At 41.9% G+C, this 55,267-nt stretch carries 66 protein-coding genes and 1 other RNA gene (2 of these 67 only partly in view); 16 read left to right on the forward strand and 51 right to left on the reverse strand.

The window, feature by feature from the left end:
- From lepB to rpoE, 6 genes are all read right to left on the reverse strand, one after another.
- Window positions 1-731, reverse strand: the 5' portion of a protein-coding gene (gene lepB / locus ACHB7C_RS11445) for a signal peptidase I (protein WP_210814093.1). 235 nt of this gene lie to the left of the window's left edge; the window shows 731 of its 966 coding nt (coding positions 1-731); it begins with the start codon at window positions 729-731; its stop codon lies off the left edge, out of view.
- 17 nt (window positions 732-748) lie between these two features.
- Entirely contained in the window at window positions 749-2,545 is a 1,797-nt protein-coding gene (gene lepA, locus ACHB7C_RS11450; protein ID WP_042845371.1) for a translation elongation factor 4, read from the reverse strand.
- Between the two features lie 394 nt (window positions 2,546-2,939).
- A complete protein-coding gene (rseC, locus tag ACHB7C_RS11455; RefSeq protein WP_042844716.1) occupies window positions 2,940-3,404 on the reverse strand; it encodes a SoxR-reducing system protein RseC in 465 nt (154 codons plus the stop codon).
- 3 nt (window positions 3,405-3,407) lie between these two features.
- Complete coding sequence (gene rseB / locus ACHB7C_RS11460) at window positions 3,408-4,358, reverse strand: sigma-E factor regulatory protein RseB (RefSeq protein ID WP_042844718.1); 951 nt, start codon at window positions 4,356-4,358, stop codon at window positions 3,408-3,410.
- The gene (gene rseA, locus ACHB7C_RS11465) at window positions 4,358-4,987 is read right to left on the reverse strand and encodes an anti-sigma-E factor RseA (protein ID WP_042844719.1); all 630 of its coding nucleotides are present in this window, start codon (window positions 4,985-4,987) and stop codon (window positions 4,358-4,360) included. Before rseA ends, rseB begins: the two co-directional genes overlap by 1 nt.
- A 59-nt stretch (window positions 4,988-5,046) precedes the next feature.
- Complete coding sequence (rpoE, locus tag ACHB7C_RS11470; protein WP_042844720.1) at window positions 5,047-5,625, reverse strand: RNA polymerase sigma factor RpoE; 579 nt, start codon at window positions 5,623-5,625, stop codon at window positions 5,047-5,049.
- 395 nt (window positions 5,626-6,020) lie between these two features.
- Here rpoE and nadB point away from each other — a divergent pair, with 395 nt between their 5' ends.
- A complete protein-coding gene (gene nadB / locus ACHB7C_RS11475; protein ID WP_166685316.1) occupies window positions 6,021-7,616 on the forward strand; it encodes an L-aspartate oxidase in 1,596 nt (531 codons plus the stop codon).
- A 59-nt stretch (window positions 7,617-7,675) separates the two neighbouring features.
- Here nadB and ACHB7C_RS11480 read toward each other — a convergent pair whose 3' ends face one another.
- A complete protein-coding gene (locus ACHB7C_RS11480) occupies window positions 7,676-8,410 on the reverse strand; it encodes a tRNA1(Val) (adenine(37)-N6)-methyltransferase (RefSeq protein ID WP_129466145.1) in 735 nt (244 codons plus the stop codon).
- Between the two features lie 157 nt (window positions 8,411-8,567).
- Between ACHB7C_RS11480 and ACHB7C_RS11485 the strand changes: the two genes are divergently transcribed.
- The 4 genes from ACHB7C_RS11485 to srmB all read left to right on the forward strand — a co-directional run bounded on the left by ACHB7C_RS11485 (window position 8,568) and on the right by srmB (window position 13,212).
- Window positions 8,568-9,299, forward strand: a complete 732-nt coding sequence (locus ACHB7C_RS11485) for an IclR family transcriptional regulator (RefSeq protein WP_042844731.1) — start codon at window positions 8,568-8,570, stop codon at window positions 9,297-9,299.
- A gap of 2 nt (window positions 9,300-9,301) precedes the next feature.
- Window positions 9,302-10,219, forward strand: a complete 918-nt coding sequence (gene hutG, locus ACHB7C_RS11490) for a formimidoylglutamase (RefSeq protein ID WP_071548222.1) — start codon at window positions 9,302-9,304, stop codon at window positions 10,217-10,219.
- Window positions 10,220-10,491: 272 nt separating this feature from the next.
- On the forward strand, window positions 10,492-11,697 hold the full coding sequence (gene gltS, locus ACHB7C_RS11495; protein WP_129466146.1) for a sodium/glutamate symporter: 1,206 nt from the start codon (window positions 10,492-10,494) through the stop codon (window positions 11,695-11,697).
- Between the two features lie 183 nt (window positions 11,698-11,880).
- Window positions 11,881-13,212, forward strand: a complete 1,332-nt coding sequence (srmB, locus tag ACHB7C_RS11500) for an ATP-dependent RNA helicase SrmB (protein WP_042844736.1) — start codon at window positions 11,881-11,883, stop codon at window positions 13,210-13,212.
- Window positions 13,213-13,241: 29 nt separating this feature from the next.
- Here srmB and ACHB7C_RS11505 read toward each other — a convergent pair whose 3' ends face one another.
- Together ACHB7C_RS11505 and grcA are read right to left on the reverse strand one after the other, a co-directional pair.
- Window positions 13,242-14,687, reverse strand: a complete 1,446-nt coding sequence (locus ACHB7C_RS11505; protein ID WP_349488816.1) for an ankyrin repeat domain-containing protein — start codon at window positions 14,685-14,687, stop codon at window positions 13,242-13,244.
- Window positions 14,688-14,845: 158 nt separating this feature from the next.
- On the reverse strand, window positions 14,846-15,229 hold the full coding sequence (grcA, locus tag ACHB7C_RS11510) for an autonomous glycyl radical cofactor GrcA (RefSeq protein ID WP_042844740.1): 384 nt from the start codon (window positions 15,227-15,229) through the stop codon (window positions 14,846-14,848).
- Window positions 15,230-15,608: 379 nt separating this feature from the next.
- On the opposite strand from grcA, the gene ung reads away from it, so the two are divergent.
- The gene (gene ung / locus ACHB7C_RS11515; protein ID WP_048607890.1) at window positions 15,609-16,289 is read left to right on the forward strand and encodes a uracil-DNA glycosylase; all 681 of its coding nucleotides are present in this window, start codon (window positions 15,609-15,611) and stop codon (window positions 16,287-16,289) included.
- 119 nt (window positions 16,290-16,408) lie between these two features.
- Here the strand turns inward: ung and grpE are convergent, their stop codons facing one another.
- Entirely contained in the window at window positions 16,409-17,002 is a 594-nt protein-coding gene (gene grpE / locus ACHB7C_RS11520; RefSeq protein ID WP_042844743.1) for a nucleotide exchange factor GrpE, read from the reverse strand.
- Between the two features lie 101 nt (window positions 17,003-17,103).
- On the opposite strand from grpE, the gene nadK reads away from it, so the two are divergent.
- The 3 genes from nadK to bamE all read left to right on the forward strand — a co-directional run bounded on the left by nadK (window position 17,104) and on the right by bamE (window position 20,255).
- Window positions 17,104-18,003, forward strand: a complete 900-nt coding sequence (gene nadK / locus ACHB7C_RS11525; RefSeq protein WP_042845373.1) for an NAD(+) kinase — start codon at window positions 17,104-17,106, stop codon at window positions 18,001-18,003.
- A gap of 85 nt (window positions 18,004-18,088) precedes the next feature.
- Window positions 18,089-19,750, forward strand: coding sequence for a DNA repair protein RecN (recN, locus tag ACHB7C_RS11530; RefSeq protein WP_048607891.1), 1,662 nt, complete (start codon window positions 18,089-18,091; stop codon window positions 19,748-19,750).
- Window positions 19,751-19,862: 112 nt separating this feature from the next.
- Window positions 19,863-20,255, forward strand: coding sequence for an outer membrane protein assembly factor BamE (gene bamE, locus ACHB7C_RS11535; RefSeq protein WP_042844747.1), 393 nt, complete (start codon window positions 19,863-19,865; stop codon window positions 20,253-20,255).
- Window positions 20,256-20,436: 181 nt separating this feature from the next.
- On the opposite strand, the gene ACHB7C_RS11540 is transcribed toward bamE, so the two are convergent.
- Window positions 20,437-20,742, reverse strand: a complete 306-nt coding sequence (locus ACHB7C_RS11540) for an RnfH family protein (RefSeq protein ID WP_208292020.1) — start codon at window positions 20,740-20,742, stop codon at window positions 20,437-20,439.
- Window positions 20,726-21,160, reverse strand: a complete 435-nt coding sequence (locus ACHB7C_RS11545; protein ID WP_197679461.1) for a type II toxin-antitoxin system RatA family toxin — start codon at window positions 21,158-21,160, stop codon at window positions 20,726-20,728. Before ACHB7C_RS11545 ends, ACHB7C_RS11540 begins: the two co-directional genes overlap by 17 nt.
- 153 nt (window positions 21,161-21,313) lie before the next feature.
- Here ACHB7C_RS11545 and smpB point away from each other — a divergent pair, with 153 nt between their 5' ends.
- Together smpB and ssrA are read left to right on the forward strand one after the other, a co-directional pair.
- On the forward strand, window positions 21,314-21,796 hold the full coding sequence (smpB, locus tag ACHB7C_RS11550) for an SsrA-binding protein SmpB (RefSeq protein ID WP_042844751.1): 483 nt from the start codon (window positions 21,314-21,316) through the stop codon (window positions 21,794-21,796).
- Between the two features lie 48 nt (window positions 21,797-21,844).
- Window positions 21,845-22,208, forward strand: a transfer-messenger RNA (tmRNA) gene (gene ssrA / locus ACHB7C_RS11555).
- Between the two features lie 191 nt (window positions 22,209-22,399).
- Here ssrA and ACHB7C_RS11560 read toward each other — a convergent pair.
- The 27 genes from ACHB7C_RS11560 to ACHB7C_RS11690 all read right to left on the reverse strand — a co-directional run bounded on the left by ACHB7C_RS11560 (window position 22,400) and on the right by ACHB7C_RS11690 (window position 45,093).
- Window positions 22,400-23,839, reverse strand: coding sequence for a hypothetical protein (locus ACHB7C_RS11560; RefSeq protein ID WP_272659429.1), 1,440 nt, complete (start codon window positions 23,837-23,839; stop codon window positions 22,400-22,402).
- Window positions 23,840-23,844: 5 nt separating this feature from the next.
- Window positions 23,845-24,504: a DUF2612 domain-containing protein gene (locus ACHB7C_RS11565; RefSeq protein WP_131680582.1), complete on the reverse strand. Its 660-nt coding sequence runs from the start codon at window positions 24,502-24,504 to the stop codon at window positions 23,845-23,847.
- A complete protein-coding gene (locus ACHB7C_RS11570; RefSeq protein ID WP_131680583.1) occupies window positions 24,501-25,688 on the reverse strand; it encodes a baseplate J/gp47 family protein in 1,188 nt (395 codons plus the stop codon). Before ACHB7C_RS11570 ends, ACHB7C_RS11565 begins: the two co-directional genes overlap by 4 nt.
- On the reverse strand, window positions 25,681-26,025 hold the full coding sequence (locus tag ACHB7C_RS11575; RefSeq protein ID WP_131680584.1) for a hypothetical protein: 345 nt from the start codon (window positions 26,023-26,025) through the stop codon (window positions 25,681-25,683). The genes ACHB7C_RS11570 and ACHB7C_RS11575 overlap by 8 nt, the downstream gene beginning before the upstream one ends.
- On the reverse strand, window positions 26,022-26,714 hold the full coding sequence (locus ACHB7C_RS11580) for a Gp138 family membrane-puncturing spike protein (RefSeq protein WP_131680585.1): 693 nt from the start codon (window positions 26,712-26,714) through the stop codon (window positions 26,022-26,024). The genes ACHB7C_RS11575 and ACHB7C_RS11580 overlap by 4 nt, the downstream gene beginning before the upstream one ends.
- Before the next feature lie 3 nt (window positions 26,715-26,717).
- Entirely contained in the window at window positions 26,718-27,533 is an 816-nt protein-coding gene (locus tag ACHB7C_RS11585; RefSeq protein ID WP_349486841.1) for a baseplate hub protein, read from the reverse strand.
- A complete protein-coding gene (locus ACHB7C_RS11590) occupies window positions 27,526-27,819 on the reverse strand; it encodes a phage baseplate plug protein (protein ID WP_105881048.1) in 294 nt (97 codons plus the stop codon). The genes ACHB7C_RS11585 and ACHB7C_RS11590 overlap by 8 nt, the downstream gene beginning before the upstream one ends.
- A gap of 3 nt (window positions 27,820-27,822) precedes the next feature.
- Window positions 27,823-28,350: a phage baseplate protein gene (locus ACHB7C_RS11595; RefSeq protein ID WP_395347365.1), complete on the reverse strand. Its 528-nt coding sequence runs from the start codon at window positions 28,348-28,350 to the stop codon at window positions 27,823-27,825.
- Window positions 28,347-30,857 carry a hypothetical protein gene (locus ACHB7C_RS11600; RefSeq protein WP_349486831.1) on the reverse strand — a complete coding sequence of 837 codons (2,511 nt, stop codon included), beginning with the start codon at window positions 30,855-30,857 and terminating at the stop codon, window positions 28,347-28,349. The genes ACHB7C_RS11595 and ACHB7C_RS11600 overlap by 4 nt, the downstream gene beginning before the upstream one ends.
- Window positions 30,858-30,939: 82 nt before the next feature.
- Complete coding sequence (locus tag ACHB7C_RS11605; protein WP_349486830.1) at window positions 30,940-31,398, reverse strand: hypothetical protein; 459 nt, start codon at window positions 31,396-31,398, stop codon at window positions 30,940-30,942.
- A gap of 49 nt (window positions 31,399-31,447) precedes the next feature.
- On the reverse strand, window positions 31,448-31,900 hold the full coding sequence (locus ACHB7C_RS11610) for a phage tail fiber protein (protein ID WP_349486829.1): 453 nt from the start codon (window positions 31,898-31,900) through the stop codon (window positions 31,448-31,450).
- Window positions 31,901-31,909: 9 nt separating this feature from the next.
- The gene (locus ACHB7C_RS11615; protein WP_349486828.1) at window positions 31,910-33,397 is read right to left on the reverse strand and encodes a DUF3383 domain-containing protein; all 1,488 of its coding nucleotides are present in this window, start codon (window positions 33,395-33,397) and stop codon (window positions 31,910-31,912) included.
- Between the two features lie 10 nt (window positions 33,398-33,407).
- A complete protein-coding gene (locus tag ACHB7C_RS11620; protein ID WP_198860781.1) occupies window positions 33,408-33,923 on the reverse strand; it encodes a phage gateway protein in 516 nt (171 codons plus the stop codon).
- Window positions 33,913-34,281: a phage collar protein gene (locus ACHB7C_RS11625; RefSeq protein ID WP_131680590.1), complete on the reverse strand. Its 369-nt coding sequence runs from the start codon at window positions 34,279-34,281 to the stop codon at window positions 33,913-33,915. Before ACHB7C_RS11625 ends, ACHB7C_RS11620 begins: the two co-directional genes overlap by 11 nt.
- On the reverse strand, window positions 34,281-34,739 hold the full coding sequence (locus ACHB7C_RS11630) for a hypothetical protein (RefSeq protein ID WP_395347369.1): 459 nt from the start codon (window positions 34,737-34,739) through the stop codon (window positions 34,281-34,283). Before ACHB7C_RS11630 ends, ACHB7C_RS11625 begins: the two co-directional genes overlap by 1 nt.
- Window positions 34,739-35,170, reverse strand: a complete 432-nt coding sequence (locus ACHB7C_RS11635; protein WP_395347468.1) for a DUF4054 domain-containing protein — start codon at window positions 35,168-35,170, stop codon at window positions 34,739-34,741. The genes ACHB7C_RS11630 and ACHB7C_RS11635 overlap by 1 nt, the downstream gene beginning before the upstream one ends.
- 2 nt (window positions 35,171-35,172) lie before the next feature.
- The gene (locus ACHB7C_RS11640) at window positions 35,173-35,514 is read right to left on the reverse strand and encodes a hypothetical protein (RefSeq protein ID WP_105881054.1); all 342 of its coding nucleotides are present in this window, start codon (window positions 35,512-35,514) and stop codon (window positions 35,173-35,175) included.
- A 56-nt stretch (window positions 35,515-35,570) separates the two neighbouring features.
- Window positions 35,571-36,638, reverse strand: a complete 1,068-nt coding sequence (locus ACHB7C_RS11645; RefSeq protein ID WP_042844781.1) for a major capsid family protein — start codon at window positions 36,636-36,638, stop codon at window positions 35,571-35,573.
- Window positions 36,638-37,135 carry a hypothetical protein gene (locus ACHB7C_RS11650; RefSeq protein ID WP_395347372.1) on the reverse strand — a complete coding sequence of 166 codons (498 nt, stop codon included), beginning with the start codon at window positions 37,133-37,135 and terminating at the stop codon, window positions 36,638-36,640. The genes ACHB7C_RS11645 and ACHB7C_RS11650 overlap by 1 nt, the downstream gene beginning before the upstream one ends.
- A complete protein-coding gene (locus tag ACHB7C_RS11655; protein WP_166264725.1) occupies window positions 37,135-38,391 on the reverse strand; it encodes a DUF2213 domain-containing protein in 1,257 nt (418 codons plus the stop codon). The genes ACHB7C_RS11650 and ACHB7C_RS11655 overlap by 1 nt, the downstream gene beginning before the upstream one ends.
- Entirely contained in the window at window positions 38,388-39,101 is a 714-nt protein-coding gene (locus ACHB7C_RS11660) for a phage minor head protein (protein ID WP_166265012.1), read from the reverse strand. The genes ACHB7C_RS11655 and ACHB7C_RS11660 overlap by 4 nt, the downstream gene beginning before the upstream one ends.
- A 37-nt stretch (window positions 39,102-39,138) precedes the next feature.
- Window positions 39,139-40,641, reverse strand: a complete 1,503-nt coding sequence (locus tag ACHB7C_RS11665) for a DUF1073 domain-containing protein (protein ID WP_395347374.1) — start codon at window positions 40,639-40,641, stop codon at window positions 39,139-39,141.
- Between the two features lie 4 nt (window positions 40,642-40,645).
- The gene (gene terL / locus ACHB7C_RS11670) at window positions 40,646-42,043 is read right to left on the reverse strand and encodes a phage terminase large subunit (protein WP_349486823.1); all 1,398 of its coding nucleotides are present in this window, start codon (window positions 42,041-42,043) and stop codon (window positions 40,646-40,648) included.
- A gap of 188 nt (window positions 42,044-42,231) precedes the next feature.
- Complete coding sequence (locus ACHB7C_RS11675) at window positions 42,232-43,260, reverse strand: terminase small subunit (protein WP_349486822.1); 1,029 nt, start codon at window positions 43,258-43,260, stop codon at window positions 42,232-42,234.
- 133 nt (window positions 43,261-43,393) lie between these two features.
- The gene (locus tag ACHB7C_RS11680) at window positions 43,394-43,909 is read right to left on the reverse strand and encodes a lipocalin family protein (RefSeq protein ID WP_219246812.1); all 516 of its coding nucleotides are present in this window, start codon (window positions 43,907-43,909) and stop codon (window positions 43,394-43,396) included.
- Between the two features lie 61 nt (window positions 43,910-43,970).
- Entirely contained in the window at window positions 43,971-44,483 is a 513-nt protein-coding gene (locus ACHB7C_RS11685) for a KilA-N domain-containing protein (RefSeq protein WP_219246810.1), read from the reverse strand.
- A 367-nt stretch (window positions 44,484-44,850) separates the two neighbouring features.
- Window positions 44,851-45,093: a hypothetical protein gene (locus ACHB7C_RS11690; RefSeq protein ID WP_349486821.1), complete on the reverse strand. Its 243-nt coding sequence runs from the start codon at window positions 45,091-45,093 to the stop codon at window positions 44,851-44,853.
- A 403-nt stretch (window positions 45,094-45,496) separates the two neighbouring features.
- On the opposite strand from ACHB7C_RS11690, the gene ACHB7C_RS11695 reads away from it, so the two are divergent.
- The gene (locus ACHB7C_RS11695; protein ID WP_349486820.1) at window positions 45,497-45,628 is read left to right on the forward strand and encodes an entericidin A/B family lipoprotein; all 132 of its coding nucleotides are present in this window, start codon (window positions 45,497-45,499) and stop codon (window positions 45,626-45,628) included.
- A 269-nt stretch (window positions 45,629-45,897) separates the two neighbouring features.
- Here the strand turns inward: ACHB7C_RS11695 and ACHB7C_RS11700 are convergent, their stop codons facing one another.
- The 5 genes from ACHB7C_RS11700 to ACHB7C_RS11720 all read right to left on the reverse strand — a co-directional run bounded on the left by ACHB7C_RS11700 (window position 45,898) and on the right by ACHB7C_RS11720 (window position 48,056).
- Window positions 45,898-46,101: a crAss001_48 related protein gene (locus ACHB7C_RS11700; RefSeq protein ID WP_395347378.1), complete on the reverse strand. Its 204-nt coding sequence runs from the start codon at window positions 46,099-46,101 to the stop codon at window positions 45,898-45,900.
- A gap of 590 nt (window positions 46,102-46,691) precedes the next feature.
- Window positions 46,692-47,141, reverse strand: coding sequence for a lysis protein (locus ACHB7C_RS11705; RefSeq protein WP_349486819.1), 450 nt, complete (start codon window positions 47,139-47,141; stop codon window positions 46,692-46,694).
- A gap of 20 nt (window positions 47,142-47,161) precedes the next feature.
- Window positions 47,162-47,335 carry a hypothetical protein gene (locus ACHB7C_RS11710; protein ID WP_349486818.1) on the reverse strand — a complete coding sequence of 58 codons (174 nt, stop codon included), beginning with the start codon at window positions 47,333-47,335 and terminating at the stop codon, window positions 47,162-47,164.
- Complete coding sequence (locus tag ACHB7C_RS11715) at window positions 47,317-47,787, reverse strand: lysozyme (protein WP_395347381.1); 471 nt, start codon at window positions 47,785-47,787, stop codon at window positions 47,317-47,319. The genes ACHB7C_RS11710 and ACHB7C_RS11715 overlap by 19 nt, the downstream gene beginning before the upstream one ends.
- Window positions 47,787-48,056 (reverse strand): HP1 family phage holin, encoded by a 270-nt coding sequence (locus ACHB7C_RS11720; RefSeq protein WP_140187669.1) that lies wholly within the window; start codon window positions 48,054-48,056, stop codon window positions 47,787-47,789. The genes ACHB7C_RS11715 and ACHB7C_RS11720 overlap by 1 nt, the downstream gene beginning before the upstream one ends.
- A gap of 134 nt (window positions 48,057-48,190) precedes the next feature.
- On the opposite strand from ACHB7C_RS11720, the gene ACHB7C_RS11725 reads away from it, so the two are divergent.
- Entirely contained in the window at window positions 48,191-48,610 is a 420-nt protein-coding gene (locus ACHB7C_RS11725; RefSeq protein ID WP_272663660.1) for a hypothetical protein, read from the forward strand.
- A 73-nt stretch (window positions 48,611-48,683) separates the two neighbouring features.
- Here ACHB7C_RS11725 and ACHB7C_RS11730 read toward each other — a convergent pair whose 3' ends face one another.
- From ACHB7C_RS11730 to ACHB7C_RS11740, 3 genes are read right to left on the reverse strand one after another with little or no spacing between them, the layout of a single operon-like run.
- The gene (locus tag ACHB7C_RS11730; protein ID WP_272663661.1) at window positions 48,684-49,217 is read right to left on the reverse strand and encodes an antiterminator Q family protein; all 534 of its coding nucleotides are present in this window, start codon (window positions 49,215-49,217) and stop codon (window positions 48,684-48,686) included.
- The gene (locus tag ACHB7C_RS11735; protein WP_196718783.1) at window positions 49,205-49,519 is read right to left on the reverse strand and encodes a Ref family recombination enhancement nuclease; all 315 of its coding nucleotides are present in this window, start codon (window positions 49,517-49,519) and stop codon (window positions 49,205-49,207) included. Before ACHB7C_RS11735 ends, ACHB7C_RS11730 begins: the two co-directional genes overlap by 13 nt.
- An 11-nt stretch (window positions 49,520-49,530) precedes the next feature.
- Entirely contained in the window at window positions 49,531-50,124 is a 594-nt protein-coding gene (locus tag ACHB7C_RS11740) for a DUF1367 family protein (protein WP_272663662.1), read from the reverse strand.
- 462 nt (window positions 50,125-50,586) lie between these two features.
- Between ACHB7C_RS11740 and ACHB7C_RS11745 the strand changes: the two genes are divergently transcribed.
- From ACHB7C_RS11745 to ACHB7C_RS11755, 3 genes are read left to right on the forward strand one after another with little or no spacing between them, the layout of a single operon-like run.
- Complete coding sequence (locus tag ACHB7C_RS11745; RefSeq protein WP_267722783.1) at window positions 50,587-51,480, forward strand: pentapeptide repeat-containing protein; 894 nt, start codon at window positions 50,587-50,589, stop codon at window positions 51,478-51,480.
- Between the two features lies 1 nt (window position 51,481).
- Complete coding sequence (locus ACHB7C_RS11750) at window positions 51,482-52,117, forward strand: nucleotidyltransferase domain-containing protein (protein WP_068445409.1); 636 nt, start codon at window positions 51,482-51,484, stop codon at window positions 52,115-52,117.
- On the forward strand, window positions 52,110-52,415 hold the full coding sequence (locus ACHB7C_RS11755) for a hypothetical protein (protein WP_068445411.1): 306 nt from the start codon (window positions 52,110-52,112) through the stop codon (window positions 52,413-52,415). The genes ACHB7C_RS11750 and ACHB7C_RS11755 overlap by 8 nt, the downstream gene beginning before the upstream one ends.
- A gap of 76 nt (window positions 52,416-52,491) precedes the next feature.
- Here ACHB7C_RS11755 and ACHB7C_RS11760 read toward each other — a convergent pair whose 3' ends face one another.
- The 4 genes in view from ACHB7C_RS11760 to ACHB7C_RS11775 are tightly spaced (at most 17 nt apart) and all read right to left on the reverse strand, a layout consistent with a single transcriptional unit that may run on beyond the window.
- On the reverse strand, window positions 52,492-53,901 hold the full coding sequence (locus ACHB7C_RS11760) for a DnaB-like helicase C-terminal domain-containing protein (protein WP_272663664.1): 1,410 nt from the start codon (window positions 53,899-53,901) through the stop codon (window positions 52,492-52,494).
- Window positions 53,891-54,835: a hypothetical protein gene (locus tag ACHB7C_RS11765; protein WP_125892417.1), complete on the reverse strand. Its 945-nt coding sequence runs from the start codon at window positions 54,833-54,835 to the stop codon at window positions 53,891-53,893. The genes ACHB7C_RS11760 and ACHB7C_RS11765 overlap by 11 nt, the downstream gene beginning before the upstream one ends.
- Before the next feature lies 1 nt (window position 54,836).
- Entirely contained in the window at window positions 54,837-55,061 is a 225-nt protein-coding gene (locus ACHB7C_RS11770; protein WP_272663665.1) for a hypothetical protein, read from the reverse strand.
- A gap of 17 nt (window positions 55,062-55,078) precedes the next feature.
- A protein-coding gene (locus ACHB7C_RS11775) for a toxin YdaT family protein (protein WP_110592086.1) crosses the window boundary here: on the reverse strand, window positions 55,079-55,267 show its 3' portion. It continues 267 nt past the right edge of the window; only the last 189 of its 456 coding nucleotides appear in the window; the start codon falls outside the window, past its right edge — the gene reads right to left on this strand; it ends in the stop codon at window positions 55,079-55,081.

Here is a 55,267-nt window from a genome sequence, read left to right on the forward strand (position 1 = left end):
GCTTGGCGAATAATTAGGATTTGATGCTCAACGGTGCCTAATTTTTCGCTACGCTCATACTGGCGCAGTGCATTTCTAGGTAATGCTTCGTCCAATGGGATTTCATAATTACCCTTTTGGCTGTCAACAACAGAATCAACATCAAAAAACATCGTCCATTCACTCGGTGCCAATGGACCATAAGTAATAGGGAGTTTTTCCGTGCACTTGTTATCAGCACAATTTGGGTAAATAGTCAGTTCTTTCGCATCTGGGTTATAAACGATTTTATCCCCAGGCATACCAATCACACGTTTTACAAAATCAACATTTGGATCTTTCGGGTATTTAAATACCGCAATATCACCACGTTTAGGTTTACCAGTTTCGATTAATGTCGTCTGCGTAACTGGGTCTTTTAGCCCATAAGCAAATTTCTCAACCAACATAAAGTCGCCAACTAATAAAGTTGGCATCATTGACCCTGAAGGTATTTGGAATGGCTCATAAATAAATGAGCGGACAACCAGCACAATAGCTAACACAGGGAAAATAGATGACCCTGTTTCAAGCCATGAAGGACGGCGAACTGCATTCGCAACATCCGCTTCACTCACTGCACCGTTAGTCGCATCCTGTAATTGCTTTAGCTTCGCTTTACGAGCAGGTGCAAATTTAAACTTGTCTAAACACCATATAATCCCTGTGATTAATGTTGCCAGTGTTAGGATCAAGGCAAAGGTGTTAGCCATTGAGTCTCCTTGTAAACTTAGTTGTCTTTACCAACATGCAATATAGCAAGAAACGCTTCTTGTGGTAATTCAACATTACCTACTTGTTTCATCCGCTTCTTACCATCCTTTTGCTTCTGTAACAGTTTCTTCTTACGGCTAACGTCACCGCCATAACACTTGGCAAGCACGTTTTTACGTAGTTGTTTAACTGTAGAACGAGCAATAATATGGTTACCAATCGCCGCCTGAATCGCAATATCAAATTGTTGGCGAGGTATTAGTTCTTTCATTTTTTCGACAAGTTCACGCCCACGATGTTGTGAATTTCCGCGGTGAGTAATCAAGGCGAGGGCATCAACACGTTCGTTGTTAATAAGAACATCGACCCGCACCATATCCGATGGTTGGAAACGTTTAAATGCGTAATCCAACGATGCATAACCACGAGAGGTTGATTTCAAACGATCGAAGAAGTCCAGAACAACTTCAGACATTGGAATATCATAAGTAAGCGATACTTGATTACCATGATAGACCATATTGGTCTGAACACCACGTTTCTCAACACACAATGTAATCACATTACCTAAATACTCTTTAGGCATCAGCATGTGACATTCTGCAATTGGCTCACGCAGTTCTTCAATATTATTCAATGCAGGTAGCTTCGAAGGGCTATCTACATACACAATTTCACCGTTGGTTTGTTTTACTTCATACACTACCGTTGGTGCAGTAGTAATCAGGTCAAGGTCGTATTCACGCTCTAAACGCTCTTGGATGATTTCCATGTGTAATAAGCCAAGGAAACCACAACGGAAACCAAAACCGAGTGCCGTAGACGTTTCTGGCTCATAGAATAATGATGCATCATTCAGGCTAAGTTTACCAAGGGCGTCACGGAAAGCTTCATAGTCATCAGAGCTTACAGGGAATAAACCTGCATAAACCTGTGGTTTTACTTTTTTAAAGCCAGGCAGCGCTTTTTCAGCAGGATTACGAGCACCTGTTAAAGTATCACCTACTGGTGCCCCAGTGATATCCTTAATCGCACATACTAACCAGCCTACTTCACCACAATTTAATACATCGCGGTCAATTCGCTTCGGTGTAAAAATACCAAGGCGGTCAGCGTTATACACTTGACCTGTACTCATGACTTTGATTTTATCGCCTTTTTTCAAGGAGCCGTTTTTAATACGGATCAATGAAACAACACCTAAATAGTTATCAAACCATGAGTCAATGATTAAGGCTTGCAAAGGCGCATCCGCATCACCTTCTGGTGGGGGGATCTCTTTAACCAGACGCTCAATCACATCTTGAACGCCAATCCCTGTTTTTGCTGAACAGCGAACAGCATCATGTGCATCGAGCCCCACGATATCTTCTATTTCATCCGCAACACGCTCAGGGTCTGCCGCAGGCAAGTCGATTTTGTTCAAAACAGGAACAACTTCTAGGTCCATCTCAATAGCGGTATAACAGTTTGCAAGTGTTTGAGCTTCAACCCCCTGCCCTGCATCAACCACTAACAGGGCACCTTCACATGCTGCTAATGAGCGTGATACTTCATAAGAGAAGTCAACGTGGCCAGGTGTGTCAATGAAATTTAATTGGTATGTTTCACCATCCGCAGCGGTATAATCGAGTGTAACACTCTGTGCTTTAATGGTGATCCCACGCTCACGTTCTAAATCCATTGAGTCTAAAACCTGCGCCGCCATTTCACGATCTGTTAAACCACCACAAATCTGAATAATACGATCTGATAAGGTAGACTTACCATGGTCGATATGAGCAATGATAGAAAAGTTTCTTATGTTATTGATTTTCAAGGTAATATCTTCTTTTAAATTGCCTTACAAAATCAGCTTTGTGCAAATATCGCGACAAAACTAAAATGCTATGATTATCACAAGATTGTTAATTAGCAGCATTTTACATACAAGAACCCACTAACACAAAGATTCAATGTAAAACAACTGTAAACCTGTATAAGGTTAATAAGTTAGTTATCGTAATTTATCGCTAACTCCCCTGTAAAATATACTGTTTTATACCACCGTGCTTATACTATTTTCATTCCTGCTCGAAATAATCTAAAAAGCCAATGAATTGCTAATCATCCATTTATTAATAAGCTTTAAACCGCAAAAGGGAAACTACATGTTTCCCTTTTTAGTGATAGTACCAATTTATATTTCGAATACAACCCATTGAAATTTAGCAATTAACTTGTATCGAAAGCTCTGTCGGAGGTAACCCAATTTGTAAAACTACAGGTTGAAAAGCTTCGTCATCACGCCATTTTGACGCCAACTTACGTGCTATAAAAAAGCCAATTACACCACCAGCCACACCAGACATAGCTATCCAAAACTGTTCTAAGCTAAATGATTGCGCTAGACCTGCAAAAATAAATAACCCTAAAATAGGCGTTAAATAAACTAATAGTGCAGAGCGTATCAGGCTACCTTCTGGAATACCGACCTCAATCTTTTGCCCTACCACCAGTGGCTGTTCAATCGCAATTTCTAATTCATGTTCCGTATTTGGCCCTATTTTACTTAATGCGTAAGAACCACAGGTTTTACGAGCACCGCAACTTCCACAGCCAGATGAAGAACCATAGCGCAATAACGCCCTACCGTTTTGCCAACGGACTACTGTTGCCCACTCTTTTACCATAACTTACTCCCGGAACTGAATACTACCCGCCACGACTTGTGCGGTTGCCAACGGTAATTCACCGATGATAGTGACCACATGTTGTTTTTGCGCCATCGTATAAATTGTCCGACGCCCATTTTGTAAGGGTTGATCTAACAACGGGCCTTTTGCAGATTTTGTCACATTAACAGAAAAGGTAAATAGACCATCACTAAACATCGCCGTTTCGACTATATCGTCTTCAGCTAATTTACGTGAAGAGCGCGATATTTCTTCGAAGCCTGGTGGCAACATACCGATTTGCCACTTAAATGAGGGATTGCCATTTTTGGGCGAAATCAATAAAGGCGGCATATTTACCTTGCTCAAGGTAAGCAACGAATCTTTCACTGTTTTGCTATCGAGTACCGTTGAGATCACACGAAATTGTTCAAGTGTTTGACTATTATTATCGAGAAGATCGATACGTAATGGTAATTTCGTTTCTTCATCGATCAATACTACATAGTTAAAACGTGAATTGTCTTTCGATATTATGCGGATCACTAATGCAGGTCGGTCACCAATATGAGTGCGCCCTGCATCAATAAAATTATAATACGGTTTAATTTGTTGATAATTAGCAAAAATTACCGAAGGTAAGTTATCAACAATATTTTTGCCATTTAAGCTAAATGCATCAAACCCTGGCTCAAAATAGCTAATGCTGTCACCTTTTTGCACAATTTCACGTCGTGACGAATCCATCTGGATCATCTGAGAAACAGGCTTACCATCAATAATAGTATGGCGATAACGTACAGGAGTAATTGATTGAGGGTTAAATGTCACAAATGACATTTCATAAGAGAGAGCTTGGGCAGCATTTCCCATTTCTTTAAAAAGAACATCGGCATCTTGTTCAGATGCCGAAGCTTGATTAGAAACAATCAGGCTGCCCGTCAGGCAGATGACGGATAACCATTTATTCATTATTGCAATTTAACTCCTGCTGAAGACGCAGCTTGTGCAGGTTCTTGATATTGCTGATTCTGATTCAACATTGAGCGTCTTTCAATTTCATACTGCTGCAACATTGCATTAATACGTTGATTTTGCTGCTCAACTTGTTGCAGTTGTTGCTCGTTACCAAACAGTTGATTATCAGATATATTTAAGCTTACTGGCGCACCACTTCCTACTGGAATTGTGTTAAACATAGGCTCATCAACTGGTGAATCAACGGCATCACTTTGATTATATTGTTGAACACCAACAATCACAGCCAATGAAACACAAGCTGCCACACCAATTTGGGTTAATTGGCTCGCCCAAGGACGAATTTTGCCCCAGAATGGGAAACTTCCCCAAGTCGCAGGTTCAGGCTGCGATTCAACAACTACCTGAGGATTAATACGCACAGCTTCATTCTCTAGTGCTGCCGCAACTTTACTAGCAATATCAAAATGCATGACCTCGCTAGTTTCGTTACGTAGAGTATCACGAATAAGATGATAGCTCTCCCAACGTTGCTTTAACGTTGAATCACGTGAAATGGCGTTTACTAGTTCTAAATCTAGAACTTCGCCATCCATCATTGCGGAAAGTTTCTCTCTTTGCATGCCCAATTACCTTCAGTTAATTGCATCACAATTATAGTTAATTGACTGATTTAACAATACTAATACTGTTGAATCAGAGGTTGTACTTTATTATCAATCGCTTCTCTTGCTCTAAAAATACGCGAACGTACAGTGCCAACAGGACAATCCATAATTTCTGCGATTTCTTCATAGCTCAAACCATCTAGTTCGCGAAGCGTAATTGCCATTCTTAAATCTTCTGGCAATGATTCGATGGTTTTAAAAACGACTTTCTTTAATTCATCAGACAACATTAAGTTCTCTGGGTTCGAAATTTCTTTTAAAGCACCAGCGGTTTCAAAGTTTTCTGCATCACTCGCTTCGAGATCTGACGCGGGTGGGCGTCTATCTTGAGCAACTAAATAATTTTTAGCCGTATTAACCGCAATACGATAAAGCCAAGTGTAAAATGCGCTATCACCACGAAATGACCCGATGGCACGATACGCTTTTATAAATGACTCCTGAGCCACGTCAGGGACGTCGGCCTGCGGTACATAGCGAGAGACTAGACTTGCAACTTTATGCTGATATTTTATTACCAGTAAGTTGAAAGCTTGTTGATCGCCTTTTTGCACCTTCTCAACCAATATCTGGTCAGTTAATTGCTCGCTCATTCCAGGAAGTATCTCCCGAATTCAGGCTGATAATATGTTAACTTGATCATGTTCTCCCTTCCTAAAGCAAGCACTACTTTGAGTAGTAGAACTAGTTGAAGTTCAATTAAATCTAAAAAAATAGTCAATAATTTACAAAACGGCCAACGTTGCTGTTTCGATGATCCTAAAAGATCTTCATTAAAACAACTGTATATAACATTTCCGTCTCTCATGAATACAGCATACGAATTTTGTAAATAAATACTATTGCCACCACACGAAACCAATTTGAATATGTAAATAGACTTAGGTCAATACATGTTTACTAAACAGCAATCCATCAATAGCAATAGACAATCCAATAGGCTAACATAAAAAACTCAATACATACTATTATATACACGCAAACACTTATGAACGCATCCACACAGCATTACACTGATATCTTAATCATTGGGAGTGGTGTCGCAGGACTTTCAGCTGCCTTACGGCTCGCCCCCTTTCATCAAGTGACTATTCTCAGCAAAAGCAACCTCAGTGAAGGGGCTTCCTACTACGCACAAGGTGGTATTGCCGCCGTTTTTGATGATACCGACAGTATTGAATCTCATGTTGAAGATACCCTCATCGCTGGTGCGGGTATTTGCCAAAAAGAAGCGGTTGAATTTATTGCCTCAAACGCTAAGCATTGTGTTCAGTGGCTGATCGACCAAGGTGTTTTATTTGACACCGAAATCACCGAAAGCGGCGAAACACAATATCATTTAACCCGTGAAGGGGGTCATAGCCATCGGCGGATCTTACATCATGCGGATGCCACAGGTAAGGAAGTTGAAACAACTTTAGTCGATCTTGCCATTGCCCACCCTAATATACATATTAAAGAACGCTATAACGCCGTTGACCTTATCCTTTCTAATCCAGCCAACTCTTCTCGTATTTTAGGTGCCTACGTCTGGAACCGCCAAAAAGAACAAGTCGAAACAATCCGAGCAAAAACAGTTGTGTTAGCAACGGGAGGTGCTGCTAAAGTTTATCAATACACGACAAACCCTGATATTTCTTCTGGCGATGGCATTGCAATGGCATGGAGAGCCGGTTGCCGTGTTGCTAACCTTGAATTTAACCAGTTCCACCCAACCTGTTTATTCCACCCGCAAGCACGTAATTTTTTACTAACAGAAGCATTGCGCGGAGAAGGGGCTTATTTAAAACGCCCTGATGGTAGTCGTTTTATGCCAGATTATGACGAGCGATACGAACTTGCACCTCGTGATATTGTTGCTCGGGCAATTGACCATGAAATGAAGCGCCTTGGTGCTGATTGCATGTATTTGGATATCAGCCATAAGCCTGATGATTTCATAAAAAACCACTTCCCAACCATTTATGCGAAACTAATGACTCTAGGGTTAGATCTCACAAAAGAGCCAATCCCAATTGTGCCTGCGGCTCATTATACTTGTGGTGGCGTCATTGTGGACAAAATGGGTATGACCGATATCACCAACTTATATGCTATAGGGGAAGTGAGTTACACCGGTTTACACGGTGCAAACCGTATGGCCTCAAATTCACTCTTAGAATGCCTTGTATATGGCTGGTCAGCAGCAGAAAACATCAATAAAACCATAAAACAGATCGATGAGATCCCTTATTTGCCTGAATGGGATGAAAGCCGAGTACATAATTCGGATGAACAGGTTGTAATCCAACATAACTGGCATGAATTACGCCTATTTATGTGGGATTACATGGGGATCGTTAGAACCACCAAACGCCTTGAGCGCGCCTTACGTCGTATTCATCTATTACAGCAAGAAATCCATGATTACTATGCGAATTTCCGTATTTCAAATAATTTACTGGAATTACGAAACCTCGTTCAAGTTGCTGAATTAATGGTACGTTGCGCGCTAGAGCGCAAAGAAAGCCGTGGGTTACACTATACACTTGATTATCCAGACCCATCACCCAATTCAGGGCCTACCGTTTTAATACCTGAATAGAGGGTCACAAAGCCGGCACTGGTGTCGGCTTTTCTTTAGCTAGCTTCACGGTATATAGCTTAATACTTTAAATAAAATGGCTGAATAAGTTTACGAAATGCTTCGGTATATTCATTATTTTCATTTTTTAGCGCTAAAGATGTTTGTTGTACCGATGCTTCCTGTAATTGAATACCCAGCAGCATACGGTGATAACCAGTTTTAGGTTTATCGCTAATATCGACGCGAAAAGCTGTAAACCAGCCAGATTTCCCTGCCATATCCTGCAATCTCTCCCCAACTTCGTATGGTAAGACTAAACAAAACAGCCCATGGGGAGCAAGACAGGACTTCGCACTTTTTAGCAATACATCATGGGTTAAAGCACATGTATACCTTGCTTGGTCTCGTTTTTTATCACGGCATGCGACCGCAGGTTCAAAATAAGGCGGGTTACTCACAATCAAGTCATACTGAGTCAGCGAATGCTGGCTATAAGTAATAATATCTTGGTTAATTATATGTAAGCGTTCCGCCCAAGGTGATTCATTAAAGTTTTCTTGTGCTTGCGCCGCTGCCTCATGGTCTAATTCGACGGCATCAACACGCAATGTTGGGTTTCTTTGGGCTAACATCAGGGCTATCAAGCCACTACCACTGCCAATATCTAAAGCTGCTCTAACCCCTTTTACGGGAGCCCAAGCCCCCAGCAACACGCCATCAGTCCCCACTTTCATTGCACATCGGTCATGTGCGACAAAAAACTGTTTAAAAGTAAACCCACCTTTGCGGTAATTTTGTTTTAGTTCACACATGCAAACACTCTAATTGGACAATATTTATTCTATCGTACTCATTTTGAGCAAATAAAAATGATAATTTAACCTATTCGCTACAATATTATTCTTATATTATGAGAATAATATTTGAGACAAATTTTTTTTACTGCTAAGTTCAAAAAAAGGAGATGCAATGAATAGTATAAATCGAACCCTAGACATCTTGTCATATATCACAACCAGTGCATCTCCGGTGACGCCTCAGGCTATCTCATCTGCATTAGGCATCCCATTATCGACAGTTTATCGGTTGCTGGCAATTCTCATAAATTGGGAATTTGTCTCTTATGCAAAACAATATGGCACTTATTGTGTCGGTTCGCAGAGTATCAAAAACCAAGAAAAATACTATCACCACAGTTTATTGATGGGAGCTTCTAAACAAGAGCTACAAAAGCTAGCGAAAAAAACGCAAGAAACCGTGGCGATAATTACTTCAAACTTACGGGAAACTATTTGTGTAGACATGATTGAAAGCGAACAGGCCTTACGCTGCTCTTTTATTATTGGTCGTGGTAATACCTTAATAAAAGGAGCAAGTGCAAAAACGTTACTGGCCTTTCGTCATGAACAATACCAAACCCATGTATTTGAAACGCACGCGAAACAATTAGCACATGAGCAAAGTAAATTTAAATTACAACAAGACCTACTGCAGATACAAAAACAAGGCTATGGCGTGTCTATCAGTGAAATTGACGAGGGCGTATTGGGGGTTTCTGCCCCTATTTTCAAAGGAAATGATGTTTTAGCTGTAATTTCAGTTATGGCGCCTGAATTCCGTTCCACTCATCGCGTCGATGAATTTATTACGCATACTTGCCAAACAGCCCATAACATTACTAAATTAATTAACCTGGAGTAACTATGACACAAGCTTTCCAATGGCAAGGGCGCACAGATGGTGAAACACAAGAACATTTGCGCATCCATCAGGTCATTAACCAACACGCTCCTGCTAAATTTGCCTTAATTGGTTTTGCGTCCGATGAAGGCGTTAGACGTAATAAAGGCCGTCAGGGGGCCAAAGCGGGTCCAAATGCTATTCGCAGCCAACTTGCAGGGTTGCCAATTCATCAACCACTTGCCATCAAAGATAACGGGACAATTAGCTGTGATGACGGTGATCTCGAAGCCGCACAACGCCGTCTATCTGATGAATTAGTAGCTATATTATCTGCTAACCAAAAACCTATCGTCCTAGGTGGTGGTCACGAAGTAGCATTTGCCAGCTTCCAAGGCCTGTTTGACTATGTTGAACAATATCAAGCGGGTAAAACAATTGGTATTATTAACTTTGATGCGCATTTCGATTTACGCGAAGCCCCTATTGCCACTTCCGGCACGCCATTTTTGCAATCTGCCATGTTATGTCAGCAATACCAACGTCCTTTCAAATACTTATGCTTAGGCATCGCAGATCATGGCAATACAAAAGTCCTATTCGATACCGCTGATACGTTAGGTTGCCAATATATCCGCGATAAAGAATTAGCTTATACCAAGCTACCTCAAGCAATTGAAAAAATTAAAAAATTCATTGACGATGTAGACTATTTATATGTCACCGTCGATTTAGATGTATTTTCTGCTGCCATTGCGCCAGGCGTTAGTGCACCAGCACCGAAAGGTATTTCTACTGAAATTTTTGATGAACTATTTGCCATTATCAAAAGTAGCCAAAAAATTGCCGTTTTTGATATCGCAGAATGTAACCCTGAGTTTGATATTGATAACCATACCGCCAAACTCGCAGCTTATTTGATTTACCAATATTTATTCTAATAAAACAACACAACAATTCGACTGATAAATACACTGTTTCTCACGCTGTTAAGATAACTTACTTTCGAGCACCACAATAAAAATAGCTTTGAAATTGATTATCAAATTAGCTGTAGCGCAATATCTTAATGGTTTTTAACTATTGAATTTCGCGTTACAGCTAGGCGGCAAGTGACGTTATCCCTAGGAGCATACAAAAGTATGTGACTAGGGTAGCGGAGCGCGGCTAACAACTCTGTAGCGTGAAAGACAACAGTTAAAAAGGGAAAAATATGATTCTACACCTCGACACGCTCTCCACCCTATTTCTAACAGTAATCTGCCTATTGATGGGGATCCACTTAAAAAAACGTATTGATTGGCTACAACGTTTTTGTATTCCCTCCCCTGTTATTGGCGGTTTTCTGGTTAGTTTGATTATCTGGGGACTTAAATCATTCAATCTAGCCGAGATTAATTTTGATACCAGCTTACAAACCTTTTTAATGGTTGCCTTCTTTACCACTATTGGGATTGACGGTAGCTTCCGTATTTTGAAAAGTGGTGGTCGGTTACTATTTATCTATCTTTTCATCTGCTGGTTTGTGGTTATCTTCCAAGACACTTTCGGTGCAGGGCTTGCCCATTTATTAGGTGTTGAACCTGTTATCGGCATTATGGCTGGCGGTGTTTCTCTAACAGGAGGGCACGGTGGTGCGGCTGCTTTTGGTGGTATGGCAGAAAGCTTAGGGGTGCAATCAGCGACAGTCGCCGCTATTGCCGCCGCAACTTTCGGTTTAATAACGGGAAGTCTACTCGGTGGGCCAGTCGCTTCATTTTTGATCAAGAAATTTAACGTTCGCATTCAAGCTGATGAAAATGTAGAACGAGTTCAAATACCTGAAACCATCGCAGGGAAAATCGAATCTATCGATGCCCATGCTTTTTTAAAAATGCTCGCGTTAGTACTGGGGATCATGGTAATTGGTCAATTCGCCTCGGCACAATTTACTAAGGCAACAGGATTTTCATTACCGAGTTATGTAGGCGCAATGATCATCGCTATTGTTATCCGCAATATTAACGACCAAATTGAATTATTCCGCATCAACCAAAAATCGGTTGACCTGATATCAGAAGTCTCCCTTGGCTTATTTTTAACAATGGCGATGATGTCATTAAAAATTTGGGAGTTGAAAACAGTTGCACTACCATTATTTACCATCCTATTAGCGCAAGTTATTATATTAACGTTATTAGTTGTCTTTGTTATTTTTAGGCTGCTAGGTAAGAATTACGATGCCGCCGTGATGTGTGCTGGTTTAATGGGCCACGGGCTGGGAGCTACGCCAAATGCAATGGCTAACATGTCTTCCGTTTGTGAGCGTTATAAACATGTTTCCATGAAAGCCTTTATGATTGTCCCATTGAGTGGTGCAGTACTCATTGATTTAGTCGGGATACCTTACCATACTTGGCTTATTAATATATTTAGCTAATCATTTCGAAAGGGAGGTTCTCCTCCCTTTTCAATGGTGTTATCCAGCCTAAATCCTACCTACTTTCATTGATATATCACTCCCTGTCTACTTTAAAAACAGTTACAATTGAGGAAAGCTGATTTTTCAGGTGAACAATTTTGCTAACCTGTTTATAATCAGCGCCCCAAATAGAGGTATATCATGACTGCATCCACTTTTTCTGAACTTGAACTTGACGAAAGCCTAATTAATGCGCTTTCGGATAAAGGCTATCAACGCCCAACGGCTATTCAAGCCGCGGCTATTCCTGCTGCAATGGATGGCCGAGACGTTTTAGGTTCAGCCCCTACTGGAACAGGTAAAACCGCCGCATTTTTAATCCCTGCGATTCAACATTTACTTGATTTTCCAAGAAAAAAATCAGGGCCACCTCGAGTTCTGGTTGTTACACCAACTCGTGAATTAGCCATGCAAGTTGCTGAACAAGCAAAAGAATTATGCGCACATAATCACCTAGATATTGCAACGATTACTGGTGGTGTCGCTTATATGAACCATGCTGAGGTTTTCAGCGAAAATCAAGATATCGTTGTCGCCACAACAGGTCGCTTACTCCAATATATCAAAGAAGAAAACTTTGACTGCCGGGCCGTTGAAATTTTAATCCTTGATGAAGCAGACCGCATGTTAGATATGGGGTTTGCGAATGATATCGAAACCATTGCTGGTGAAACGCGCTGGCGCAAACAAACTATGCTCTTCTCTGCAACTCTGGAAGGCGAAGCAATCCGTGATTTTGCAGAAAGGTTATTAGAAGAACCCATTGAAATTGATGCAGACCCTTCTCGTCGCGAACGCAAAAAAATTCAACAATTTCATTACCGTGCCGACACACTAGAACATAAAACAGCTTTACTATGCCACTTGTTAAAACAAGAAGAGGTAACAAAAGCGATTGTGTTTGTTCGTAAACGCGAACGCCTACGTGAAGTCGTTCAATGGCTGCGTGAAGCAGGTATTGAACCATGTTACCTTGAAGGTGAAATGCCGCAAACTAAACGTAACGAAGCTGTTCGCCGTTTAGTTGATGGCCAAGTTAAAGTATTAGTTGCAACCGATGTAGCTTCCCGTGGTTTAGATATCGATAACGTCAGCCATGTGTTCAACTTTGACTTACCACGTACTGCTGATGTGTATTTACATCGAATTGGTCGTACGGGTCGCGCAGGCCGCAAAGGGGTTGCAATTTCCTTAGTTGAAGCTCACGACTTTCCACTGCTGGGTAAAATAACTCGCTATATTGAAGACCAAATTAAAATTCGTGTTGTTGACTCTTTGCGTCCGACCACGAAAGCCCCTTCAGAGGCAATGCTGAATAAGCCTAAACCGTCGAAGAAAGTCCTTGCAAAACGCAAGGAAAAGAAAAAAGAAGAACAAACTAAAAAGAAAGAAAAAGTACGCCATCGCGATAAGAAAAATATTGGGAAACGCCGTGCTCCAATTGCACCGACAACACCTGAGCAAACTAAGTAAATAAAAACGGGTTTCGACCCGTTTTTTTATTATTTCATCATATTAAACACTTTTTCACGCATAAATTTTCCCTCATGGGTTAACAATTCTGGTTTAATAATATGATTATTGAGAATGTCTTTGCAGTCTAAGCCTTGGTTGTTTTTAACTCGCCAATCAGCTCCACTTGCTAACAATAACTCTGCCACCTCAAGTGCATGGCTATTCACTGCATCATGTAAGGGAGTATTGCCTAAACTATCCCTAATATTTACCGTTACACCATTCTTTAATAAGATTTGAGATTGCATGACTTGGCCGTTTTGTGCAGCTAAATGCAAAATACTTTTTTGTTCTTTTGATTGCATACTTTTAATTAATTGCCCATATTGAGATTCAATTAAAACTTGCATAAATTGCCCATTCATTGCACTAACTGATTGCCGAGCTAAAAAGTCAATATCGCTAGGTTTATGATGTCGAACTAAAATAGCTGAAAACTCATTAATATCCCCTGCTTTAATCGCTTTCTTACACCCTTCTTGCCAATTTAATACTTGTTGTTCTTCAGGGTTAGGGAATACAGTTAATGGTATTTCTTGGATTTTATTATATTCTCCAGTAAGGGCATTCCAATTATTCCACGGTTTATGCATGCACATCATTTTAATAATTTTAACCATTGTATGTGCAATAAAACTTCTTGTTAATAAACGGTGTGGTAGCCAATTTTTCCAAGAACTCTGTTCGCTATAAGGCATTTTAATACAATTTCCCAACGCAGAAGGGATTGGTAAAGAATTTTGTAATGAATCAAGCCAGTCATACTGCACAGTATAAAAACGTATTAGTCCTTCCTGAGCCACTTTTTCAGCCATGTGGTAATCTATGCCGACTTTATTAACAGTGCTCTTAGACAGCCCTGCTGGGCTAAATGCAATACAAGGAGAATTGCTTGCCAATGCTGCAATAGACGATAGCCCTCCACCTAATGAATGCCCTGTACAGATTGTATTTCCATTAACTGCATTTGATAAAACATTCATTAAACTCACGGCTTGAAAATATTGAGATTCATACAAACCAATTCCTTGGCGGATATTTGCATAAAAATCGCTGATATCATTGCTACCACTAAAACAAAGAATATATAAATCATAAAACCGACAAATATTAGCTTGGAACCCTGTCTGCTTATCACTTAATAATTCAGCACTTATTCCCAGTTTATTCAATTCACTATCATCTAATCTTTCAATCTCTTGTATTGTCTGCCAATTTTTATTGTAAGCCCCCTGTGAAAGCAACGCTAATATATAGTCTTTCGGCTGTGCATCCCGACCTAAAAAGTCATTTTTTAATATTTTTGGGGGCCACAAATTTCCCCCGCAAGACTGATTTTCTACATGCTGATGTTGTAAATATATATCTAAACTTTCTTGAGCAAGAGAAAGCTCATCTCTAGAGGATATCGTTTCTGGCGTTAAAAAAGGCATAAATTCCTCCTAACAAATATATTGTGTTGGAAGAATATTGGAATACAAATAGCCAAGGAGAGAAATAATCTACTTTATTAGTCGCAAATAAAAAGCCATTGATAACAATGGCTTTAGAATTTATTACACAGTATTTAACGTAGTTATACTAAATTTTATTATAAGCTTTCAGTAAAAGTACGGGTAATAACATCACGCTGTTGTTCAGGGGTTAATGAGTTAAAACGTACTGCATAACCTGATACACGGATGGTTAATTGTGGGTATTTTTCTGGGTTTTTAACCGCATCTTCTAATGTTTCACGGCTTAAAACATTCACATTTAAGTGCTGGCCACCTTCGACACGAACTGTTGGCTTCATCTCCAAAGGGACTTCACGATACTCAAAAGCACCTAATTCGTCTTTCGCGACGATTTGGCCTTCGTTATAATCCGCTTTTGCACAAACACAACGAGCCTCATTTTTCTCGTTATCAAGTAACCAGAAAGAATTTAATAATGCTGCATTATCTGTTTTAGTAATTTGAATACCAGTAATCATGTCGACCTCCACGTTCGAACTTGATTGCAATCGGTTTTTATTAACCGAAACTGCATTAACCATCAATCTTATAAAAACTAGCAATTGGATATTTGGTCTAACCAATGTATATAGTCATTTTATACCAGTTGAACCCCTGAGTTTCTTTGATATTTATCAATTATTTCGCGCAGTAACTAAACAGATCAGTTCAACTTTATGATTTAAATCAAAATTAATCCGTTTGTTTTTTAATTTTTTTCATAAACTTTAAAAAATATTTTAAATACTATAATCAATATCAGGGCTTTATCTCTTGCCTATGAACCAGTAAGCTTAGGGTATCAACTGGTTCAGTTATAAATTGGACTGTCATAGATTCATTATTATGGAATACTTCATGTCAGAACCTATCACATGGCACGATGTCATTGGCCCAGAAAAATCCAAGCCTTACTTCAAGGAAACACTTGCTTACGTTGCTGATCAACGCAAAAAAGGTAAAGTTATCTATCCACCACAAGATGATGTTTTTAATGCTTTTCGTTATACAGAACTTGCCGACATCAAAGTGGTTATCTTAGGTCAAGACCCCTATCACGGACCTGGTCAAGCCCATGGCCTATCTTTTTCGGTACTCCCAGGGGTAAAACCGCCACCTTCTTTAGTTAATATGTATAAAGAACTGGAGAAAGATATCGCTGGTTTTCAACGCCCTGATCATGGCTATCTACTGAGTTGGGCTAAGCAAGGTGTCTTATTACTCAATACCGTACTGACGGTAGAGCAAGGTAATGCACATTCCCATGCACATCTAGGCTGGGAAACCTTTACAGATAAAGTTATTGAAGCTATTAATGAAAATACTCAGGGGGTCATTTTTCTATTATGGGGCGCCCACGCACAGAAAAAAGGCAAAATAATTAATACTAAGCGCCATCACGTCCTTAAAGCCCCACATCCATCGCCACTTTCAGCGCACCGTGGTTTTTTAGGTTGCGGACATTTTTCCCAAACAAATACCATCTTAGAACGGGAAGGCAAAACACCTATTGACTGGAACCCAGTCATCAACGAATAAAATACGATGTAATGGGCTAGAAAAGCAGAACAAGAAAACAATAAAATCAAACAATTGATTTTCAATAATACTAGTAATTAAATGGGATGCCTGTGCATCCCATTTAATTATCATTATCGTTATTTCGACACGATGACCATTGCTGGTCTTAATAGACGGTTATTTAACGTGTAGCCTTTTTGCATCACATCAATAACATGACCTGCTTGATGATCAGGCGATTCTATCATTGTCATTGCTTGATGAACCTCAGGGTTAAACGGTACATTCGCTTCGCCTACGGGTTCAATGCCAAATTTCGCCACTGCATCTAAGAATGTTTTCAGCGTTAAATCTAACCCTTCTACCATTGCTTTAGATTGTTCATTGTCACGGTCTGCCGCATCAATAGCACGCTCTAAATTATCAATAACTGGTAATAGTTCATTAGAAAATTTTTCAAGAGCAAATTTGTGCGCCTTTTCGATATCTTGTTCCGTCCGACGACGAATGTTTTCGATTTCAGCATGGGCGCGCAACATGGCTTCACGCTCAGTTTTTCTTGATGCTTCAAGCTGTTGCTCAAGCTCAGCAATACGCGCTGCTAACGCTTCTTCGTTTGCTTGCATTTCATCAGCTTGCTGAACTTCAGCTTCTTGCTCTTGTTGAACTTTTTGTGATTCATTTTGCTCAAAAGCTTGCTCATCATGCATGTTTTGGTCTTTACTACTCATGAATATCTCCGCGTATTTAGCATTAATCCCCTATATGAGAGTATTATGGGGATCTAATACAGGGATTCAAGGGAAGTCATACAATGAGAGGCCAAAAAAGTATGCGAAAGGGCAATAATACACCACAATCACAATTTAAAACGATAGGCATTGTCGGGCACCCAAGGCATCCGGAAGCATTGGCAACTCATGAATTAATTTATCATTGGCTAATTTCAAAAAATTACCATGCAATTATTGATAAACAAGTTGCCAAAGATCTGAAGCTGGCTAATGCCAATACAGGGTCATTAACCGATATCGGCCAACAAGCAGACCTCGTCGTCGTCGTTGGGGGTGATGGTAACATGCTGGGTGCTGCGCGCATTTTATCCCGCTATAATAATAAAGTTATCGGCGTAAACCGGGGTAACCTCGGTTTTTTAACTGACCTCGACCCTGATAATGCCTTACAGCAGCTTTCTCGGGTCCTTGAAGGTGAATATCGCGAAGAAAAACGTTTTCTATTAGAAGCTCAGGTTATCAAAAGTAATCAAAAATCACGGAAAAGTACTGCAATCAACGAAATTGTTCTGCACCCAGGTAAAGTCGCTCATATGATCGAATTTGAAGTCTATATTGATGAAAAGTTCGCATTCTCTCAGCGCTCTGATGGCTTAATCATTGCAACTCCAACTGGCTCTACCGCCTATTCACTTTCTGCGGGAGGCCCTATTTTAACGCCTAATTTAGACGCCATTGTCTTAGTCCCTATGTTCCCTCATACCCTATCATCACGGCCACTCGTTATTAGTAGTGATAGTAGTATCCGTTTAAAGTTTTTACGCACAAATATCGACTATGAAGTCAGTTGTGACAGCCAAATTATGCTGCCAATTCAAGATGGTGAAGAGGTTATAATTAAACGCAGTAATAAAAACCTTAACCTAGTTCACCCCCAAGACTATAACTATTTCAATACGTTAAGTTCAAAATTAGGATGGGCTAAAAAAACTTTTTAATTTTTTTGCGCTACCTCTTTACTGTATAAAAAAACAGTTTAAACTGTATGAAAACACAGGTGTGTATTTTTACAGGAGAGCGCAGATGCTTACTCAATTAACCATCAATAATTTTGCTATCGTTCGTGAATTAGAAATTGATTTTCGTAATGGCATGACCACCATCACAGGTGAAACAGGTGCGGGTAAATCTATCGCTATTGATGCGCTCGGCCTGTGTTTAGGGGAACGTGGTGAAGCCAATATGGTACGCTCTGGCACTCAACGTGCAGATTTGTGCGCCCGCTTCTCCCTTGCAGATGCAAAAATGGCCGCAAATTGGTTAGCTGAACATCAACTTGATAACCAAAATGAGTGCCTATTACGCCGTACAATATCTTCTGATGGCCGCTCCCGTGGCTTTATTAATGGCGTATCCGTGCCTCTTTCGCAGCTTAGGGAACTCGGTGCTTTACTAATCCAAATCCATGGTCAGCACGCTCATCAATTATTACTTGATAATACTCACCAAAAATCACTACTAGATGCCTATGCAAATCAACAAGAACTGCTCTCGCAAATGAAACAAGCTTGGCAGGTTTGGCATAACTCTTGCCAGCAATTGGCCATTTTTCAAAAACAAATGCAAGAATATGAAGCTCGTCAGCAGCTATTAGAATATCATTTGAAAGAATTAAATGAATTTATGCCCATCCAAGGGGAATTTGAAGAAATTGACCAAGAATATAAACAATTAGCAAATTATGGTCAGTTTTTAACGCTTGGGCAAACTGCGGCTCAAATATTATCAGACAATGATGAAGCCAACGTGATGGGCCTGTTGAGCATGGCAAAAAATGAGTTATCTGAATTAGTCACTCTCAATCCTAAGTTTTCAGGGTTACTGGATATGCTCGAAGAGGCTTCAATCCAAGTCAGTGAAGTCAGTGATGAAATAAAACATTATTGCGATCAGTACGAACTTGACCCCAATCGCTTGTTTGAACTTGAACAACGCATTTCTAAACAAATTAGCCTAGCGCGTAAACATCATGTTACTCCTGAAGCACTACCAGAACTATTTCAACAGTTACTAAGTGAGCAAGAACAAATTTCCAATCAAAATGAAGATTGTGAAGCATTAAATGCTCAGGTTATTAATGATCACCAAAAAGCATTAGCTTGCGCTAAGCGCTTACACCACATGCGCCTGCATTATGCCCAAGAGTTAAGTTCATTAATTACCGATAGCATGCACCAACTATCTATGCCCCACGGCCTGTTTACTATTGATGTAAAATTTGTTCCGGAACAGTTGCAAATCGACGGTGCTTGTAAGATTGAATTCAATGTTACGACTAACCCCGGTCAGCCTCATCAAGCTTTAAGTAAAGTTGCATCCGGCGGTGAATTATCACGCATAGCATTAGCTATCCAAGTTATTACCGCTAAAAAAATGGACACCCCAGCCTTAATTTTTGATGAAGTCGATGTCGGTATCAGTGGGCCAACAGCAGCGATTGTTGGTAAATTATTACGTGAATTAGGTGAGTCGACGCAGGTTATGTGTGTAACCCATCTACCGCAAGTTGCTGGTTGTGGTCATCATCATTTTTATGTCAGTAAAGAAACCAATGGCGTAGAAACTGAAACACATATGCAATTACTGGACAAAAAATCAAGGTTACAAGAACTTGCCCGACTTCTTGCCGGTTCAGAAGTCACAAAAAACACACTGGCAAATGCAAAAGAATTACTCGCAGCGTAATTTTTGACAACTTTTTTACGCTCATGTGGTCTTAGAGTCGATAAGGAAGGTTTTAAAATGTATCAATGTCGATTATCATTGATGTTCTGACTCCAAAAGGAATGAGATATCCATGCGTTATAAATTGTTAACTGCTGCTGCACTATCACTCGCATTAATGTCTACGGGCTGTTCAATGATGGAACGTCTTGTCTATCACCCTGACATTAACCAAGGTAATTACCTCACAGCGAAAGATGTTGCCAAGATCCAAAAAGGAATGACACAGCAACAGGTCGCTTACACTTTGGGCACACCAATGTTATCCGACCCGTTTGGTACTCAGACTTGGTATTATGTTTTCCGCCAAGAGCTCGGGCATGACCCAGTTCAGCAAGAGACTTTAACTCTAATTTTTGATCGCAATGGTATTTTAACTGATATCAAAAATGAGAAAAACCTTGCAGCCCAAGAGTCAATGGAAGCCGCTGAAACTAAAGCATCCGAGACCAAGTCAGCTGACTAATCATATAGTTAGGGCTTTATGAAACTATCTACCTGTATCATTAACTACATGTTTGAACAGGTAGTTATTTTGAATGAACATTGTTATACCACTCTTATTTCCAAAGCAATTTGAAGATATTAAGTCTACATAACAAAAAAACCGAGCTATCGCTCGGTTCATCAAAGTCATATTAGCTCTATCAACTATTTTTTGTTTCTTTAGATTTTTCAGCGCGCTTTCGACGTAATTCTTTCGGGTCTGCAATTAAAGGCCGGTAAATTTCAATCCGATCACCATCTTGCACTTTATCAGTCAACTTTGCAGGGCGGCTATAAATACCCACTTTATTTTTCTTTAAATCGATATCATCACGCAACGCAAGAATTCCAGAGGCAATTATTGCATCCTCAATTGTTGTACCATCAGCAACCTTCACTGATAACAAAAATTGTTTTTCCGGCAATGCATAAGTTACTTCGATACTAAGCTCAGACACTGTAAACATCCTTAGCTCTTAAAGTAAAGGCTTGAACCATGTTGTTCGCCAATTCCTTAAAAATTTTACCGAATGCTAACTCTATTAATTTATTAGTAAATTCAAAATCAAGATGAAATTCGATTTTGCATGCATCAGCACTTAAAGGAATAAATTTCCATCCTCCAGATAACTTGCTAAATGGCCCTTCGACCAACTGCATGTGAATACACTTGTTATCCTCAAGTACATTTTTAGTAATAAAGGTTTTGCTGATCCCCGCTTTTGACACTTCAACTGAAGCTGTCATTTCATCAGAACTGTGGCTAATAATTCGGCTACCTACACACCCAGGCAAAAAACTTGGGTATGAAATAACGTCATTGACGAGTTTATACATTTGTTCTGCGCTGAAAGGGACTAACGCAGAGCGACTAATCTGTGGCATATCAATTCCTATCCCCAAAAACTGAGCATATAATACCATCATTGACTGGTTAAACAAAAAACAAAACCCATACAGGGCAAGATTTGCACAATCAGAAAAATATCAGCTTAGAAAGATTTCTTTCAACTCAGCTTGCAGTATAATGATTGCACTATGACAAAGAAAAAACCATATAAACCCGGTTCAGCAACAATTGCTATGAACAAGCGTGCTCGCCACGAATATTCTATCGAAGAGGAGTTCGAGGCGGGTTTGTCCCTACAAGGTTGGGAAGTTAAATCACTACGCGCTGGCAAAGCCAATATTGGTGATAGCTACGTGCTTTTACGTGACGGTGAAGCCTACTTATTTGGTGCAAACTTTACACCACTTACTGTTGCATCATCCCATGTAGTGTGTGATCCAACCCGTAGCCGAAAACTACTTCTGAATCAACGTGAATTAGACACACTTTACGGCAAAGTTAATCGTGAAGGGTATACCGTTATTGCACTTTCCCTCTATTGGAAAAATGCATGGTGTAAAGTCAAAATTGGTGTTGCAAGGGGTAAAAAAGCCCATGATAAACGTTCTGATATCAAAGATCGTGAATGGCAACTCGATAAAGCACGTATAATGAAACATTCTAATCGCTAAGTTCTAGCTTTATAGGATAATTTTCTGTTATACTGTGCTCAACAACTTGGGGCTGATTCTGGATTCGACGGGATTTGCGAAACCCAAGGTGCATGCCGAGGGGCGGTTGGCCTCGTAAAAAGCCGCAAAAAAATAGTCGCAAACGACGAAAACTACGCACTAGCAGCTTAATAACCTGCTTAGAGCCCTCTCTCCCTAGCCTCCGCTCTTAGGACGGGGATCAAGAGAGGTCAAACCCAAAAGAGATCGCGTGAATGCCTTGCCTGGGGTTGCAGCGTTAAACTTAATCAGGATAGTTTGTTAGTGGCGTGTCTGTCCGCAGCTGGCAAATGAATTTAAAGACTAGACTAAGCATGTAGTACCGAGGATGTAGAAATTTCGGACGCGGGTTCAACTCCCGCCAGCTCCACCAAATTTGGTGGGTCAGTGATAGGACAACAGGTTTAAAAACAGGAAGTTAGCAAAATCAGTTGGACTAGACACTGGCAACATTAAGACTAGAAAGTGCACGTGAAATGCACGCGCATTTGAAAGTTACTAAAAGCCCACTTCTGTGGGCTTTTTTATTCCCTTAAAGAAGCCAAGATTAAGGCTCGCATTTTATTACTCCCAAACATAAACCTTACCAACAATAAAATTGCTAATTTTTTTTACTGTAAATTTTTTTCCAGCATTGGACATAACTGCATGAATGTAGTTATCTCCTGTCCCTTGAATAATAAACCACACACCATCAGAAGGAACAATTGAGGCTACAGATAACACATTATTATGAGCAGTATTAGTAAAGGCTAATAATTTTCCAGTTACTGATTCAGATAGAGTGAATTCTAAATTCCCGCCTTTATTAACATCCATTAAAAATCGCAACAAGTACGTTTTTTTATTGAGATCTTGTTTTAACGGGTAACGGTTATCACTTTCAGCTTTAGTATAACTATCGCCTTTAAGGGCATAATTACCCGCAGGCGCATAGTTACCTGCAGGTTGATAGCTCCCTTTTGGCTGGTACCGAGTATCCCCTTCGGCTTTGGTATAACTCTCGCCCTTAAGTGCGTAATTACCAACAGGAGCATAGCTGCCTTTCGGTTGGTACTTGGTGTCAGACTCCGCTTTCGAATAACTGTAACCTGACGCTTGATAACTGCCTTTGGGTTGGTACTTATTATCGGTTTCTGCTTTAGTGTAACTATCTCCTTTTAAAGCATAATCCCCTGACGGCTGATAACTCCCCTTAGCTTGGTAACGTGTATCCCCTTCCGCTTTGGTGTAACTGTCACCTTTAAGCGCATAATTCCCTGCAGGGGCATAATTGCCTTTGGGTTGATAGTTGGTATCAGACTCCGCTTTTGAATAACTATAACCTGCTGCTTGGTAGCTGCCTTTAGGTTGATACTTACCATCGGTCTCAGCCTTGGTATAACTATCTCCTTTTAAGGCATAATCCCCTGATGGCTGATAACTTCCCTTAGCTTGGTACCGTGTATCCCCTTCGGCTTTAGTGTAGCTTTCACCTTTAAGTGCGTAGTTGCCTGCGGGGGCATAATTGCCCTTGGGTTGGTATTTGGTATCAGATTCAGCTTTAGAATAGCTATAACCGGTAGGCTGATAGTTGCCTAAAGGCTGGAAGCGCTTGTCAGATTCTGTTTTGTTATAAACATTGATATCACCGGCACTTAAATCGGCTTTCAGCTCTTGCCATGCCGTGCCAGTTACTGGCTCAACATTGTTATTTTCAATCTTCGACTGCCACGTTTTGTTTTTATGATAAACAATCGCGCGGATTGGGTATGGCTTGCCTTCTGCTGCCCACTTAGGGAAACCAAAGCTCTGCAACTCGCCAATGGCTTCAGTGATATCGTGAAACATGCCGTTCATCTTCTCACGTTCAATATCTTTCGCGGCAGGGTCAGTTTGTTGGTCACGCTCATAATCGTAACTATAGCCTTGCGTGTAAGAAACCGCGCCATCGGCTTGCACGTCATCGGGAATAGAAGTCCTGTCCCCTTGTGTTGCAAAGGGGATTTTAAAGATTTTTGTCATGAGTTTTAGGCTCCGAAATTACTGCTAAGGAAGTTTTTACGATGTTGGCCGTGACCAAAGGCTTTCTTCGTCACGATACGGTATTTGACACCCACACCCGATGGGCGAGGCATAAGATCAAAGTTTTCAAGAAGAACCCGTAAACGTTCATCCGGGTTGAAATTAAACACGTAATACAAATAAGTCATATCGAGCGGATCAAGCACAAACACTTTGCTGTCGGCTTGCCAAAAGAACCGTTTAAGAAATTCGTTAATATTGGTGACCGTTGGGCTTTGCGTAAGATTAAAATAGCGCATACGCACAATGAGCCGCTTTTGATCGACGGTAAGCGATAAGGTGTAATCGGCATTACGCCGAAAGTTGCCTTTAAAATTAGCGTTCTTTTTACCGAAACCAAAGCCGATTTTGGTTTTATCGCTAGGCGGGACATCAATCCCCAACGGCACATCGAGTATGCGCGCCCAAATATTTAGCCCAAACTCGTTCGCAGTATCGATATTAAACACATTACGGTACCAATCACGCCAAAATTGGACGGTGGATTGCTCAAAATAGTCTGCTTTGTATTTGGCTAATGCCTTGAGGTTTGCCGCATCTTCATATTGCCAAAGGATCGCTTTTAATAAATCAGAATGAAAATCAAATGATTGGGTTTTGCTCATACCAGTACCACCTGTACCGCACTGCGTTTGAGCCTTGCCACCTCATTCATTTTGATTTCATAGTTATTTGATGACCAGGCTTTGCCATCGGTTGACAGTTCGACACGTGTAATAAATAAACGAGGCTCAACAGCATTGATACCGGCTGATATTTCGAAAGGTGATACATCACGCCCCACCACTAAACCGCCCTCACCATCGATATCCCCATTTGCCCATGACTCAACCGCGGCAGGAATAATCGTTTGTGCATCGACGGTGGCTTTTTTCACTGTTACTCGGCAGAACAACACAATTTCTTTCGCCCTATCGAATTTAACGGGATAAATTTGGCCGCTGATGTTTTCCAATACGTCAACTTCTTCACTGCCGTTAAAAGCCGCACCCAGCGTTTTTGTACGCAGTAGCGAACGAGCAATTGCCTCTTTATCGCCCCCTTCAACACACACATAAATACTATGAGGCACTAACGTGATCCCATCAAACATCATTGGTTGGTCCGTGTAGTTTTCTCGATACGCCAACGAACGTACCCCTTCCAATTCATACAATGCAGAGGTAATCGCCTCCCCCACACTGACGGTGTTTTTGGCTAACGTCTGCTTACGTCGTCGCCTTGATTGTAAATCTGATTCAGCATCTCGCCCCAACACCGCATTGCTGGGGTTATGAACGGTTTCCCAACCTAATACCGAACTGGCCACTTTATTGAGTTGGCCCACGCCACACTCAACCGCCCCTGTTTCAATGGCGCGCATATCCCCAGCTACAGAGCCATCTTTACCGATAATTAAAGTCTTGGTGGTTTCGAATAAGTCGCCATTCAGCGTGGCCGCTTGTGACCTCTTGGGAATAATGGTGTCGGCAATACCCGTGAATTTCACCTGTGATAAAAAGGAGTGTGTGGCATCAAAACGCTGCCCGCCCATTAAGGCCCATATAGCATCAAGGAAAATGCCACCAGCTAAATCGGGGTTAATTTGATTGGCCAACTCTGCATTATTGCGTACAACGGCGTCCCGATTTTCGACCTCCATGGTGATCAATGCCCCTTGTGGGGTTTCGGGGTTAACATCCAGTTGCTGGCCAAAGACACTTTTAAATTCGTTTTCAACGTCATCACGTAACGTGCTGGTATCCGGCACAATTACACCCTGTGATGTGAGATATTGATAATCAGCCATTGAGCGTTATCTCCCCATAAATGGTTTGGATCACCGCGGTATAGTTCAGCGAGTTATCTGTGATTAATGCCGAAAATGACACCACCGATATCACATCATCCAACTCACGTATTCGGTCACGAAACGCCGCTTCAAACAGCGGAATATCGGCTTGTCGCCCAAAGGTGGTTTTCCAATAAGGAATACCCATATCGAGCTTATGCAGCATTTCACCACGGAGTGCTTTGACATAATGTTCACAACGGTTTTTTGATGCCCGTTCACCACTCGTAATCGCTATGTTGCCACTATTCCCCAAATAGATATCGTTATTGTCGTTTACATCAAAAGTCATCATATCGGCACTCCTGAATTGCTATTACCACTTTGAATACCACTATGTTTATGCGTAGATCCGATATCTTTACCGTTATGTTTCATCGTGCCCCCGTTTGAGTCGCTGTTGCCATTTACGGCCTGATTGCCATTCACCGTGACATTGCCGTTAAAGATGGTTTCAGGCACATTGACCTCAAGAACGGGCGAATCTAAAACCGCTTTACCCTCATGCAATGACAAACACACGGAGCCATCCATGGACTGGATAACCAAGGCATCCGTATTTTTGCCATCAATTAACCAGCCTTTAAGCGTGTCGGGAAAGAACATGGCATCGCTAAAGGTATGCAAACGAGCGGTATTGGGTTCATCCTCTAAGCCGCCACGTTGAAAAATTAAGCTGATATCGCGGTCATTGGCTTTGAGCCAACCAAAGTCTCCTGATTTAATTGGCATACGGATAAAAAAGCCACCGCCGCCAAAACGAAAAACGGGAATATTCGGTACCGCTGCACGCCCAACTTTTTGCCCTTGTGTTGACACCATCATGACGAGTGGCTTGATAACAGCGCGGTTAGTTTTATCGTCATAGCTCACCACCGTCGCGGGGAGCATGTCGTCAATATTCATCAATAAGCTACGAAATGCAGCCATAAACTGCCCTGCCAAGCTGCCTTCGCTAGCAATATCACTGTTGGGTTGGTTCATGGTTTACACTCGTTTGCAGGTCGCTTGGTAAAAGAAAGGGTCGTCGTGAGAGGCAATATCAAACTTAAGTTGTTCGATAATGTAGTCGCCATTTAAGGCAGGATTAAACTGGCTTTCAAGGCGTAACATGCCGCCCAATGACGACTCGCTATCAATTAAATAAGTGATGTCGACACCCTTTTCAGTGGCTTTCGGTATCCCTACCATGCCCGATTTTTGGTTAAGAATACGCAAGCGGCCACTTAACGCTTTATCCTGGTCTTTCACATACAGCATGTCATCGTCGATAAACGCTTTCACATTGCCCGCATCTTGCAGACGTTCCACTTGCTTGAGTGCCGGCCCACAAAAATACCAATTGGCAATATTTTTATCGGTGGCTTGAAAGTCCAATTTAACCCCGCAATCCTGCGCTATGTTCTTAGCCAGCTCGCTCATTTTACTTATGGCACTACCGGACGAAGAAACAATATCACGCGCAATTGTATTGTTGGTTTTCGCTTTTAAGGTCAGGGTGACATCAGGCGGTGAGGCGATTTCTGCACTAACAATATCCCCCACATAAATGCGAAATACGCCTGTACTGGCGCGTCCCGCTTCGACAATTAAACGATGCGGTTGCTTGGCTTGGGTATAAGGGCTGGTTTCGGTCAGCAACATATTGCGTGTTGCGGCATTGAGCCCATCGATATTGACCGTGCATTCATTCTGCAGGGGATTGGCATATTTAGTGCCACTAGCTCGAATTCGCAGCCCCTCATACCACTGCAGCCGACCATTAGCTTCAATGCCTAATCGTATGCGGCGTAAATCAATCATCATCCCCCCACCAAACAAGACTGTGCGATTGGCCAAACTGCGCCCACCATGGCAGCTCATCATTCTCAGTGATAAAGGCAAAATTACCGTTGCCCGATAAATAGCGGTAGGGGATCAGCGGTTGATTGGGCATCACACGAATGCCTTGCAGTAAAACCACATCATTGCGTTTGATATCGCAGCACATTGTTGTTCGTGCCACTTTAATCGTTAGCTCCCACTCATCACCGCCAAGGCTCACGCGCAAGCGTTGATTAGGTACGGTATTTAAAGGGATCTCTTTCATGGGTCACCACCCTAACGTCAATTCACCGTCAGCAATTTTGGTTGCTGCCGATTTTTTCTTTTTGTCCGGCACCGTGGACGTTTGCACTTTCCCGCGATTCACCGTGCTCGATTGCTCTTTTTTTGCCACCTTACGGGGCGGCAGGTTGCCATATTCTGGCTCAACCGTTCGCCACTCACTAAAGTGCAGTGACAATTTAATCGCATCCGCCATTTCAGGAATTTCATCATGATAGAGATTCACCAGCAGCATGGGTTGGTAGGTTTTCACCCGCGTTTGAATACCCACTAACTGGTGTTTATCATTAGTTTGCTGCAGGATTTCAAAGGCACTTTTCATTTCGCCGGCTAAAATTAAATCCATACCAATTTCAACCGGCAGAACCACAACATGGTCACTGCGTGTTTCCCCCGACTCAACGGTAAACTGTGTCGCTTTGTGTTCGTCACGCACGTTGATTTGAATTGGATTGGCCGTTTCAAATAACGTCGAAAAGTTATCGACATTGAAGATTTTCACCTCGGTGATCATTTGCTTACCCCCGAACTGGTTTGATGGGCTAAATCTTGTAGCTGGGATTGCAACGCATCTTTCGTGCCACTCGCCATGCCTTGCGCATCCGTCGCTTGGGTTTCCACTTTGATTTCACCAATCGACAAGTTAGTTTCATTGGTAGTATTGGATTGATTACTAATAGCTTGGCTCGTCATCGGGTTGATTGGATTGTTCGACATGCCGTTAATTTGTTGGCTCAGCCCTTTTACTAACAACGCAGTATCTTCTTCAGATAACTGAGGCTGTTCGGGAATTTGGTGCTCTATCGTACCGTCGGCCGTAACTTTGCGTTCAACCGTTTGAGTCACTTGTACATCCTCAAAACCAAACCACCCTTTGACCGTGCTCCAACCATTTTTAATCGCATCCAATCCGTCATTAATCCAGCCTAAATACTGTTTGATTTGCGCCCATAACCACTTAAAAATGCCTACAACGGCATCAGAAGCCACCGTAAAGACACCTTCAAATTGCTTGCCCCAATCTGCTAAATCCTGAATAAAGCCCGTGAGCCATGCCCATAACTGCTTGCCGCCATCAGCAATAAAGTTAAAGGCAGCCACCGCCACATCGGCGACGACTTGAGACAAAGCCAGGACAAAATCGAAAAAGGCTTTAAACGCTTCCCACACCGCAATAATGACCGCTTTAAGTTCGGGGTATTCATCCAAAATACGCCCTATCATCGAATCATTGCCGTCAATAAAGTTCATGATATCGTCATAAACTAAGGCAAACGCCGCAGCCAGTAAGGCAATAACCGCGATGATCGCCAAAATGGGCCATGTTGCTGCCAAGGTCGCTGCCGCAGCTGATAACATGGCAGGCACATAAAACACCGCAATAGCCGAACCTATTGCAATAAAGAACCCCACAATGAGCGACTTGTTTTCTTTGCAAAAGCTCACAAAGCGGTTAACCCACTCTAGCCCTTTGGTTAAAATCGGGATCACCATTTCTAAGAAGCTGTTTTTCAGTAAGCCTGATGATTGCTTAAAGCCTTGCATGGCTTTGTTGAATTTGATGGATTGTTCAATACTCTCTTTGTTGATGCCTGAGTATTCTTTTTGAATCCCCATCATGCGCTCGAGCTCTTTGCGGCCTTTCATCATCAACTCGACGGTTTTATCATCCGTCACGCCTAATCCCACAAGCGTTGCCTTGGCTTTATCAAACTTCATACCCTGCACTTTATCTGCAGTCTGAAGCACTTTTTCCATGGTATTTTTCGCAAAACCAAACGATTTGGCCATCGCAGATAAATCCGCTTGAGCTGCATCACGCGTACCGCCCAGTTCAGCCATTGAACCCGCGAAAGCGTCCACATCAGCAGTCGCCACATTGATTTTTTTACCCAACTTATCGAGGGTTTCAATATCCGCCGAACGTGAAATTGATTCCCCCACCAAGGCAGTCGCCCCCATCAATAAGCCAACCGCCCCCAATGCCTTTTTGGCAAACGACATGACCGTATTACCAGCTTGCTGATATTTGGTTTCGGTATTCTCAAGGGCTTTTTGCACGGATTGCTGTGCTTTAATTTCACTGGTCGCCGCTTCAATTCCCTTCACTTTCATGGTGTCCACAAGGCGAATTAATTCATTGTAATTACCTTGCAGTGCCTGAATAATGGCGTTGGACAGTTGCTTTGCGGTGATACCTTGGTGTTCGGCTAACGTGAGGTCGGTGACACCTTGATTAAGTTGAATAACATTTTGCTGTAGTGCCTGGTAGTTTGCATCGAGCTCGCCCAAAACGCCTTGAGTGGATTGCATGCCTGCGTCAGATATTGACCGCTGCGCCTCAAGGTTGGCCATCGAATCTGTTACTGTCTCTAATTGTGTTTTAACCGAGCCAGTTTGGGCAATAACCTCATCTGCATTAGTAACGAAATCAATCGAATGTTCAACCGATAAGCCTTGCACTGATTGGCGTAAGTCTGCCATCACACGTTCAATTTCTGCGGCGCCATCGGCAGTAGTGGTCGGGATTTTTTGCAGCTCGTTAATATACTCACTGACCGAGCCTTTTACCTGTTCTAATGCGGTTTTTTGGTCACCCACCGATAACGAGCCGAGGTCATTTTTTAATTGGGTGATATCAGATTGCAGTGATTGCCCCCAATCCCCTAGCGCATCCCCCGCGGAGGCCAAAGCAGCGTCTGTATTTTGCCGTTGCTCATCCAATGCGCTTAATGATGAGCTCACCGCATCTAACCGAGCCACGATTTGATTTGTCTCAGCACTGACCTCGCTGGCATTGGTGGTGAACTGAATAGCATGTTCGGTCGACAGGCCCTGCAGTGATTGCCAAAGTTCCGTCATCACACTCCCGATGGTCAGCGAACTTTGCTGCGCCGCCTGTTGGGTTTGTTTCATACCGTCAATAATGTCATCGGTCGAACGTTGCACCTTTTTAAATGCCCCATCCGCTTGCCTTGTATCAAACTCAAAGACCTGCACAAAGGTATCCATTAATGACATTAGCGATCCTTTGAAGCCGCAAGGGCTTCGTTATAACGGTTAGTAATGGCAATTTCCCACAGGTCCATTGCTTCTTCTAAATCTATTGAGGTTTTGAGTTCGGTGAAAGTGGCGAGGCGTTCGCTGATGATGACGGCAAAGAACCCATCAGCGTTTTTATAATCGACGGGAGTGAACCGCTTACCTTGCTGAGCAGGAAGTGGAGGAAACCTTGGCTCCCGTCGTTGCCGAAAAAACTGGTGTTGTATTTCAACATTTCCAACTCTAAGCGGATCAGCGATTCTCCATCGGGCACATGGTTATCAATCAAGGTTTGTGTTTTAAGGGGAATTTCTTCACCCTCGATAGTGACGCACACATAGGCCATCATTTTCAGCATGGCCTCTTTGCTGACCTCATAGTCACCGATTTTCGGCGCGTTGGATAACGGATATTTGGCTAGGATTTCACGCCCGACTGTAGCGGGTAGGCGACTAATCACAAACAACTTTTCAAGGCCATCAACGTCTTTGATAGCCACTTCTTTAGGTTTTATAAGCATGGTGAACACCGATAAAAAAGGCGGGAACCCCGCCATAAATTGAAATGAATTAACGAATGCGCGTACTATCAAAATCTTGAAACACAAAGGTATAGGCTTTAGATTTCAAACGTCCTGCAGAGGCGGCAGAGTTGCCTCGACTGCCATTGGTAATCTTGCCGTTACGCGCCGTGACCGTTGAGCCATCGCCATAAGACGCCACAAAAGTAATAATATCCCCTGCGTGTCGACGCCCTTTTTTGGCGGTATTGGCCTCGAGTAAAATCGATAAATTTTGATCTTCTTCGCTACCAGCTAAAACGTTGATGGTGACGGTTTGTGGTGTCGGTGTGGACCAACTCACCAAGTTACCGTTAATATCCATAGTGGTTTGCGCAATATCGACAGCCGGTAAATCCAGCGGGTCAGCATCGTCAGCAAAGGCGGTAATTAAAATCCCAGTGGGAAAGGTTTTGCTGGCTTGAATGGTGAAACTCAAGCCGGTTGCAGATACATCATGCATATTCTACTCCTAGACTAAATTATGAGAGCCTTCTACTTTACGAACCCAATCGCCTTTGCCGTAAATCAGCACGTATTTCATGACATACTCAGGTAAGTCACTTTCACCCGTATTTTCAACAATCTGCGCATTATACCAATAGCCTTTATCTTGTACGTCATACCAAGCAAGGTCATCCCTGGAGGCATCTGCAATGGCGAGCTTTTGCACCTCAGAGAGCGTTTTACCGGCTAAAATCGTGCCGTTATTTATCGCTTTAGTGACCGCACCAGCAATCACCATCAACGCTCGCGCTTCACCGTCTTTATTCGCAGGAACGCCTCGTGTGGCCAATAACACGTTAAACCACTGCTGAGCGATATAGGCTTTTAACCATTGCTCATTGGCGTGCACGCTCATATCCAGCGGATTAGACGCACCACCGCACAAGAAGCCCCGCTGATAGAAACGGATTTGCGAGCCGGCTATAGCGGTTTCACCGTAATAGTTCACGCGCAGCTTATCGAATCGGTCAGCCGCTTTGTCTGTGGTCACTTGCGCAGGGAACGTAACGCCTAATTGACGGAACATGTAGTTTGTCGTGGCATTCGTGCGGTCATAATCCGTCGCCGCCATAACGGCCATGGGTAAGGTTTGAATAAAATAGTTAGTATCCGTTTTGAGGTTTAACCCCACAGAAGCGGTTCCCATCAATGCTGCGCTAAAATCTTCAACCTGCTTTTCGCTCACGCTAATATGCAATTGGTATTTGACGTTTTCACCGGAAACATACTGCGCCAATGGCACGGCTTGCTCTAACGTCAATTCATCCAAGAATGTCGCACTACCAAATGAATCGGAAACCTGCTCTGCTACCATAAACGCTTCAAGTGGTGTTTGTGCGGGGTTACCTTCAGACGCAGTACCGGAAGACAGCCCCATGGCATTCGCCAGCACCGAATATTCAACACTAATGGATGCGCGCTCTTGCACACCGCCACTCAGCTCAAAGGCGCTATCGAGTGAATTAAACGTCAAATAGCTACTGGAGAATTGCGGCTCGCTCTCGGCGTTAAGTTTCGCTTGAATGGTGGACGCAATATCCGCATAGGATTTCGCTTCCGACAAATCAATGTCTTTGTAGCTTTTGGTGACAGTACCAATCGTGACCGAAAGCGTTCCATCCGCAATGATTTTTAAATCCGCTAATGCGGCGGCTTTTGTCCCAAATAGCGTAGGCGCTCGCCCCACAGGCTCATAAGAAGCAATTTGTAACTCTTTCGGCTTGCTAACGGGTGCGGGGCTAACATAGCTAAAGTATTGTCGTGCAAAGTTAGCTTCGGGAGAATCAACACCTAACAAGTCATCGACCTGACCACTGGCGAACTCTAAAACTTTACCTGCGGGTATTTTGGGGTTAGTGGAAAATAATCGACCGGTTAATTTACGCATCGGAACTGCTGACGCGCCAATGACCGCCGATGCGATATCAACGTATCGAGTTTGTTTAATTGGCATAGTAAAAACCTTATATGCGGTGAATATCAGGATACAACGCGCGGATAGCGGCAGTATCAGGGAGAAGAGCGCGTTTAAACGTCACATTAAAATCAAATGAGGGGTTTTGTTCGTAGTCGCTATGATCATTCAAAAAGTAAGGACGGCGAATGCCAGTTGCACGTTGAACACCAATATTCTGCTTTCGCAACGCGGTAACAAAAGGCAGTGAATTGACGATCATTCTGACAATCGCGGTAATATCACCCGCAGTGTAATTGCCTAAATCGGTAATTAACGCCTGAACTTGGTACGTTTTTTCCGATAACTGGTTTTCTTGGTGATTGGCATTGTTGCCTTGGACATTGTAATGGCGACCTTGCCACCCGTGGCCATTTTCATTAATCGGGAAAAACATCACCATATTATCTTCACGACCTTGCTTGGTGGATTGAAAGCCGGCTTTCACGGGGATATCAATCCCTGCCTCTTTGAGCTGAAAAAGAAGCTGTTTTCGAATGGCAATATCGACCTCGTTATCCGTCATACGCCCCTACCTCAATGCAAATCACCGATTTCCAGCCGTCCTGCTCATACCAATCCGCATCCCCCATCACATCGTATTTCTTGCCATTAAAAACAAGATAATCCGGTGAAGTACCACGCTGAATGCCTTTGATATCATGGGAGGTATAAAAACGGCGATAAACTTGGTTTGAATCAAAGCCCATTGATTGTGCATCTTGAGTATCGACAGCTTGCCAGCTCCCGCGAATATCAACCGGTTCATAATATTGGTTTTGGTCATGCCCTCGCTCATCGGGCGTTCGGCCTTTAAAACGAAACCACTGGGCTGTTTGCTGAGGAATATAGCGAGAAGCAATACTATGCAAATTACCGAACATTATTTATCCTCCACGACAAAATTGACGGCCTGTAACATCTGCCCTGTGTCGACTAAGGGCTTATCGGTGGATTTCCCTTTGCTGTGACGTCTCGCTCTGGCCTTTATCGTTGAATCATCCAAGGCAGGTGTGGTTACCGCTTTAATGGCCAGTTTCACATCCCCAGCCGCTTTTGCGCCGACTTGGGTTAGCCCATCGGTAACGGAAATATTGCCAGCGGCCGCCGCTTTGGCCATACGGAAAATTAACTGGCCATACTCTACTTTTTTATCGCTCATCGTTGGGCGAAAAAACGAACGGGGAGGAATGCCACCAGTGGGGTAACCTAATTCATGAATGGCGGCAATATAAGCAATGGGTGTGCCATCAGGGTATTTCGAGTGTTCAAAGAAACCCACTTTCAATTGTTTCTTGGCTAACTCATCATAGACTTTTTTCAACTGAGCTAATTTCGTCATTAACGTAACCGCCCCCCTCGTGTGAACCGACCACCCACACCGCGAAATGCCGAGCGCTCACCTGCGCCACCAATATATTGCGGTACGCTACAGCGCTTAATGAGTGCTAAGAACTGTTGGCCATATGTGGTCATTTTGAACCAGTGTGACCAATCAGAACCCGCAGGGGGCGCAGAGAGTGACACGCTGACTTTATCGATAGTCACACTAGTCACAACACCGGTTGGGGATTCATCGTCCGCAATCCACTTTCGCAGTGATAGCATATGAGCAACAACCAACATCCACAGTTCGTTAGTGCAAACGCCGCGACAAGGCGAAAAATAGTTCAGGGCAGATTGAGCAATAATATAAATGTCATCATCACTCACACCATTAAACGATGGATAGAGCACACGAAATGACGTTAGGGGAAATGTGCTCGCCTCCATCATTATTTACCCTTTTTGTTGGTTTTCGGGACTGCTTGTTTTTCTGCTTCCAAAGATTCCACGGTATCCGGCGCTGACTTATCGCTAGCCTCCATATTAGTGGCCACTTTTTCAGGATCTTCTTTGCGGTTTTCAACGCTGATAAACCCGTTTTCTTTGTGTAACTGAAAAACGTGGTTATCTTTAAGCTGGGCGTATTGCTCATCACTGATTTCCGTAACGCGCCCACGCGGGGTATACATATGCTTGGTCATGATATTGGCTTGACCTGCGATAAACACTTTGCCATCCGTGACCGAGTAGTTTTGATCGTTGGATAACGTGCAATAGACATAGAGAGACATGGTTTTCTCCAATAAAAAAGCCCTCATTTGAGGGCGTAAAAAAGGAAGAGGTCTGGTTAAATGCCGGTTAGGCGAGTAATGGCCCAAGGTCGGGTAACAAAAACACCCGCGGTTGCGTTGGTCGCATCCTCTAAATACCCTTTGATTTGCGCTTGTGAGCCCAACAATTGGTATTTAACGGGTACCACTTGTAAGATGGTCGCACTGGTTGCGGTTGAGCCATCATCGATGGTATCTGCGAACATATACGCCACATCCGCACCGCCATTTGCCCCGACAAATTCAGGTGAGAACACAAAGCGCAGGTTCGGATAGTTCTCCTTAACCCACTGATACACCGTTTCACCCCGCGCCACGGGGTTAGCGACATTTAACGTTGAACGATAGCCTAACGGTAACGTCAATGTGATTGCGATATCGTCTTTGATAATTCCACCTGAACTCATTTCAATGCGCGAGAACATATCGGTAATATCTTGGGTGATATCGGCAAACGTGCCGCCCTTCCATTTTTTCGATGCGGTTTCATAAGCCGGTAGATTCGGCTCATTCATCAAACCAAACACGCGGGTTTCAGGGCTATTAAACCCATAGTAACCAATCCGCTCACGCCCTTGCTCTAAGGATTCTGTCGCTGAATTACGCTTTTCTGCGGCGGCTTCAAACCCAGCTGCAGATTGGCGTGCTTCCTCTAACTTTCCGACTTGAAAACCTTGTTCAAAACGCACGATACCACGACGTTCTTGGTCTTGAATGTAAGACGCTAACGGCACGTTGGTATGGTCGCCGTAAAGTTCAGCCTTACCGGTTGGTGTTGCCACATTCAGAATGATTTCCTCATCGTGCCATTCACCCGCATTCAGTACACCAGTGATTTCATCCAATACACGAACACGGGTTGCTGTGCGAATGAGACCAGGGAGAACGTGTTGCAACATTTCACGCTGAATTAACCCACCTTGCATGGCTGCGCCCGTGATAGCGGAGTCCATCGACGCCAAGCCACCAAAACCAATTTGCTCAAGTTCGCGATAGGTCCACTGTTGGTTAGGTTGGATATTAAGTTGACCATGCTTGCGAATATCACGACCAGACATATAAAACTTTTGCTTGCTAACTGGCATTATTCACCTTCCTTTACTGCCGCTGGATATGGAATTTCGGTTAAGCGAATAACGCTTAAATGCGGTGTGTCAGTTGATGATAGGTGACGACTGACAAAGCCAATCACGCGCTCACCTGTACCTACCGTACCTTTAGCCGATAACGAACCGTCCGTTTCGCTGAACACAACTGGGTCATTGATTTTGCCTTCGTCATCGCTTAGCTCGACATACACCTCCCCCATCGCTAAAAACTCACCTTGGGTGCCATTGCGTGCATAGTTCACTTCAATACGATAGGATTTCGGGTTAATCATGATCCCCGCAAATGCGCCCTTGCCACCCACTTGCACAGACTCCACAGAATCATCTTTGTAGGTGTAGGCTCGACCGAAAATGTTTTTCTTCTCATCTTCTGAGCTGAGGATCGCCGCTACTGCTCGAATGGGTCCTGCATGACTGATTTCACCCACTACACCAGATGTTAAGCCATGCGCCACTGATTTAGGAATTGCCATTATTTCGCTCCCCATTTATCCATAATTGATTGATTGCTAACCGCAGAGTCCATCGTCACCGTGGCTTTTTGTGAATCCGGCACACGCCCTTGCATCCACGCATCGAGTGCAATGGCTTCATTACCCTTACCGCATTGGATACCGAGCTTATCAACGCCATACTCCGCTACTTGCTGCTTGGTCATGGCGGCATGGTCAAATACGCCAAGGAACGGGGTCAACTTATGAGCTAACGAATCACGCTCGCCGATTTGCTTTAGCAGTGCGCCTGTGTCCATGGTGGGCTTTGATGCTTCCAAACGCTTAATCTTGCGTTTTAAGGATGCAATCTCATCCATTGTGCCGATGCCATTTTTTAAGCGTTTAAGTCGGCGATTTAAGCTATCCGTGGTGGCTTGGTCGAGATGCTCCTTGGCTTCTTCGATAGCTTCAACGGCGGTTTCAATCGCCACCTCGGCAGCTTCTACAGCTTCTGGTGTACCGGTTGTTGCTTCCTCTGCTGCAACTTCAGCGGCTGCCACAGCCTCTTCCGCTTTTTGTTCTTCTTCGGGATTAGCATCAGTAGATTTCTTTTCTTCTTCCGGTTCTTCATCGGTTGAAGGCTTAGTTTGTGCAATCACCTCTGCAATAATGCTTTTCAGCGCAGTGACTTGCTCCGCTGTAAACGCACCTTCATCAGTGGTTTGCTTCTCTTTGTTTTCTTCTTCGTTCATGCGAATAAGTTCCTTTGTGTCGATAGTGATAACGAGGTGATCTTGCACAGCGACGTCAGGGCCAGTTCGCCCTTCATCCACTAATGCGAGGTGATTGCCACGTAAGTGACGTTGAATAACGTCATAGTGTTGGCCTTCATAAATGCCAGAGGTGAATTCATATTTACTGCGATAACCGGGTGAAAGGTCGATTTTTCCGCTGTCGATATTACTGAGCGCCACATCTGAAAAGATTTTGATATTGGCTCTAAGATATGGTGGGTCAAAATACACATTCTCACCAATTACCCCTTGGATGCCTTTTTTCTCCGCTGGGGTCGCGTGCTTGCCTAACATTTCATGTTCAATAATAAATGGGGTGAGTTTGAAAGAGTTGATGGTCTCTTCACTGGCCAGTTCTTCCGGAGGGCGCAATACGCGATAGATTTTATCGGGTACCGGCGCACCAATTTCAGCCCCCAAATAATCAAAAACCCCAACTTTAGAGATGGGGTTATCTGTCACTTCGAGCCAGCCGTTGTTGTCATAGGTTCGTTTTGTCATGTCTCCTCGCCGAAGTCGATTACAGGCGTCCAAAAACATTTGCAATTAGGTAATTGCCCCGGCAATCCGCGTTCACCCGTTCTTGGGTCAATGATGGGTGGGTTATCTAAATCAAAGACTTCACCGTCTAGCTGTAGATGCCACTCTCTAGGTTCAGCGCTGCCACCAGAGTGATGCCAAATAGCCTGACGAATTCCCGCTGATTTCATGCGCTCATAGTTCGCCGCAGTCGTAATTTTTCGCGTTTGGTCAACGGCGATAAAATTAGCTCGGCTCTCTGTCACGCTGCCAGTGTGCCTGATTTCATCTAATAAGGTTTTCGCACCCTCGCCCCCTTGAGAAATAGAGCGTAACGCTGCACTTTCGATACGTTGATGAAACTGGCTAGGGATGGATTTAATTAGGGAAATATTCTCTGCCGTGGCGGCAATCATTCGGTCTTTTAACGCGTCCGGCATGACAGGGGTTTTGATGGTAATACCGCCAGAAAGCTGTTTAAGGGAATCATCTAAATTACGTTGAGCGCCGATGTCCACTTGGGAAACAAACTTATCGGCCATGGCGCTAGACTGCGTATTAAAGATTTTATCCCACTTGCGTTTTAACCGATTGAGCCAAATCCGTGTTTGACTCGCAATGCTGGCATCCACCGTGGCGCCGTCAAAATCCTCCTTCAATTCACTAAATACGTTTTCATAGTCTTTAATCATTGAGCGGATTAACCGTGACATGTCACGTTGATAACGGCTAGATGGCGCTGCTGAATACTGCAGGGGTTTGCCCTTCAATACTGCTTGGCGGGAGGTTGCCCATCTCGCCTTTTTCGTTCGGACTCGTATTCGTCTCGACATAGTCACTCTCATTTACATCAATGCCGTAATAGCTCGACTTTTTATCTGCTGCGAGTTTTTTACGGATATCTAACCCATCAATCGCACCTGTAGCTGCTAGAGCCGAATCCGTTTGAGCCGATTTCAACTCAATATCGGCGCCCTCTGTCGCTGTTGGGCTATCGAGTGGCGCCCACGTCACCGATATTTCAGTCAGTGGTAGCTCTTCGCTACGCATCAACATGTCGTAGTGACGCTGCAAGAGTTCGTCTAGATCGTTCGACTGCACACTTTCCAGCTCTTCACGGTAGTTCGACTCTTCGTAATCACCCGTTGAGTTAAAGCCTTTTGGTGTAGTGCCCAGTAACTTAGTTGCAGGCACGTTTGCCGCCGCTGCGACTAGCTGGTATTGCGTCATAATGGTGGCGTCTAAATCCGCTAGCGAGGTATCAAACTGTTGTGCAACGTCCTCTTTCCCCATCACCTGCACGCCATAGTTATCGCGCATCTCCATAAAATAAAGCATGTTTTCCTGAATGGTGTTCTTATCTGCACCTTCAGGGTCTGCCATACCGATAGTCAATAACCGCTTGGTCATGGCCAGTTGTGGGGCTTCATTGGCTGTCCGTTCTGAAGCATAGACTCGCTCATAGATGCGCTCTGGTACCGAAACACCAAAGTAGTTATAAAGCGGCTTCAGCACATTAGGCACAGGGAACGGCACAAACTTAACAAAGTGCGATTTATGGTATTTACGACCACCAATCACATAATAAGTGGGGTCGTAAAAATCCATGCTAGCAGGGTCTTGGATATTGGAGTCGGTTAAATCAGGCGTTACCCATTGTGGGTCAATTTGCTTGATCCCCTTGTACATTCCTTTGGTCACGCCATCGAGATTAAACGGGTTTTCATACCACTCTTTCGGGTTTGAGGTTTCCACCACAAACAACGCTAATCGACCACCATACACTCGCCCAAAGTGAATAAGTTCTTTCAAATGATGCTGTATGCGGTACTTTTTATCGCGCTTGCGTAGCTTCTTGCTGATAGCACTGTCATCGTCATTATCGCAATCAATATCATACCCTTGGCGAATAGCATCACGAGCAGGCATATTACAGGCCTTATCCACTAGCCAGTGCTTCGCAATAATGGCGCACATATTGTTGCCAATAAACATTTGTGAGGCATACCAAGCCGCTTGCGATTCAGGGACGCCATAAACTTGCTCACCTTTGAATGAAGGCACGGAAGTATCAATACTGTCCATCCCCACACCGTTAATCATCGGTTGCGGTAGAACTAGCCCGTTAAATCCATTCTCTTTTGCTAATGCAGGATACAAATCTGTGGTAAACGCTGACCGCTTCGGTGGTGCAATCTGCTCTGCAATTTTTCGCCTTTTAAACGGCCACATAGAATTACCTCTTGGTTGTGAAGAAACCGCCTTTTTTCTTCTGGTATAAATCACGCAGCGCCTGTGTCATCGCATCCACTGTGTCGTCATGGCCAGCGAATGGGAACGTTGTAATTTCCTCCACGGTTTCCACTATCCACGGAGCAATGTCTTTGTGCGGTAACCACACATTGCCCGCCTCCCACTCAGCGGTGCAGGCGTGGGCACGTGCGATTTTACTGCCGTCAGGCTCAACGGGGATTAGCCCTGATACCGTTGATTTAAGAGAGTCGATAACTGCAGGGCCATTGGCTTTGTCTTCCACCAACTTACGGCGCCCTTCAGGGAATTTTTCCGCGAGCAGCTTCACGGCATCCTTAGTTTGAGTAAAACTCATGCGTTTTCGAATTTGATAAAGCAAATAGACATTGGCATCTTTCTTACCCCAAACCTGCCCCACTACATAGTCGGTACCGTCGCTGTCTTTAAAGGTCATATCCCAACTATGAATAACCTTGTCGAATTTATCAGGTAGGTCTTTAGGTAAGTAATAGCGTACAAACTCTTCATGGAAGATTTGACCATCACCCGGCTTCGGTGACTGTTGGTACATGGCAGACCAGAAGTAATCACCCAGTATTGCTTTGGTTTCCAACAGTTTATCAATGGGATGAAGTTCAGGTACCAACGCTTCCCCTTGCTCATTAATGGCAGGGAATGCGAGCACCTTGGTTTCAGGGGCTTTTTCTTTTAATTGGCCAGATAAATCGTCGGTCGCCCACCGCGTGGCCATGATGATTTCGCCGCTGTTTTTTGATAAACGGGTCTTAAAGGTCGAGACGTACCAGTTCCAAATCGACTTTTTAACCGTCGGGCTAAGTGCTTCTTTCGAGTTCTTTATTGGGTCATCAATAATACCGAGGTCAACTTTTTTACCCGTTAGTGGGCCACCAACACCCGCACACACATAGCTGCCTTTGTGATTGGCAATGCCGAACTCGTCAGAGTTACGTTTAACAGCGATGCCATTCTCAGGCTTGTTGCCTAACCAACTCTTAGGAAATAACGCACGATATTCAGCCGACATCATAATTCGCTGAACATCGGTATTCATATCACCGGCTAAATCAGATGAATACGATAGCGCCCCAACACGCATGTTGGGGTATTTTCCAAAGAAATAAGCAGGAAGATAGCGGGAAACAATATCAGACTTGCCGTGCTGTGGCGGTGCCCCTAATATTAATTTAGGGCGCTTACCCGCCATCATATCAATCAAGAACTGGTCGAGCGCATCACACACCGTTTGAGAGAAATGGCTCGTGATGTATTCAGGGTTTAAGTATTGAATGAATTCATGCAAACTGCGGCGCGCTATCTCCCTTTCGATCTCTTCATCAAATAAGCTGAAATCGATGTTCATAGCCACACCTAAAATGGAATAAATAGCCCTTTCACCTCAAAATGATGGTGAAATGGAAAGTGAGTTTTTGATAACAAATTAGCAACGAATAAAAAGCCTAAATTCAGGAAGAAGATTTAGACTTTTATCGGTTTGAGGTGACATTTTAGCTGAGTTGAAAAGCCGCAGGGCATGTAAGCACCATTATGTTAAATAAGGTCAACTTTCGATTTTTTTCTCAGCTGCATGAGTTGCTCAAAACTTAAGTGGCTTAGGTCGATTCCTGTTGATTGAATAGGGCCACCATCAGCCCCCGTTATCTCAGTCTTGTTCTTAACCATCCCTAAATGCTGTGCAACCATTTTCAGCGCATCGTCTTGATTACGAGTGATAACCTCGACACCAAACTTACCTTCTTTAACACCAGCAAACAAACGACGAGCGGCACCGGTTAAATCGCGTGTATCGTGAAAATGCGCACGACCAATACCAGCGCCATTACATCGAGGACAATCGGGATTAGGGTCTAATGTGTCATCGTAACCGTAGCCACCCACATCTTGCGGAGGTGGTTTACTTGCTGTCATGGCTTTTTTCACAGTATCATCATATTCAACCGCATCACGCCACTGATAATTGAAGCCAAAGCCCCAACAATGACGACAACATAATCGGCGATATTCAGTTAGTTCATTAACGTCTGCGGTCGCAATATCCCACCACATTTTTAATACGGCATCTTGGGTTATTTCGGTTCTGCGCTCTCGTTCTGCTAAAGCATCGGATATTGCCCGATTGACCTTAACATTTCTAAACATCCTACTCGCACTTACATATGCAGAATTACCTTCACACTTACCACCTGCTCTCTTGTATGCAGCCGTGCGGTTTAAGTCAATAAGATACTCATTGACGAATCTGAACTGCATATCGTTAAGCCCGTAATTGCGCAGGTTAAACGTACTTTCATCATAGTGCGCACTATCTTGTTCTCTACTCTGCGCAGTTGGTATTGCGCTATTACATATAGGCTCTTTTGCGCATTCTTTTTCGTGCGCAGTGCGCAATTTTTTGTGCGCAGTTTTTTGCGCAGATTGCGCAGCCGGCCTTTTAATATATCGCCTTGCTGTTGCGTAATTAAGTCCCTGGTCTTCACACCACTCTTTAGGGGATATTCCTGATTTAGCGTGTTCGGTGAGGAACTGTTGCTGTAGCGTCCCCCAATCCAGTTTAGCCATCGTCTTTATCTCCTTAGCCCATTAGAAAGTCTACTTGTAGGAATAAACTTTCTGATTAGCTATTTCCCTCAATAAAAAACCCGCACTTGACGGGTCATGCATTGACTTATTAAGTTTTCACAAGGAATAAATACTATTGAAATATCAATATTCTTTGCCTATCAAAACCATAGCTACTTGCAAAACTAAGGTATTCCTTTAATAACTCTGGTGGCATAGTTGGAGTACGCGATAGTACCCACAGATAATCTTTGTTAGGGCCAACAACTAATGAATATTGATAGTTATCATCGAGCTTAATAATATTATAACCGCCATAAAAAGGACCGAAGAATGAAACCTTCAAAGCCCCTACATCAGAAGATTCAACAAAGTAAGCTTTTCCGATACTTTCTTTCCATTTTTTATTCTCCGAATCCCATCCTTTGTTTACTACTTTTACGCCTCCATCATCACGAAGGGAATAATTAGCAGAGACCTTACTTAATCCTTTTTCAAATCGATTATCGATTCTAGCTACCTCATACCACTCCCCAAGATAACGAGACAAATCAAAATTCTTAACAGGTGAAATATCCTTTGGCACTTTAACACTGCAACCGTTAAGTAGCAGCATACTTAAAAACATTAATGTGGACTTTATCTGCATTGTAATCTCACTCAGAATTCGCTGATGAGATACTTTCGCATAAAAAAGGCTGCTGATCGACCTATTCAATATTCGGTAAGTACATCTGAGCTTCTTTCACTACTCGCTCTCTTGCGGTTAGTAGTAATTGCTTCCTACCACCAACTCCCCAGTTAGCCATTGTTCTTGCACAGCTACTTACATTTTTGGTTTCAGTGTTGATGACGTGATCTAACTTATTAAGCTTAGCCATAACATCCAAACCTTTCCTTGCTGCATCTTTGAATGTGTTGTAAACGAGAATTTCAAACTCAGGCTTTAACCAAGCAGCATATCTAATGACAACTAACTCTAAAGCCCATACTCCATGATTTAGCCCACCATTGATAACTTTAACCGCAGTGCAATTTTGCATTGCGCTTAATTTATCAACAAATGCCTTTATCTGCTTACTTCTCAAGAACTGGCTAGGGTTTTGATTTTCTCTTGCTTCCCCATTAATTACTGCTGAGGCATGCAAATCGTTCAAGCTGTATCTGCCTTCATTATCAACTCTGACGGATACTCCATTAACACTTACTCTTGGATAACTCATGATGTATTACCTTTCAAAAAAGAAACCTCAGTTCTCACAGAACAAGCCTGACCCGAGCACACCTATAACAGTCTGTCCTCTGAAGTCGCTTTTGTGAATGGTCTCGGGGGTTGTGATGTTTGCGTGTGAGATACGCTTTGAATAGAGATAAGCAATCGGTACGCACGGATTGAGGTTGCCCCCGATATGAGTACCTATTTTTATTTACTGATTTTATTGGGTTTATTTTTTGCAACCATCATCACGTATCACTACGTTACTTTTGTCACTTACGGCTTACCCGTCAGCAAGATATGGACCTCACTTAATTGCGAAGAAACCATTAAAAAGCCCCGCTATTGCGAGGCTCGTGGTGAATTCTTGTTATCTATTTAACATCTGATGGCATATCCCGCATTGATTTAGGAATTTCTCTTTCACCATACTCTTCAGCTATGGTCATTATTTCCTTATATGGGCGAGCATACGGACCAACTACAACAGTAATGTTTTTCCTTTCTGCCTCTTCAGGCGTTAACTTCATAGCTTCGACTGTCATTATCAAGGCTACTTTCAAAGCCGCACCTGTCCATGGTAAATATTTAATATCGTCCTCTTCACTACCTGCCATGACAACCTCCCTATATGCTACTCACTTACTAGAATCTACCCTGCAAAAAAGACTGATGCCTTGCCTAACCAGTTTGGTATGGCTATTGATGTTAATAACAAAAGAAAACCAACCACTAAGTATTGTAAAACATAAAGCATACGGATAAATAGCTCTTTTAATATCATAGAGTGTACCCTTTATTGCTAATGTGATTAATTTTACCAAAGTAGGCATTAATACCTAAAATATAGCAGCTCATTTTCATTTGTCAGATATCCCTAACCATACCAACCCCATACAGATATCATGGATTAATACTAATATTACAGCTCTATACTGATAAAAATGGTAATCAAATTGTTATGCTATAATTAAAAGTGATCTTTTGTAACTTATAACTTCACACTAAAAGGAAGAAAATATGTTGAAAAAAATCAGTTTCCTCATCTGCTCATTAGCGGTTGCTTTCACATTAACCGCCTGCAACACCACTAAAGGTGTTGGTGAAGACATAGAGGCTGGAGGAGAGTCAATACAAAGAGCAGCCCAGTAAAAAGCCTACTCTCTTACCTAACATACTAGAGGATAAGTTTATTTTGTCCTTCTAGTGTTTTCTTTAGCTTTTAACGAGGCTCATATTCGTATTTTCTTTTCCGTATTTGCTTACACTTAGTTCATATGAAAACTTTTTAAACCATCTATGCTGATAATGTGTTCAAACTATTGCTTCATTTTATTTTGCCCCTGAACAGGGGCTTTTCTTTGTTGTTACTGTGTATTTTCCATATTCCCCTTATAAAAAAACTCGTATGAGGCTGGCTATTATTTTCTATCATTTACTATATCTACTCTCATTTTTAATATGGATGATAGCGTCTTCATTGAACAAAGTTGTGACTCAAATAATCCTTTTTCGCTTTCTGGCAGCTTATTAAACGCTCTACTACGTATAAATTTGACTAAATATCTAATTCTTACATCTAAGAGTGCTGAATCATTTAGTAATTGTTGACTTCTGTTTTTCATACTACTTTCGTATAACCAATTACACTAATTATGAGTACTTAAAGAGTAGATATGAATCCAGATATTTCAAATTATTAATGACTGGTCATACCAAATTAAAGGCTAATGAGAGACTTATTCAATATCTGGCTACTAAAAAGCCCCCAAATGGAGGCTCATTGTTCACTTAATCGACTATCAATTTAAAATACTTAGAAATAATTTTGCATACTTTGAAATACCGATTATATTTAAAGAGATATTCAATTGTATAAAGCAACATCTTTTAGCCTACCGCTGTGTAGGCTTTTTTTAATTTCATCGCCTGTCGTTGTTGTTCAATTTTCCGCATTGCTTTCTTGTTAAGAATATATTTTACTATTTGATAAGAATTCCATCACAAAGAGAGCTGTATCAATATATATGTATACTTACCCCATTGCGCTCTTACTCATATCTATCCCTATCCTTATCTGCATCCTATTCATTATTAGTAAAGATAAAAAACAACCAGATATAACGACTCTTTTTTTTAAGTTTTCCATCTACTTATTAAGCGCCCTTACCTTCATAAGTTTAATTTTTTTTGCAAGAGCATTTACCGATTGGTATTAACGTAAACACTCCGTTCTAATGTAATCCTGCAATCCAAGTATCATTTGCTTAGACTCTGCAATTCGTTGTCTGAGTAACCAATAATTTCGGATAGCGGAGTCAGTAGGTCGGGCGGTAGTTGCATCATCCATGCCGGAGGGGGTAGTGCCCTCGGTTTTTTTACAACTTGCTTTGATGTACACCCGCTCAGGATTGCGCTCAGCAGTAATACGCAACTTATCAAGTTCATTCTTTGCATTAGCTAATTCCTGAGTATGTTTTGTATCGAGTTTATGAAGAGATTGGATACGTTCTTGATAATCTTCATTAATTTTGACTTGCTCTGTCAGCTCAACGAGTAGTTCGGCATTCTTGGTGTTTAGCTCACCTATCCTTTCATGTTGTTTCCACATTCCCCATATGGCCACCCATGCAGCGATAAATAATAATGCTCTAACTTTATTCATGGTAGTTACCATATAGAAGATTAAAAATTAACTTGCTGACCTTTGTAGTGTTCGATAGCTTTTTGGCAGCGCTTTTCTAAACTGGCTTTATCTATGCCGCATGTATTATCAGTGAGTCTGTAGGCACCAAATACAATTATTGATATCGAAAGCAGCATAAAGAAAATTACAACCACTATAGGTTTCCATGACATATAGCCGCCTCCGCGTCTCTGCGATTAACTAGCCCACGCCATACCTTGCCTCCAGCGTAAACCCATTTTTTAAGTTCTTCGCAAGCGCCGTATTGGTCACCTGCGTTTAGCTTTTTTAGCATTATTGACTTAGCGAATGCGCCGGTACCCACGTTAAAAGCGAATGAATAAAGTGCTGCTTTTGTATGTTCATCAACTGGAAATTTGACTAAGCGGTCGACCTGCAGTTTAGTTCTCATAAAATCAAGCTCTAACAGCTCGTTGCATTCTTCTTTGGTATAAATTTTATTGGGAACAATATCTTTCCCCGTGTGACCATAGCAGACCGTTAAAACCCCTCCCACATCTTCATACGGCTCATACCTAACACCTTCAAAATGTGCAATCACAGTTAAAGCAATAGCCGAAGCCCCTGCGCCAACAAGCACAATTAATTTTTGTTTGAGTGACATTAGATATCCTTAGGCGCTTTCGCCATAAGTTCGGCGGCTTTTCGTGCAGTGGCTGAGGGGTTTAGAGGGTCGGTTTTATTAACGAGTTCTTCAAATAAACGTGTTCGCTTTCTTTGTTCTCGTCGATTCATAAAAAAGGTAGCGAGACCTAAAAGGATGCTAAATGCCATCCCGATAATAAAGCCCCATTCATAAAGCGATAAGCTCGCGAAAAATGCTGTAAGCCCGGCACTACCGTAGGCTGCGTTGCTATATTTATCCATACGCATGATTTCACCCCCTACGGAGTGCCTGTATTTTATTTATTCAGTAAATGACGAACCAAGAACTAATAATTCCTGTTCTTTTGACAATCTCAATATAAAGACTTTAAATACCTATGAATTATAACTAAGGAAATCATATGAATAAAAAAGCTTTGTACTTCATAGGGGCAGCTATTGCTCTTAGTGGATGTAGTTATAAAAATGAATTTTCTGGCGTAGACAAATCTCACTGCGATACTATTTATAATGAATTTAAAACATCTTTTGATTCCGCAGATGCTTGTATTGATGAGAATTTATCTAAGCTGTATAACACAGGAACAAATCAGGAGCTTCTCGAAGTTATCTATTACAAATGCAGAAAAGATCTGAACACATCGAATAAAGCGTATCTACATTCTATCTATTGTAAGATGGCGCAGGATAATAACGAATCTTATTTTACAATAAATGAAAGTATTTCTGAGAAAACAGAATACGAGTATTTAAATAGGATAGAGCAAGATACAAAACACGAAATTCTTGAAAAAATAATGAAATACCGTTCTGAAAAATAAACAAAAAACCCAGCGCATTGGCTGGGTTAGTTGGTGAAGTTACTAAAATGGCAATTTACCTTTAAATAGTGGATCATTGGTTCAAATAAGTCAACATGTTCTTACTATTATTTTTCTTTTTCCACTCATTATTGCGTATTTTAAATGCATTATAGAGATGTGGGTAAATTAAATACTCGGCAGAACGGATGATTTCTTTTATCTCACGACGACATGTGGCCATTGAGGGTTTTCGATATTCAAGCGTGCGATTTCTGCGAACCATCTGGCGTGGTTGTGCAATACCATAATAATAACGAGCAATGGCACGGTCGGAACTCACAAAGGCATAACGTAATAACAATAACGTGAATGCGACTCGGTCTATATGATAAATTTTATCGACCACCTTGGTAATTAACATTCCGTCGTCGTCATTACACATTTCCCTTTCTGGATAATCACGCTTTTCCACAGTGGCCATAAATTCAGCGATGATACTGCTTTGACGTTTCTCTAATCTACCGCTGTAAACCCAAGCACCAAACTTGGATAGCCAACCTTGTAACCAAGCTTCTTGCTCTGCATCGAGTACAAGACCATCAGAAATACTTTTTATACTCGACATGCTCGCAGCTCCATGACTTCTCTTTTGGTTTGCTCCAATAACTCGATTTCGGTACCGTGAATTTCCTGCCATGTTTTAGGGGCCGCATGAAAACCAGTATCATAACTAGGCCGGTGATGAGGTGGACATAGAGGTAAAACATCTTTATGGCTCGCTCGCTGCGCCATTCCCTGCCCCGTTCTTACATGATGGATTTCCGCGGGGCTTGCTCCATACCCCATATTTCGGCAGCAAATGCAGCCAAGCTCTGCTACATCTGATAGCCACTGTTTATCTTCTTTGGTCTTTGATTTTTTGGTCATTGGTCTTGCCTCTAGGTAAAATCTAATAGCTGAGCAGCCGCATTTTCAGCAGCTTCTTGGGTGGGAAATTTACGGAATAGAATGAAGTTCCAAAGCACATCGAGAGTGGATTTGTAGAGTTCGCCAAAGGATAGGTCATCCATTTTGGCAAAGCTGATTGATTTAGCGACGCGGCGTAGACTGCCGTCTGGCATTTCAAAGGTTTCATAATTGCCAGATTGCTCTACCACCCAATAGCGGAAAGCATCAAAGGATTTGGTTGTTGATATATTGTGAGCGCGTTTCTGTGCTATCTCATCGAGATAAACATCAACAGCAGATTGGAGGGCATCATCGTTATCGGTGTAGTAAGCGAGGAATTTAACGTAACCACGAACCAATTCTTTTTCTTCAGGCGAAATGGTACCGCCGGTTGGTTCCCAGTATTCATATCCGAGGTTAAGTAATGCGAAGTATTTACGGTGGAATCGTGGGTTGCGGGCTTTCTTGAAATCAGCCGAAAGCACATCACCACACTTGATTTTGGAATGCAAAAAATCCCTTGCCGCCGGATTAGCCGGTACAAGAGTGTCGTTAGACATTTTGATAAAGCTATGCTGTGCCATACATTTCTCTCAGTAGACACAGCAAGTGTTAAGATTGGGTGTTCAGACCAATTTGTATTATAGTAAACTAAATACCTTTGTATTGCTAATCTTAACTTATATATCTTAGGCACAAATATCACACAATCAAGTACTAACATATATATTATAGCTACTAATTTGTTTGTTGATTTATAAAACGCAATAAAAAAGCCCTATAAATTTGACGAAAAAACCAAATTCAGTGACTACTAAAAGCTTCAAAGCAATATCTCCACCTAGAACTAATAGAGAATCCTCAACTCCCCCACATCAAGAACATATCTAATGCTAATAAAAAGTTAGATTTAATCATAGAAGTAGTTATTATTTATTTAAAAATACTATCCATGTGTTGCTTCTTCAAATTGGAGAGTAGAGCCTATATTGTTTAATAAAAACAAATCAATTATAATTTACAAAACCATTCAATTTAAATTAATTATGAAAAAAAAATTACAACAACTTTTTTCAACAAAAAAAGAAAATAACAACAAAATGTCAACTTCCCCCTATGATGAGCTAGAAAATAGCGGTAAAGTTAAGATAACTGATAAAAAGTTCTCCAAAAAAGAAATAAATGATAAATGCTTTCAAAATACTTTATTCGAAAGATTAGTAGCCAAGGGTGTACACTTTAAAGGGGTAGACTTTAGTTATTCTACATTTGATGTGGCATACCTACGAAAATGTAGTTTCGATGACTGTAAATTTATTGGCTGTCGATTTGTTAATTGTAATTTATCTGGTTCTAGCTTTTCTAGTTGTGATTTTCGATATAGCATTTTTGAAAAAACAAATATAGATAACGATATTTTCGCAAGGAATTGTCCTAGCGAATTAAACCTATTACTAGCCTTCGCAAGAACATTAAGGTTAAACTATCAACATATTGGAGATACTGAATCAGCCAATAAGGCAATTAATATTGAGCTTGACGCCACTGAACAACACTTAAAAAACTCTTGGAAATCAAATGATAAGTATTATAGAACAAAATATACAGGACTTAGCCGTGTTAAAATGTTTTTTAAGTGGCTTAATTTTAGGCTACTAGATTTTATTTGGGGAAATGGTGAATCCATTTTAAAGTTAATTCGAACTGTAGTCATATTTATTACCCTAGCTGGTTTTTATCACTCCAGTGTATATACAACAGAACCTAATTCATGTATCAATAATTATTTCAACTCACTTTTAACGATTCCGAAACTGCTATTTGGAATAACTTCCGATGTTAAATACTCTGATACATACTTAACTATTTTATCCATCTTTAGATTTATTATGTTTGGATTATTTATGTCAGTCCTTATAAAAAGACTAGGACGTCGATAATATGTATATATATATTTTTGGTTCTGTTTGTCGTGGAGATATTGATTTCAATTCCGACGTTGACCTTTTACTTATTACAGATAAAAAAAGTGATAATATAAACCCTCAAAAATATTCTATTTACTCTTCTAGGAGGATCCACAAACTCTGGGAAACTGGTAGTCCATTTGCTTGGCATTTATATTTAGAATCAAAAATGATATACTCAATCAACAATGAGGACTTCTTAAAGAACCTTGGAGAACCCAAAAAATACTCTAATGTATTAAGTGATTGTTTGAAATTTTATGATATTTTTTGCGATGCCAGAAATGCTCTAGAACTTTCTCAGGAATCTGATATTTTTGAACTTTCAAATATATTTTTAGCAATTAGAAACTTTGCAATATGTTACTCTTTACATTCAGACGGAAAGCCTAATTTTTCTAGAAATGCAGCCTTAAGGTTAGAGAAAAACAAATTAAATATAGAATTAGATAGTTACAAAATTTTTGAAAAGGCTAGGATACTATGTACTAGAGGGCAAGGAAGTATAATAGATAAAGATGGTATTGAACTTGCCAAATCTAGTATAACCGCAATAGATACTTGGATGAAAAATATCATAGAATTACTAAATGAGGTGTATAATGTCTGAATTTAAAAATAGAATTATCATGCAAAGAGATATTATTAAATTAATTAATTCATCAATTAAAGTTAAAGAGCCAATTTTGAGCTTAACAAATGACTCTATTAAGCGTTGGTCATCACAGAATGGTATAAATGAGAATGAAAATATAATCTCATTACTGCTATCTATCTCTAACAAATTAGGATTTTTAGCAAATAAGAGCCAAGAACAATTATCTGATGATTATACTAACCTATCCTCATCTATAAGTGAAAAAAAGAATATTTTAGAAAAAGAAATTATTAGATATAAAAATAAATAAACAAATAACATGCTTGATAAAATGTCATGTTTTATCAAGCATGTTACTGTTCAATTTAGAATTAATATCCTTTATGTTAAAAATTTTTATTTAATTTATCTGAATACACCCTTCTTTTATCCAGTACCTTAAACAACAGCCTTTCTGCCTCACTTTGACTAATATTTTTGATGTACGAATCCACCAGCTGCCCATAAGCCGTTCCGGTATTTCCATCACGATTTAAACGAAGAATAATTTCCATCAGCGATTTATCTGCATTGTTGTTATAAACCGCATCACGGTATAAACCTATCCAAACATCACAATCTTGCTCAATTTGTCCTGTATCTCGGCTATCTGCAGGTGTTGGTCGTTTATCTGCTCGTTCTTCCAGTTTTCGGTTAAGCTGGGTAAGTAACAAGACCACACAATCCATTTCCTTAGCTAAGTTTTTTAAACCCGTTGTAATGTCACCGTAGGCAATATCGCGGCGTTCTGCTGGGGCGGCTTTGATTAATGTCAGGTAATCCACAGCAATGAGCCCAATTTTCCCTTTAACCCTTTTTACCTTTCGACACTCAGCAATAATATGGTGCAAATCAACACCAGGAGTGCTATCGATATACATATTGGATTCTGCAATTTCTTCAGCTCTTGCTAATGCACGCGCCATTTCCATATCATCATGTGCGCCGGTATAGAATATATCTGCTGAAACACCGCCTTCTTGAGCTATCATGCGCTCAATGATCCCTCGGTCAGTCATTTCAAGGCTGAATAACAGCGTGGGTAACCGGTGATTTAAAGCGAAATGAGTCGCTACACGGTTGTAGAACGCGGTTTTTCCCATTTTAGGTCTAGCACCCACAACAATTAGAGATCCTCTTAGCGCTTGTTTGGGAGCCATTAAATCATCAAGTGATTCGATACCTAACGTAAAACCAGCTGCATTCGTCGGATCATCAAAACGCCTTTCAACTTCCTCAACCCAGTCTCCTACAACATCACGAGCAGGTCTAAGGCCTTTACTCTTACCTGTTTTAGCGTGTTCAATAATACTTGAAACCACTTGCTGGACGTTAGCCAGTTTATTATTGACTTCAAGACCATCATTGGCCATCAACATTTCAACGCAGGTATTGAGATTATTAATTGCATAACGCTGTATAGCTTTGTCACGAATGATCCGTGCATAATTCACTATGTTTGCTGCCGTGGGTAACATACAAAGTTCAGCAACATAGGCAAAACCACCAACGTTGTCTAAATCACCATTCGCTGTTAGCGCATCGCTCACTGTAATTACATCAGTAGGCTGGTTAGTTTTGATTAGTTTTACGATTTCCGAAAAAATTCGGTTGTGCGCCCATTGATAAAATGACTCTGGTTTTATCAGTGAAATAACTCGCTGACGTTTATCTTCGTCAGTGCTAATCATAAGGCCACCTAGCACAGCTTGCTCAGCTTCAGCGCTATTGGGTGGAACAAAGAGATTATTTGTCATTAGCGCGTTCCTCCTTGACGGCAACATAACAACGCTCAGTGGCTAAATAATCCAAATTTTTACGCCGCCATGTACCACCACGCCCATTATCACGATCCTCCATCATCCACCGGCAATGTATTGCGATATACGATAAATAATTTACCCAACGCTCTTGATTGAATTTAAATTTAATCCAAAAGTTTTTGATTTTACGCTTACGCTCATCAGTCAACACTTTGATAGCTGGCATATCAGGTAAAATTTCGTGATATGAATCGATAATTTTTTCATAATTTAATTTAATTTTTGGCGATGGTTTGTTGTCGTCAGGTTCACCTGACGTACCATTAATAATCTCTGTAGTAGTCTCTGTAGTAATCTCTGTATTTGTCTCACGTTTAGAAGTGGGGGCTATCACTTCTGTATGTGGGGGCTGTTCCGTTTCAACGTACCCCCTATCACGTTTAGAAGTGAGACCTGTCACAGAAACAGGCTCTATTTTTGTTTGATTATCAATCAATGGAATAGAGTTTGTTATTTCATGAATACATTCAACAACTGGCTCAATAAATACCACATTGTTGCACGGTCCACTTACTGTATTGATGGTGCGAAATTCGAGTGTAATAACACCTTTTGCCTTCAGCCGTTTTATCGCTTCGGTGACTTCCCGTTTTGTAAAACCAAATTGATCCGCAAATGATTGATAGCTACGTTGCAACTTATCGCTTTGAAACCGCTTGCGCCACCCTTGAAGTTCGCCAGTAAACTCGTCTCGAATTTCTGCTGGACGGTACCAATAAATAATTTCCGAAAGCAATATGATCCCAATATTATCCGGCTTGCCACTTGGCATTTTGATGTGATGCCACCAGTTCGCGGGGATCACATTACCAGTTATGTTCATACGCCCTATTTGATTAACGGTTTCTGTCATCAATGAATTATTCACCTTACACCCCCAGTGCACGTGCAATATCACGGCAAGCATTCTGATATTGCTCTGGCGTCAATTTCTTTAAAAGTAGCTTTTGTTTTTGTTGTTCGTACTGCATGCCAATATTGAGCGCTATCGCCCTTCTTCCCTCGAAAATATCTTCGATTTGTTTTCTGTCTGCCGGCTTTCCATTCAATAAAAAACCATTGCAATAGGTAATCAATTCAGTCGTTCTTAGCATTGGTCTTGCCTCTTGAATTAGTGCACGCTGGTCGGGCGTGATATTGCATTTAGTGCGGTAATAGCGCTATTGATGTTCCGTGACATGTCACGCCCCTCTAATAAAATTTCGGTCATAGCTTCTGCAAATCGCTGTATGGCCACTGATGCTAAATAGTTTTTCGTGTCGCCTCGCACTCGAGCTAACCTCGAAGCTGGCAACGCCAT

It is taken from the genome of Providencia sp. 2024EL-00732 (assembly GCF_044006275.1).
Classification (GTDB): Bacteria; Pseudomonadota; Gammaproteobacteria; order Enterobacterales; family Enterobacteriaceae; genus Providencia; species Providencia huashanensis.

Bases quoted from the DNA above. Each gene is read 5' to 3' on its own strand.
- ACHB7C_RS11620 (WP_198860781.1), bottom strand. From the start codon at position 33,923: ATGACGGATAACGAGGTCGATATTGCCATTCGAAAACAGCTTCTTTTT.
- ACHB7C_RS11540 (WP_208292020.1), bottom strand. From the start codon at position 20,742: ATGTTTACAGTGTCTGAGCTTAGTATCGAAGTAACTTATGCATTGCCG.
- ACHB7C_RS11650 (WP_395347372.1), bottom strand. From the start codon at position 37,135: ATGGCAATTCCTAAATCAGTGGCGCATGGCTTAACATCTGGTGTAGTG.
- gltS (WP_129466146.1), top strand. From the start codon at position 10,492: ATGATTCTACACCTCGACACGCTCTCCACCCTATTTCTAACAGTAATC.
- ACHB7C_RS11640 (WP_105881054.1), bottom strand. From the start codon at position 35,514: ATGTCTCTCTATGTCTATTGCACGTTATCCAACGATCAAAACTACTCG.
- hutG (WP_071548222.1), top strand. From the start codon at position 9,302: ATGACACAAGCTTTCCAATGGCAAGGGCGCACAGATGGTGAAACACAA.
- ACHB7C_RS11735 (WP_196718783.1), bottom strand. From the start codon at position 49,519: ATGACCAAAAAATCAAAGACCAAAGAAGATAAACAGTGGCTATCAGAT.
- ACHB7C_RS11690 (WP_349486821.1), bottom strand. From the start codon at position 45,093: ATGGCAGGTAGTGAAGAGGACGATATTAAATATTTACCATGGACAGGT.
- ACHB7C_RS11605 (WP_349486830.1), bottom strand. From the start codon at position 31,398: ATGCTTATAAAACCTAAAGAAGTGGCTATCAAAGACGTTGATGGCCTT.
- ACHB7C_RS11545 (WP_197679461.1), bottom strand. From the start codon at position 21,160: ATGCCACAGATTAGTCGCTCTGCGTTAGTCCCTTTCAGCGCAGAACAA.
- ACHB7C_RS11630 (WP_395347369.1), bottom strand. From the start codon at position 34,739: ATGACGAAATTAGCTCAGTTGAAAAAAGTCTATGATGAGTTAGCCAAG.
- ACHB7C_RS11635 (WP_395347468.1), bottom strand. From the start codon at position 35,170: ATGGAGGCGAGCACATTTCCCCTAACGTCATTTCGTGTGCTCTATCCA.
- ACHB7C_RS11725 (WP_272663660.1), top strand. From the start codon at position 48,191: ATGAATAAAAAAGCTTTGTACTTCATAGGGGCAGCTATTGCTCTTAGT.
- ACHB7C_RS11655 (WP_166264725.1), bottom strand. From the start codon at position 38,391: ATGACAAAACGAACCTATGACAACAACGGCTGGCTCGAAGTGACAGAT.
- srmB (WP_042844736.1), top strand. From the start codon at position 11,881: ATGACTGCATCCACTTTTTCTGAACTTGAACTTGACGAAAGCCTAATT.
- ACHB7C_RS11505 (WP_349488816.1), bottom strand. From the start codon at position 14,687: ATGCCTTTTTTAACGCCAGAAACGATATCCTCTAGAGATGAGCTTTCT.
- rseB (WP_042844718.1), bottom strand. From the start codon at position 4,358: ATGAATAAATGGTTATCCGTCATCTGCCTGACGGGCAGCCTGATTGTT.
- grpE (WP_042844743.1), bottom strand. From the start codon at position 17,002: ATGAGTAGTAAAGACCAAAACATGCATGATGAGCAAGCTTTTGAGCAA.
- ung (WP_048607890.1), top strand. From the start codon at position 15,609: ATGTCAGAACCTATCACATGGCACGATGTCATTGGCCCAGAAAAATCC.
- ACHB7C_RS11685 (WP_219246810.1), bottom strand. From the start codon at position 44,483: ATGAGTTATCCAAGAGTAAGTGTTAATGGAGTATCCGTCAGAGTTGAT.
- ACHB7C_RS11595 (WP_395347365.1), bottom strand. From the start codon at position 28,350: ATGATCACCGAGGTGAAAATCTTCAATGTCGATAACTTTTCGACGTTA.
- ACHB7C_RS11600 (WP_349486831.1), bottom strand. From the start codon at position 30,857: ATGTCATTAATGGATACCTTTGTGCAGGTCTTTGAGTTTGATACAAGG.
- ACHB7C_RS11695 (WP_349486820.1), top strand. From the start codon at position 45,497: ATGTTGAAAAAAATCAGTTTCCTCATCTGCTCATTAGCGGTTGCTTTC.
- nadK (WP_042845373.1), top strand. From the start codon at position 17,104: ATGCGAAAGGGCAATAATACACCACAATCACAATTTAAAACGATAGGC.
- nadB (WP_166685316.1), top strand. From the start codon at position 6,021: ATGAACGCATCCACACAGCATTACACTGATATCTTAATCATTGGGAGT.
- ACHB7C_RS11760 (WP_272663664.1), bottom strand. From the start codon at position 53,901: ATGACAAATAATCTCTTTGTTCCACCCAATAGCGCTGAAGCTGAGCAA.
- ACHB7C_RS11710 (WP_349486818.1), bottom strand. From the start codon at position 47,335: ATGTCATGGAAACCTATAGTGGTTGTAATTTTCTTTATGCTGCTTTCG.
- ACHB7C_RS11645 (WP_042844781.1), bottom strand. From the start codon at position 36,638: ATGCCAGTTAGCAAGCAAAAGTTTTATATGTCTGGTCGTGATATTCGC.
- ACHB7C_RS11740 (WP_272663662.1), bottom strand. From the start codon at position 50,124: ATGGCACAGCATAGCTTTATCAAAATGTCTAACGACACTCTTGTACCG.
- bamE (WP_042844747.1), top strand. From the start codon at position 19,863: ATGCGTTATAAATTGTTAACTGCTGCTGCACTATCACTCGCATTAATG.
- rseC (WP_042844716.1), bottom strand. From the start codon at position 3,404: ATGGTAAAAGAGTGGGCAACAGTAGTCCGTTGGCAAAACGGTAGGGCG.
- ACHB7C_RS11720 (WP_140187669.1), bottom strand. From the start codon at position 48,056: ATGCGTATGGATAAATATAGCAACGCAGCCTACGGTAGTGCCGGGCTT.
- ACHB7C_RS11745 (WP_267722783.1), top strand. From the start codon at position 50,587: ATGAAAAAAAAATTACAACAACTTTTTTCAACAAAAAAAGAAAATAAC.
- ACHB7C_RS11680 (WP_219246812.1), bottom strand. From the start codon at position 43,909: ATGCAGATAAAGTCCACATTAATGTTTTTAAGTATGCTGCTACTTAAC.
- ACHB7C_RS11485 (WP_042844731.1), top strand. From the start codon at position 8,568: ATGAATAGTATAAATCGAACCCTAGACATCTTGTCATATATCACAACC.
- ACHB7C_RS11715 (WP_395347381.1), bottom strand. From the start codon at position 47,787: ATGTCACTCAAACAAAAATTAATTGTGCTTGTTGGCGCAGGGGCTTCG.
- ACHB7C_RS11675 (WP_349486822.1), bottom strand. From the start codon at position 43,260: ATGGCTAAACTGGATTGGGGGACGCTACAGCAACAGTTCCTCACCGAA.
- ACHB7C_RS11625 (WP_131680590.1), bottom strand. From the start codon at position 34,281: ATGTTCGGTAATTTGCATAGTATTGCTTCTCGCTATATTCCTCAGCAA.
- ACHB7C_RS11585 (WP_349486841.1), bottom strand. From the start codon at position 27,533: ATGATTGATTTACGCCGCATACGATTAGGCATTGAAGCTAATGGTCGG.
- grcA (WP_042844740.1), bottom strand. From the start codon at position 15,229: ATGATTACTGGTATTCAAATTACTAAAACAGATAATGCAGCATTATTA.
- ACHB7C_RS11480 (WP_129466145.1), bottom strand. From the start codon at position 8,410: ATGTGTGAACTAAAACAAAATTACCGCAAAGGTGGGTTTACTTTTAAA.
- ACHB7C_RS11580 (WP_131680585.1), bottom strand. From the start codon at position 26,714: ATGAACCAACCCAACAGTGATATTGCTAGCGAAGGCAGCTTGGCAGGG.
- ACHB7C_RS11570 (WP_131680583.1), bottom strand. From the start codon at position 25,688: ATGGCTGATTATCAATATCTCACATCACAGGGTGTAATTGTGCCGGAT.
- rpoE (WP_042844720.1), bottom strand. From the start codon at position 5,625: ATGAGCGAGCAATTAACTGACCAGATATTGGTTGAGAAGGTGCAAAAA.
- ACHB7C_RS11610 (WP_349486829.1), bottom strand. From the start codon at position 31,900: ATGCATGATGTATCTGCAACCGGCTTGAGTTTCACCATTCAAGCCAGC.
- ACHB7C_RS11755 (WP_068445411.1), top strand. From the start codon at position 52,110: ATGTCTGAATTTAAAAATAGAATTATCATGCAAAGAGATATTATTAAA.
- smpB (WP_042844751.1), top strand. From the start codon at position 21,314: ATGACAAAGAAAAAACCATATAAACCCGGTTCAGCAACAATTGCTATG.
- recN (WP_048607891.1), top strand. From the start codon at position 18,089: ATGCTTACTCAATTAACCATCAATAATTTTGCTATCGTTCGTGAATTA.
- ACHB7C_RS11730 (WP_272663661.1), bottom strand. From the start codon at position 49,217: ATGTCGAGTATAAAAAGTATTTCTGATGGTCTTGTACTCGATGCAGAG.
- ACHB7C_RS11590 (WP_105881048.1), bottom strand. From the start codon at position 27,819: ATGAAAGAGATCCCTTTAAATACCGTACCTAATCAACGCTTGCGCGTG.
- ACHB7C_RS11700 (WP_395347378.1), bottom strand. From the start codon at position 46,101: ATGAAAAACAGAAGTCAACAATTACTAAATGATTCAGCACTCTTAGAT.
- ACHB7C_RS11565 (WP_131680582.1), bottom strand. From the start codon at position 24,504: ATGAGCAAAACCCAATCATTTGATTTTCATTCTGATTTATTAAAAGCG.
- ACHB7C_RS11575 (WP_131680584.1), bottom strand. From the start codon at position 26,025: ATGATGACTTTTGATGTAAACGACAATAACGATATCTATTTGGGGAAT.
- ACHB7C_RS11750 (WP_068445409.1), top strand. From the start codon at position 51,482: ATGTATATATATATTTTTGGTTCTGTTTGTCGTGGAGATATTGATTTC.
- ACHB7C_RS11660 (WP_166265012.1), bottom strand. From the start codon at position 39,101: ATGATTAAAGACTATGAAAACGTATTTAGTGAATTGAAGGAGGATTTT.
- ACHB7C_RS11615 (WP_349486828.1), bottom strand. From the start codon at position 33,397: ATGCCAATTAAACAAACTCGATACGTTGATATCGCATCGGCGGTCATT.
- ACHB7C_RS11665 (WP_395347374.1), bottom strand. From the start codon at position 40,641: ATGTGGCCGTTTAAAAGGCGAAAAATTGCAGAGCAGATTGCACCACCG.
- rseA (WP_042844719.1), bottom strand. From the start codon at position 4,987: ATGCAAAGAGAGAAACTTTCCGCAATGATGGATGGCGAAGTTCTAGAT.
- ACHB7C_RS11705 (WP_349486819.1), bottom strand. From the start codon at position 47,141: ATGAATAAAGTTAGAGCATTATTATTTATCGCTGCATGGGTGGCCATA.
- ACHB7C_RS11770 (WP_272663665.1), bottom strand. From the start codon at position 55,061: ATGCTAAGAACGACTGAATTGATTACCTATTGCAATGGTTTTTTATTG.
- terL (WP_349486823.1), bottom strand. From the start codon at position 42,043: ATGAACATCGATTTCAGCTTATTTGATGAAGAGATCGAAAGGGAGATA.
- ACHB7C_RS11560 (WP_272659429.1), bottom strand. From the start codon at position 23,839: ATGACAAAAATCTTTAAAATCCCCTTTGCAACACAAGGGGACAGGACT.